Source organism: Paraburkholderia sp. BL10I2N1, assembly GCF_004361815.1.
In the GTDB taxonomy this organism is placed as follows: domain Bacteria; phylum Pseudomonadota; class Gammaproteobacteria; order Burkholderiales; family Burkholderiaceae; genus Paraburkholderia.
In genome coordinates, this window is sequence record NZ_SNWA01000001.1 from 1 (window position 1) to 56,698 (window position 56,698).

At 61.7% G+C, this 56,698-nt stretch carries 57 protein-coding genes and 4 pseudogenes (1 of these 61 cut by a window edge); 30 read left to right on the forward strand and 31 right to left on the reverse strand.

Annotation, left to right across the window (positions count from 1 at the left end; all coding sequences use genetic code 11):
- The 4 genes from B0G77_RS00005 to B0G77_RS00020 all read right to left on the reverse strand — a co-directional run.
- Positions 1-316 (reverse strand): hypothetical protein (locus B0G77_RS00005; RefSeq protein WP_133660294.1); only part of this gene is annotated, 316 nt, incomplete at its 3' end.
- Positions 317-784: 468 nt separating this feature from the next.
- Positions 785-1,525: a 3-ketoacyl-ACP reductase gene (locus B0G77_RS00010; protein WP_133660295.1), complete on the reverse strand. Its 741-nt coding sequence runs from the start codon at positions 1,523-1,525 to the stop codon at positions 785-787.
- 65 nt (positions 1,526-1,590) lie between these two features.
- Entirely contained in the window at positions 1,591-1,974 is a 384-nt protein-coding gene (locus B0G77_RS00015) for a hypothetical protein (protein WP_133660296.1), read from the reverse strand.
- 164 nt (positions 1,975-2,138) lie between these two features.
- Positions 2,139-2,411 carry a helix-turn-helix transcriptional regulator gene (locus tag B0G77_RS00020; protein ID WP_166656094.1) on the reverse strand — a complete coding sequence of 91 codons (273 nt, stop codon included), beginning with the start codon at positions 2,409-2,411 and terminating at the stop codon, positions 2,139-2,141.
- Positions 2,412-3,043: 632 nt separating this feature from the next.
- Here B0G77_RS00020 and B0G77_RS00025 point away from each other — a divergent pair.
- The 4 genes from B0G77_RS00025 (at position 3,044) to B0G77_RS00045 (ending at position 5,598) form a co-directional block, all read left to right on the forward strand.
- The gene (locus B0G77_RS00025; protein ID WP_243750878.1) at positions 3,044-3,496 is read left to right on the forward strand and encodes a phasin family protein; all 453 of its coding nucleotides are present in this window, start codon (positions 3,044-3,046) and stop codon (positions 3,494-3,496) included.
- A gap of 818 nt (positions 3,497-4,314) precedes the next feature.
- Positions 4,315-4,656: a hypothetical protein gene (locus B0G77_RS45465; protein ID WP_347814144.1), complete on the forward strand. Its 342-nt coding sequence runs from the start codon at positions 4,315-4,317 to the stop codon at positions 4,654-4,656.
- 267 nt (positions 4,657-4,923) lie between these two features.
- Positions 4,924-5,196 (forward strand): DUF1488 family protein, encoded by a 273-nt coding sequence (locus B0G77_RS00040; protein ID WP_133660298.1) that lies wholly within the window; start codon positions 4,924-4,926, stop codon positions 5,194-5,196.
- Between the two features lie 171 nt (positions 5,197-5,367).
- A complete protein-coding gene (locus B0G77_RS00045) occupies positions 5,368-5,598 on the forward strand; it encodes a tetratricopeptide repeat protein (RefSeq protein ID WP_133660299.1) in 231 nt (76 codons plus the stop codon).
- A 561-nt stretch (positions 5,599-6,159) separates the two neighbouring features.
- Here B0G77_RS00045 and B0G77_RS00050 read toward each other — a convergent pair.
- Positions 6,160-6,789, reverse strand: coding sequence for a GNAT family N-acetyltransferase (locus B0G77_RS00050; protein WP_133660300.1), 630 nt, complete (start codon positions 6,787-6,789; stop codon positions 6,160-6,162).
- Between the two features lie 123 nt (positions 6,790-6,912).
- Between B0G77_RS00050 and B0G77_RS00055 the strand changes: the two genes are divergently transcribed.
- Positions 6,913-7,548 (forward strand): malonic semialdehyde reductase, encoded by a 636-nt coding sequence (locus B0G77_RS00055; protein WP_133660301.1) that lies wholly within the window; start codon positions 6,913-6,915, stop codon positions 7,546-7,548.
- Positions 7,549-7,725: 177 nt separating this feature from the next.
- Positions 7,726-8,247, forward strand: a complete 522-nt coding sequence (locus B0G77_RS00060) for a hypothetical protein (RefSeq protein WP_133660302.1) — start codon at positions 7,726-7,728, stop codon at positions 8,245-8,247.
- Between the two features lie 996 nt (positions 8,248-9,243).
- On the opposite strand, the gene B0G77_RS00065 is transcribed toward B0G77_RS00060, so the two are convergent.
- Positions 9,244-9,621: a hypothetical protein gene (locus tag B0G77_RS00065; RefSeq protein WP_133660303.1), complete on the reverse strand. Its 378-nt coding sequence runs from the start codon at positions 9,619-9,621 to the stop codon at positions 9,244-9,246.
- A gap of 838 nt (positions 9,622-10,459) precedes the next feature.
- On the opposite strand from B0G77_RS00065, the gene B0G77_RS00070 reads away from it, so the two are divergent.
- The 6 genes from B0G77_RS00070 (at position 10,460) to B0G77_RS00095 (ending at position 16,102) form a co-directional block, all read left to right on the forward strand.
- Positions 10,460-10,651: a hypothetical protein gene (locus B0G77_RS00070; RefSeq protein ID WP_133660304.1), complete on the forward strand. Its 192-nt coding sequence runs from the start codon at positions 10,460-10,462 to the stop codon at positions 10,649-10,651.
- The gene (locus B0G77_RS00075; RefSeq protein ID WP_133660305.1) at positions 10,644-12,614 is read left to right on the forward strand and encodes a recombinase family protein; all 1,971 of its coding nucleotides are present in this window, start codon (positions 10,644-10,646) and stop codon (positions 12,612-12,614) included. Before B0G77_RS00070 ends, B0G77_RS00075 begins: the two co-directional genes overlap by 8 nt.
- A 164-nt stretch (positions 12,615-12,778) precedes the next feature.
- A complete protein-coding gene (locus B0G77_RS00080) occupies positions 12,779-13,048 on the forward strand; it encodes a DUF5372 family protein (protein ID WP_133660306.1) in 270 nt (89 codons plus the stop codon).
- A gap of 209 nt (positions 13,049-13,257) precedes the next feature.
- Positions 13,258-13,719, forward strand: a complete 462-nt coding sequence (locus B0G77_RS00085; protein ID WP_133660307.1) for a helix-turn-helix domain-containing protein — start codon at positions 13,258-13,260, stop codon at positions 13,717-13,719.
- An 11-nt stretch (positions 13,720-13,730) separates the two neighbouring features.
- Positions 13,731-14,024 (forward strand): hypothetical protein, encoded by a 294-nt coding sequence (locus B0G77_RS00090; protein WP_133660308.1) that lies wholly within the window; start codon positions 13,731-13,733, stop codon positions 14,022-14,024.
- Positions 14,021-16,102, forward strand: a complete 2,082-nt coding sequence (locus B0G77_RS00095; RefSeq protein ID WP_133660309.1) for a recombinase family protein — start codon at positions 14,021-14,023, stop codon at positions 16,100-16,102. The genes B0G77_RS00090 and B0G77_RS00095 overlap by 4 nt, the downstream gene beginning before the upstream one ends.
- Before the next feature lie 17 nt (positions 16,103-16,119).
- On the opposite strand, the pseudogene B0G77_RS00100 reads toward B0G77_RS00095, so the two are convergent.
- From B0G77_RS00100 to B0G77_RS00110, 3 genes and pseudogenes are all read right to left on the reverse strand, one after another.
- Positions 16,120-16,824 (reverse strand): annotated as a pseudogene (locus B0G77_RS00100) (IS3 family transposase); the annotation flags it as partial.
- 27 nt (positions 16,825-16,851) lie between these two features.
- Positions 16,852-18,207, reverse strand: a complete 1,356-nt coding sequence (locus B0G77_RS00105) for an IS110 family transposase (protein WP_133660310.1) — start codon at positions 18,205-18,207, stop codon at positions 16,852-16,854.
- Between the two features lie 231 nt (positions 18,208-18,438).
- Positions 18,439-18,699: pseudogene (locus B0G77_RS00110) on the reverse strand (transposase); the annotation flags it as partial.
- A 100-nt stretch (positions 18,700-18,799) separates the two neighbouring features.
- Between B0G77_RS00110 and B0G77_RS00115 the strand changes: the two are divergent.
- Positions 18,800-19,135: a hypothetical protein gene (locus B0G77_RS00115; RefSeq protein WP_133660311.1), complete on the forward strand. Its 336-nt coding sequence runs from the start codon at positions 18,800-18,802 to the stop codon at positions 19,133-19,135.
- Between the two features lie 12 nt (positions 19,136-19,147).
- Here the strand turns inward: B0G77_RS00115 and B0G77_RS00120 are convergent, their stop codons facing one another.
- From B0G77_RS00120 to B0G77_RS00135, 4 genes are all read right to left on the reverse strand, one after another.
- The gene (locus B0G77_RS00120; protein ID WP_133660312.1) at positions 19,148-20,398 is read right to left on the reverse strand and encodes an IS256 family transposase; all 1,251 of its coding nucleotides are present in this window, start codon (positions 20,396-20,398) and stop codon (positions 19,148-19,150) included.
- Between the two features lie 113 nt (positions 20,399-20,511).
- Positions 20,512-21,503, reverse strand: a protein-coding gene (locus B0G77_RS00125) for an IS5 family transposase (RefSeq protein ID WP_133663970.1) whose coding sequence is annotated in 2 segments (ribosomal slippage) — positions 20,512-21,350 and positions 21,350-21,503 — 993 coding nt in all. Because the reading frame shifts where the segments join, the coding sequence is not laid out codon by codon here.
- A gap of 609 nt (positions 21,504-22,112) precedes the next feature.
- Positions 22,113-22,310, reverse strand: coding sequence for a hypothetical protein (locus B0G77_RS00130; protein WP_243750879.1), 198 nt, complete (start codon positions 22,308-22,310; stop codon positions 22,113-22,115).
- 338 nt (positions 22,311-22,648) lie between these two features.
- Entirely contained in the window at positions 22,649-22,987 is a 339-nt protein-coding gene (locus tag B0G77_RS00135; RefSeq protein WP_133660313.1) for a hypothetical protein, read from the reverse strand.
- A 172-nt stretch (positions 22,988-23,159) separates the two neighbouring features.
- Between B0G77_RS00135 and B0G77_RS00140 the strand changes: the two genes are divergently transcribed.
- The 3 genes from B0G77_RS00140 to B0G77_RS00155 all read left to right on the forward strand — a co-directional run bounded on the left by B0G77_RS00140 (position 23,160) and on the right by B0G77_RS00155 (position 26,351).
- The gene (locus tag B0G77_RS00140; RefSeq protein WP_347814145.1) at positions 23,160-23,882 is read left to right on the forward strand and encodes an SOS response-associated peptidase family protein; all 723 of its coding nucleotides are present in this window, start codon (positions 23,160-23,162) and stop codon (positions 23,880-23,882) included.
- Positions 23,883-23,932: 50 nt separating this feature from the next.
- Positions 23,933-24,370, forward strand: coding sequence for an RDD family protein (locus tag B0G77_RS00145; RefSeq protein WP_133660314.1), 438 nt, complete (start codon positions 23,933-23,935; stop codon positions 24,368-24,370).
- 466 nt (positions 24,371-24,836) lie between these two features.
- A complete protein-coding gene (locus B0G77_RS00155; RefSeq protein WP_133660315.1) occupies positions 24,837-26,351 on the forward strand; it encodes a winged helix-turn-helix domain-containing protein in 1,515 nt (504 codons plus the stop codon).
- Between the two features lie 174 nt (positions 26,352-26,525).
- Here B0G77_RS00155 and B0G77_RS00160 read toward each other — a convergent pair whose 3' ends face one another.
- The 17 genes and pseudogenes from B0G77_RS00160 to B0G77_RS00240 form a co-directional block, all read right to left on the reverse strand.
- Positions 26,526-27,122, reverse strand: coding sequence for a short chain dehydrogenase (locus B0G77_RS00160; RefSeq protein ID WP_133660316.1), 597 nt, complete (start codon positions 27,120-27,122; stop codon positions 26,526-26,528).
- Between the two features lie 250 nt (positions 27,123-27,372).
- Positions 27,373-27,585: pseudogene (locus tag B0G77_RS00165) on the reverse strand (chromate transporter); the annotation flags it as partial.
- Positions 27,586-27,807: 222 nt separating this feature from the next.
- Positions 27,808-27,999 carry a hypothetical protein gene (locus B0G77_RS00170; RefSeq protein WP_243750880.1) on the reverse strand — a complete coding sequence of 64 codons (192 nt, stop codon included), beginning with the start codon at positions 27,997-27,999 and terminating at the stop codon, positions 27,808-27,810.
- Positions 28,000-28,185: 186 nt separating this feature from the next.
- Positions 28,186-28,587 (reverse strand): annotated as a pseudogene (locus B0G77_RS00175) (group II truncated hemoglobin); the annotation flags it as partial.
- A gap of 27 nt (positions 28,588-28,614) precedes the next feature.
- Complete coding sequence (locus tag B0G77_RS00180) at positions 28,615-31,104, reverse strand: FtsX-like permease family protein (RefSeq protein WP_133663972.1); 2,490 nt, start codon at positions 31,102-31,104, stop codon at positions 28,615-28,617.
- Positions 31,105-31,196: 92 nt separating this feature from the next.
- Positions 31,197-31,808 carry a DUF4126 domain-containing protein gene (locus tag B0G77_RS00185; protein ID WP_133660317.1) on the reverse strand — a complete coding sequence of 204 codons (612 nt, stop codon included), beginning with the start codon at positions 31,806-31,808 and terminating at the stop codon, positions 31,197-31,199.
- A gap of 304 nt (positions 31,809-32,112) precedes the next feature.
- The gene (gene sugE / locus B0G77_RS00190; RefSeq protein ID WP_133660318.1) at positions 32,113-32,433 is read right to left on the reverse strand and encodes a quaternary ammonium compound efflux SMR transporter SugE; all 321 of its coding nucleotides are present in this window, start codon (positions 32,431-32,433) and stop codon (positions 32,113-32,115) included.
- 126 nt (positions 32,434-32,559) lie between these two features.
- Positions 32,560-33,258: a two-component system response regulator KdpE gene (gene kdpE, locus B0G77_RS00195; protein ID WP_133660319.1), complete on the reverse strand. Its 699-nt coding sequence runs from the start codon at positions 33,256-33,258 to the stop codon at positions 32,560-32,562.
- Positions 33,251-36,202, reverse strand: a complete 2,952-nt coding sequence (locus B0G77_RS00200; RefSeq protein WP_133660320.1) for a DUF4118 domain-containing protein — start codon at positions 36,200-36,202, stop codon at positions 33,251-33,253. The genes kdpE and B0G77_RS00200 overlap by 8 nt, the downstream gene beginning before the upstream one ends.
- A 165-nt stretch (positions 36,203-36,367) precedes the next feature.
- Positions 36,368-36,946: a potassium-transporting ATPase subunit KdpC gene (kdpC, locus tag B0G77_RS00205; RefSeq protein ID WP_133660321.1), complete on the reverse strand. Its 579-nt coding sequence runs from the start codon at positions 36,944-36,946 to the stop codon at positions 36,368-36,370.
- Positions 36,947-36,976: 30 nt separating this feature from the next.
- Positions 36,977-39,088, reverse strand: a complete 2,112-nt coding sequence (gene kdpB, locus B0G77_RS00210; protein WP_133660322.1) for a potassium-transporting ATPase subunit KdpB — start codon at positions 39,086-39,088, stop codon at positions 36,977-36,979.
- A gap of 31 nt (positions 39,089-39,119) precedes the next feature.
- Positions 39,120-40,925 (reverse strand): potassium-transporting ATPase subunit KdpA, encoded by a 1,806-nt coding sequence (gene kdpA, locus B0G77_RS00215; protein ID WP_133660323.1) that lies wholly within the window; start codon positions 40,923-40,925, stop codon positions 39,120-39,122.
- Positions 40,922-41,014, reverse strand: a complete 93-nt coding sequence (gene kdpF, locus B0G77_RS00220) for a K(+)-transporting ATPase subunit F (RefSeq protein WP_133660324.1) — start codon at positions 41,012-41,014, stop codon at positions 40,922-40,924. The genes kdpA and kdpF overlap by 4 nt, the downstream gene beginning before the upstream one ends.
- Entirely contained in the window at positions 41,011-41,124 is a 114-nt protein-coding gene (locus tag B0G77_RS00225) for a potassium ABC transporter ATPase (RefSeq protein ID WP_133660325.1), read from the reverse strand. Before B0G77_RS00225 ends, kdpF begins: the two co-directional genes overlap by 4 nt.
- A gap of 193 nt (positions 41,125-41,317) precedes the next feature.
- Positions 41,318-42,292 carry a quinone oxidoreductase gene (locus B0G77_RS00230; protein WP_133660326.1) on the reverse strand — a complete coding sequence of 325 codons (975 nt, stop codon included), beginning with the start codon at positions 42,290-42,292 and terminating at the stop codon, positions 41,318-41,320.
- Positions 42,293-42,356: 64 nt separating this feature from the next.
- The gene (locus tag B0G77_RS00235) at positions 42,357-42,746 is read right to left on the reverse strand and encodes a methylglyoxal synthase (RefSeq protein WP_133660327.1); all 390 of its coding nucleotides are present in this window, start codon (positions 42,744-42,746) and stop codon (positions 42,357-42,359) included.
- A gap of 60 nt (positions 42,747-42,806) precedes the next feature.
- Positions 42,807-43,586: an SDR family oxidoreductase gene (locus B0G77_RS00240; protein WP_133660328.1), complete on the reverse strand. Its 780-nt coding sequence runs from the start codon at positions 43,584-43,586 to the stop codon at positions 42,807-42,809.
- Positions 43,587-43,882: 296 nt separating this feature from the next.
- On the opposite strand from B0G77_RS00240, the gene upp reads away from it, so the two are divergent.
- From upp to B0G77_RS00300, 13 genes are all read left to right on the forward strand, one after another.
- Positions 43,883-44,533 carry a uracil phosphoribosyltransferase gene (gene upp, locus B0G77_RS00245; RefSeq protein WP_133660329.1) on the forward strand — a complete coding sequence of 217 codons (651 nt, stop codon included), beginning with the start codon at positions 43,883-43,885 and terminating at the stop codon, positions 44,531-44,533.
- A 421-nt stretch (positions 44,534-44,954) separates the two neighbouring features.
- On the forward strand, positions 44,955-45,683 hold the full coding sequence (locus tag B0G77_RS00250; RefSeq protein ID WP_133660330.1) for a YebC/PmpR family DNA-binding transcriptional regulator: 729 nt from the start codon (positions 44,955-44,957) through the stop codon (positions 45,681-45,683).
- A 173-nt stretch (positions 45,684-45,856) separates the two neighbouring features.
- Positions 45,857-47,134 carry a phosphoribosylamine--glycine ligase gene (purD, locus tag B0G77_RS00255; protein WP_133660331.1) on the forward strand — a complete coding sequence of 426 codons (1,278 nt, stop codon included), beginning with the start codon at positions 45,857-45,859 and terminating at the stop codon, positions 47,132-47,134.
- A 265-nt stretch (positions 47,135-47,399) separates the two neighbouring features.
- Complete coding sequence (hemF, locus tag B0G77_RS00260) at positions 47,400-48,323, forward strand: oxygen-dependent coproporphyrinogen oxidase (protein ID WP_133660332.1); 924 nt, start codon at positions 47,400-47,402, stop codon at positions 48,321-48,323.
- 62 nt (positions 48,324-48,385) lie between these two features.
- Entirely contained in the window at positions 48,386-49,093 is a 708-nt protein-coding gene (locus B0G77_RS00265; protein ID WP_133663973.1) for a nicotinate-nucleotide adenylyltransferase, read from the forward strand.
- Positions 49,094-49,096: 3 nt separating this feature from the next.
- Complete coding sequence (rsfS, locus tag B0G77_RS00270) at positions 49,097-49,555, forward strand: ribosome silencing factor (protein WP_133660333.1); 459 nt, start codon at positions 49,097-49,099, stop codon at positions 49,553-49,555.
- A gap of 58 nt (positions 49,556-49,613) precedes the next feature.
- The gene (rlmH, locus tag B0G77_RS00275; RefSeq protein ID WP_133660334.1) at positions 49,614-50,084 is read left to right on the forward strand and encodes a 23S rRNA (pseudouridine(1915)-N(3))-methyltransferase RlmH; all 471 of its coding nucleotides are present in this window, start codon (positions 49,614-49,616) and stop codon (positions 50,082-50,084) included.
- A 191-nt stretch (positions 50,085-50,275) separates the two neighbouring features.
- Complete coding sequence (locus B0G77_RS00280) at positions 50,276-50,905, forward strand: Maf family protein (protein WP_133660335.1); 630 nt, start codon at positions 50,276-50,278, stop codon at positions 50,903-50,905.
- A gap of 9 nt (positions 50,906-50,914) precedes the next feature.
- Positions 50,915-52,384 (forward strand): ribonuclease G, encoded by a 1,470-nt coding sequence (gene rng / locus B0G77_RS00285; RefSeq protein WP_133660336.1) that lies wholly within the window; start codon positions 50,915-50,917, stop codon positions 52,382-52,384.
- A 174-nt stretch (positions 52,385-52,558) separates the two neighbouring features.
- Positions 52,559-52,879: an ecotin precursor gene (locus tag B0G77_RS00290; RefSeq protein WP_133660337.1), complete on the forward strand. Its 321-nt coding sequence runs from the start codon at positions 52,559-52,561 to the stop codon at positions 52,877-52,879.
- 205 nt (positions 52,880-53,084) lie between these two features.
- Positions 53,085-53,342 carry a hypothetical protein gene (locus B0G77_RS00295; RefSeq protein ID WP_133660338.1) on the forward strand — a complete coding sequence of 86 codons (258 nt, stop codon included), beginning with the start codon at positions 53,085-53,087 and terminating at the stop codon, positions 53,340-53,342.
- 424 nt (positions 53,343-53,766) lie between these two features.
- Complete coding sequence (locus B0G77_RS43015; protein ID WP_166656095.1) at positions 53,767-53,925, forward strand: hypothetical protein; 159 nt, start codon at positions 53,767-53,769, stop codon at positions 53,923-53,925.
- A gap of 104 nt (positions 53,926-54,029) precedes the next feature.
- Positions 54,030-54,344 carry a hypothetical protein gene (locus B0G77_RS00300; RefSeq protein ID WP_133660339.1) on the forward strand — a complete coding sequence of 105 codons (315 nt, stop codon included), beginning with the start codon at positions 54,030-54,032 and terminating at the stop codon, positions 54,342-54,344.
- 124 nt (positions 54,345-54,468) lie between these two features.
- Here B0G77_RS00300 and msbA read toward each other — a convergent pair whose 3' ends face one another.
- Positions 54,469-56,250: a lipid A export permease/ATP-binding protein MsbA gene (msbA, locus tag B0G77_RS00305; RefSeq protein WP_133660340.1), complete on the reverse strand. Its 1,782-nt coding sequence runs from the start codon at positions 56,248-56,250 to the stop codon at positions 54,469-54,471.
- Positions 56,251-56,562: 312 nt separating this feature from the next.
- Between msbA and B0G77_RS00310 the strand changes: the two genes are divergently transcribed.
- Positions 56,563-56,698 carry the 5' portion of a glycosyltransferase family 2 protein gene (locus B0G77_RS00310; protein WP_243750881.1) on the forward strand. The gene runs 653 nt beyond the window's last position, so only the first 136 of its 789 coding nucleotides appear in the window; it begins with the start codon at positions 56,563-56,565; the stop codon falls past the right edge of the window.

Sequence of the window (56,698 nt, forward strand, 5' to 3'; positions counted from 1 at the left end):
TTCGGGGCGCAGGCGTCGCACCCGCATGTAGTGCGGCGACGAGCATCGCGCAACGTTCTGAATCCGCCTCTCCTCCTGCGAGCAATTCCTGCTCAACCGCACGTCGGAGTAACTCGGGAACGGCGTCGCTGAGAGCCTGCGACAGTCGGTCGAGCGTTCGTTTCTTTCGACCATCCAGGACGGCTGCCAACAGGGCCGCGAGCTCCTCTGCAAAGGCGGTGGCAACCGGCGCGAGTGCGGGTCCGAGTTTGTCGCCCGTCCCGGGAATTTCCGACTGGTTGATTCTCTTGAATGCAGACTTGCGGCTTGTGGCCATTGTCAACTCCATAGAATCTTCGGATAGTTGGCCTCAGCGCCCGGAATTCACGGATAGCGTCATCGATGTGCGAACGACCGTCGCGCCCACGTCGAACGAGCGTTCGCTTGATGTCACTGTGTGGCGGACCGCTATCAACCGCCGCGTCGTGTAATGCCGCCGCAAGCGTGGCGCTGTTCGACGGTCCAAACGATGAAATAAAAGACGCTTAACCCCGTTTAAGCGACCCGGACGACACAGCTCATGTTGGCAAGCTTGTGCCGGAGACCACTATGCATCCCGTGAAAACGCGAACGCCACTTTTCCCCGAAAGACGCCGATGAGAGTCGATGCGGTTTATGGCCGCATCGCATCGCGGACGCCCCGTTACCAGCAAGCGCGTCGCGAGGCTTTGCGCCCATCGTCATCCGTCCTTGCGCGCGACTACGGTGCTTTCAGTTGCTCACATGCACCGGCGTCGCGCAGGCCTCAACTCATATGGAGCCCACCGTTCAGTGAGAAGTCTGCACCCGTCGCGAAGGCTGATTCGTTGCCGGCAAGCCACGAAACAATCGAGGCAATCTCCGAGGCCTCTCCGAGACGGCGAACCGGGATGCTCTGGACGATTGCATCCAGTACTTCAGGACGTACGGCACGAACCATATCCGTGCCAATGTATCCCGGTGAAACCGTATTCACGGTAATGCCCTTCGTTGCCACTTCCTGGGCAAGCGACATCGTGAAGCCGTGAATACCCGCCTTGGCAGTCGAGTAGTTCGTCTGGCCGAACTGCCCCTTCTGGCCATTCACGGATGAGATGTTGATGATTCGCCCCCACTCCCTGCTGACCATCCCCTCGATGACCTGCTTGGTCACGTTGAACAGGCTCGTCAGGTTCGTGTCGATGACATCGTTCCAGTTCTCACGCGACATCTTGCGAAACACACCGTCTCGCGTAATGCCGGCATTGTTCACCAGCACGTCAATCTCACCGACCTCTTTCTTTACCTTTGCGAAAGCGGCTTCTGTGGACTCCCAGTCGGCGACATTGCCCTCCGAAGCAACGAACGAGAATCCAAGGGCGGTCTGCTCGGCCAGCCACCGCTCCCGCCGTGGTGAGTTGGGTCCGCATCCGGCCACGACCGTTAGCCCGTCTTTGTAAAGCCGCTGACATATCGCCGTACCAATTCCACCCATACCCCCGGTTACATAAGCGATTCGCTTTGACATGTTCTACCCTCGGTTGCTGTTGCGGTTAAGGATTCAAACTTGTGGTTCGCGTGCATGCATGCGGCTTACGCTGATTCGCGCGCCTTCGCCTTCTGTGAGTCCGTGCTTTTTCGCTTCCGGGCGACGGGTTTGCGAGCAGACACAGGTCCGGGTGCCGCGCTGGGTACCCCCTCTGGCAAACGGCCGCACTCGATAAAGTCCTGTAGCACCTTGGCCGCAGCCGGCTTCCCGCGCTGCTCCAGTCTTCTGCGAAGTGCCCCTGCAAATGCCTTCATGTCGTCGCGTCCGTGCCTGGCCTCGAACTCCAGAATGGTTTCCCTGACCGCCGCAAGCATGCTTTCCTCGTACATCATGCTCGCGATATGCGAGGCGCCGCGCGCCGACTCCATCTCGTATTCATTCAGGCGCGGCGGCTCCTCGAACGCCCCGTTTGGTTCAGCTGACTTCACATCGATACCCCTATGTTCTGCGGAAACACCTGCTGTGTCGCATCAGAAATGCGCACAGCGGTGTCATTTCGAAAGCGATGCCGACTGAGGTGTGCGCATCAGAACGTGTGAGGAGGGCCCGCGTGACACCGACGCCATTCACTGCAATTTCAATACAGTGCGCATCAGGCGACCTGAGTCTGCCCTGTGCAAAGCCAGTGAACGTCGAGATTGAGGACGGTGGCGAGACGCATACAGGCGTTCAGCGGCGGGACGGTGATTCCACGTCGCCAATATTGCACGTCGTATTCACTCACGCCCAGCCACTTCGCTGCGCGCGCAGAACTGATGCCGGCCCGTTTGAACGCCCTGTCGAGGCGTGCTGCCAAGGCACGCCTGAGGCGGTCATTCTCGGCAGTACGCTCGAGATGGTCAATATTCAGGGTGGCCCGATTCATCTTCTTTATCTCCCAGCTTATTTTTTTAAGCGATTCAGCACCGATTCTCCTCGATGCCGAATGAATCTATGCGTCCGCCATGACGGCCTCATGACACCATGTTGGACTCTCCCATTGCGCTATATCACAGCCGGAACAGCGTAACAGTCGCAGTTCCAACTATTCCTCCGCATGTATACCGAAGTCAAACGAAAAATAAATTGAACGATTTCGTTGCACCACATCAGGCTCGTGCCTCGGCTTTTCCGGTGACGAACTTTCTGCGCAGGCAACGGCTTTGGTCATGCAGCTTCGAAGCATTCGTTAGCGGGCCCGGCGAGTGGATTGCAACACTTTTGCGGCGCTGCACACGTCCCGTGAAAGGCCCATGTCTCGCACCCGGTCGAAGCCCAGAAATGTTGCCAGGGTTTTCCCTGTAAACCGTCTGTGACCCAACGCCGACGGGGCATTTTAGCGGACTCTCACGTACTGAGCACCGCTGCGATGGAACAGGTGATTGACATTCACGCGCTACCCCATAGAATGAGATATTGCTGCATCGCATCAATCATTCATTTTTCGTGACCCATAGTGCGCGATTTCATTCATTGGACTTGCTGACATCGGTCACTTCACCTTCTATGGAGTTAGTGATGGGCAGTCTTACCCCGGAACAAATCGTCGCCGCGAAAAAAGCCGGTGTTGACACAACGTTTGGCCTCCTGACCAAAGCTTTTGCCGGCGTTGTAAAGCTGGTCGAACTGAATATGCAAGCGGCCAAATCGACCCTCGCCGAAAATCAGGGAATCCTGGCCAAGGGATTTTCAGCCGGAGCCCCGCAGGCGTTGTTCACTCAACAGGGAAGCCAGGTTCAACCCCTCATAGAAAAGGCGCAGTCGTACTGGCGCCTCGTCTACGAAATCACCTCCGGCACCCAAGCCGAATTCGCGGCGGTCGCCGAAGCGCAACTCAAGCAGTATCAACTCGATGCGCAGATTTTCGTGGACAGCCTCGTGAAAAAACGCGCCGGCAGGAAGCGAAACCGCTGTGGCGGCATTGAAGACTTTCATGACGACGACAAGTGCGACGGCCGACAAGGCGTATGAAACAGCGAGGAAGGCAGCCAGGCAGGCAGTGGAGCTTGCAGAAAACAATATCAACGCTGCGTCGCCGGCCTCGGCCAAGCGGACTCGACAGCTTCCGGCACCGGTCGAAGCCGCCGGGAAGTAATAGCGTTTTGTCGTAGCCACCGCTATCAAATCTTTCACGCGAGCCCCGGCGCGGTTTTTTGGGGTGGTGGCCTGTGGCGTCCGGAAGCGACCAGCACGCCTCGAACGCCGTCACGAAACCAATCTCTTGAGCCAGAAATTTTCAGGCGAAGTTGCGCAGGTTGCCTGCCGTAGCTTCGTTTGATTTCGTCTGGCATCAATCGCGGGAAGCGACCACATTCCTCGCGGCCGAAGGTCTATCTAAGCGAGTGCCACATGGCAACGCCGGGACAACGGCAACGAGGCTGAGGAGGTGTGGATGAACACGGCAGAAAGGCCCCTGCGGCTCCTGGTTGAAAAGTGGCTGACACCAACTTTTTCGACGCAGATTCGGGTAACCCGGTTCGGTCGCACTGGCACCAGCCGGCGACGCTATGTGCGCGTTGAGGCACAGCGACCGGAAGGTTCGGTTGCGCTTTTTTTCTTCCGGCACGACGACGGCACATGGCACGTGTTCCCGCCGGAAACCGGGAGCTAACCATACTTGCTTGCGGCATGGTGCCGTGCGATGGGGTTATTTCAGCAGCCCGTTTGCTGTATTGCTTGATGTCAATTTTCGACCAAATTGAAATATTTTCTATAGCAGAATAATTGAGTGCCACCGTTCTTTCGTGCACATGCCGGATAGAAAGAGCAGGTAAATCAGAGCGCATGCAATGACCGCCACCGACAGAGGTTCGACGGGCAAAAGCCCCTACACGTTCCGCGACATCGACGCCGCGATAGCGCATCTCGAGCAGGTGCTGGGCGCAGAAGGCGCGAATTCACTCTTCTCCAGAACTTACTGGCGTGGGCGAGTTCTTCAGGTACTTGCGACGCCGGGACTTGTACCGAACCAACAACAACGACTGCAGAGACTGCTGGAAAGCATCGATGCCTTCCGGCCTGAAGTGCCAGTCTCCAGTCCGGAACAGTCGATGAGTTTAGGCCAACCGGCAGAGGGGCTCGCACATCCTGGCAAACTCGCCTCATCGATAGCCATTGCGGAGTTTCTATAGCACCACGCCATCGAAGTCGCGAGTTGGTTGCAAATGCAACTACAAGGGAAGAAAGTCTCAGGCTATCGGGTCGGGACAGGCGCCGCTGCGAACCGTCCTGACTGCACTGCGCCCGCTACCCTATGGGTTGCGGTGACGCTTCCGCTTAACGAAAGGACTCGACAGCGGTCAACCCCGGGGGCCATCTGATTTATTATTGACCGGGTATGCCAGCGGGTGCTCTCGGCGGCAACCCTGCGTTCGAGTCAATAAGGAATCTATACAACTATGGACGACACCCTCACCGCAGAACCCCGCGTTTCTTCAGACGGAAAAGTGGTTGCTTTCGTTGCATCTTTTCGCAACCAGTCGGTGCAATGCTCAATCACCCGCGACGCGCTCGAACGGCATTTCTGGTTGCCGGCCGGCGCAAACCAGGCGCGCGTATTGAAAGCGTTTGCCGACGGACACCTGCGCATAACGGCAGCCGTCGAAAGAAGAATGCTCAAGAAAGCCGGCGCCCCGATAGTATTGTCGGCAGCAGACTTTGCGGACCGATGACGCGACTCCAGCGGCGACCATCTGTGACGTCTCGCACCGATTAAATCCGACGCATCTTTTAGAGTCGGCGCATTGCGTGCTTCCAATGCAGGCAGCCTCAGGGAAGCAACGCCAAACGCCGACCGAAGCGTCCGGACGGTGGTCGCGCCCGGTCCCCAGGAAACAACGACGATGAAAGAGAAAAAGGTCTCGGCGGAGGCACGCGCCCTCGAGCGCGTGGTGACCGCCGCGCGAGAAGTACAAGCCGCGTCACTACGGCTGGAAGCGCACTACGCAGGAGACCCACATAAGCAACCAACGACTTTGGGATTGGCCAGATTCGCGGCGGCCATGCAGGAACTGAAGGACGCGCGGGAAGCCTTCGATGCGCTGCTCGAGAAAACAGACCTGACCTCACCCTGACGGCAATCTCACGAGTCAGCTTTGTGAGGCGGCAGTCGCTAGACATCAGCATTTTCCCGCACTCGCCCTGATGGAATGCCGCAGCCGCATTACCATCGACTGTTCACACCCATTAAGCTGAAGTTCCTGATGGCCCTTCCGCCCTCTGTGCAAGATGGGTTTCTTCAGATGTTGTCCAGAGACAAGATGGCTCGCCTGCGCCCAACCGGACAGGACACCGCTGTCGAGAGGGCGCGGAAATTGTCGTGGTCCGGCCGTAATGCTTTCAATCTTCAGTTCGGATTGTTCTGTAATGGGCGCAATGCGACGGCCACGCTATAGCCGCGAAATCTACTACGGCATCTGCCGAAACAACCGATTACCCGAATCGCGCGAAGGAATATGGCTTAAGTCGTTACGCAATAAGGACGCGCCATCGCCCGAGGGCACGAGCGAGACACGTTTGTCCAGCGCCATACCGTTAGCGCGCTGTCTCCGTGTCCCAGGCACGCTCCTCGTGCGAAGCGCGCCGCCGTTCGGCAAACGCCAGCGCTTTCGCGACATTGTTGCCGCGGTCTCCCGTCAACAATCTCGAGTGTCGCGTGCCTCACGCCACATGCTCCAGACGCGAGGTCCATTGCGCAACTCAGAAGTACCCAGTACCTTGAATCCGTACGCCGAGTAAAACGGCAGATTGCTGGGCTCAGCAGTTTCGAGATACGCACCTGTGCCCTCTTCGTCGCACACGCGGAGTCCCGTCTTGAGCAGGGCGCTCCCAAGGTCCGTGCGTTGCTTGTATGGTTCAACTTCCAGGACACCGAGATACCAGAACCTTCGGCCGCGAGGATGCATCTGCTCAAGCTGACCCAACACATGCAGTGCCTTGGGGAGTGCCGTCAAACCGGTAGCCATCGCCATGCGTGGCAGTAAACGTAGATGTGCGGCCAGCGACAGCGGGTAGCGACCGGGAGGTAACCAAAGTGCTGCAGCGCTCTGCTCATTGTTGGTGACAACAATACCGCTACGCGAGAATACGCGAAGGTAGAGTCGGTAGACAGCTACCAGCCTTCGCTGGCGAACCAAGTTTTCCGGGAATACGTGGAGCGCGAGTGGGTCACGTATAAAAGCCCTGGCCAGCATACCCGCCAGAATTTCTCTGTCCGGCGAGCCGGGATTTCGAATCGTCTCCATTACGAGGTCGACGTTTTTCAAGAGGTGGACCTGATGCTACCACCGGTCCACAAAGTAGCTGTCGGCATGCCCTTCGACTACAATTTCGTTAGCCGAAGCGCACCGCGAGTGGTCGCGTCAGCCTTCCCAATCAAGGAGGATTTTATGAACAAGGTACTGGATGATGACGGACTCAATCTTCTGTTCCGTGAAGCTCGCGCACATACCACGTGGCTGAACCAACCCGTCGCCGATGAAACACTGCGGCGACTATACGACCTGATGAAGTGGGCACCCACGAGCGCCAACTGCAACCCCGCAAGAATCGTCTTCCTTCGCACCACGGAAGCCAAGGAAAGGCTGGTACCGGCGCTCTCTCCCGGGAACGTGGACAAGGTAAGGAACGCTCCCTTGACCGCCATCATCGCCTACGACCTGAAGTTCTATGAAAAACTTCCCACGCTTTTTCCACACAACCCCGGCATGCGCGACCACTTCGCCAGCACGCCGGAACTGGTCGACACAACTGCGAGGCGCAACTCGTCTCTGCAAGGGGCCTATCTGATTCTCGCCGCTCGCGCATTGGGCCTTGATTGTGGACCGATGTCCGGATTCGACAATGCCAAGGTCGACGAGGAGTTTTTTGGAGCCGGAAAGAGCGACCAGGACACTGACGAAGAGTTCTTCCCGGAGGGCCACCTCAAATCGAATTTCCTGTGCAACCTGGGGTACGGTGATGCTTCCGCGCTCCATCCACGCGGGCCGCGCCTTGATTTCGACGAGGCGTGCACGCTTTTGTGACCTGGTCCCTCTTCAGCGCGCTCGGTGAGCCGCCCGACTCACAGAAAATCGTTCACGAAATTGCAGAGTCCACCGACAATCCCGAGGACCTGGTGTCCCAGATAACACGGTCGCTTAACGTCACCGCCAGACCGGCTTGTATCATCCAACAAGGACGCAATTAATGGAGATACTGCAATGGACGACCGATTTGATAGACGAGAACTGCTGCTTCACCTCGGGGACATGCTCGAAGCTTTGAGCTGTCTAGCCAAGACAGGTCGGCCGGACGCGCAGGTGAGGCAGCTTGCGACGCAACAGGAATCGTTGCAGGACTTCGAGTTCCTCCGGGCGCTTGCCCCGAAGATGACGGTGGCCGAGTTCGGCGCACGCGTTGCGAGCGCATTTTTCCTGTGGCCAAAGGAGCTGCTCGAGATGGAGCTCAACCAGAATGCGCTGGCGTCAACCGTTCAGCACGACCTTTTTGATGGCAACCCTGACGGCTGGAACGCGTATGTCGCCCACATCCAGAAGAAGGTGAAGTGGTTTGGGACCGGGCTTCCCAAGATGAAAGGGGACGCCTCGGCCGAACCGACGCACGATGCCGCAGAGGAGGCGAGTCCGGTCGAGGCGTCGGTCGAGGCCGCGCCGCCTGCGGAGTGGGATGTGCCCGACGAGAAGAAGGGTTGGCCTTGGCCCCAGCCTGGGTCGACGTCCTGACGCACTGCTGCCCGTGACATCTACCTCGGATTCAACGTTCCCGAGCGCCCGAACCCAGCCCCGGCGACAACACGGTCAACGACAAAAGCCTGAGCTTCTTCTTGCACGAGACAGTGAAGCTGCCGCGCTCTTTGCCGTAGAGCTTTACTGGCCGATTAGGTCTCAGTCGCGACGACTACGCGCTAACACCGTGTTTGGCGTCCCTGCCCGCGCGCGGCGGAAATAGCATTGCTCCGCACCGACCAGTTAGCACCCCGATATGCGCGCGTCATCGGCAACTTGCAGGACGCAGACTTGTATTACGAAACAAATAGTTACAGAAGATTTGAAAGTAAATTCTCGAATAGAGCCTAAAGTTTAGGCGTGCGTGCGGCACCCCGGCCTGCGCACATGTTTCTTCGCCCGCCCATCTGCGGGCTTTTTTTCAGGTGCAAGCCCAGGCTGTGCAGGCGCAAGCGGCTGCGGCAGCGGCACGGCAGCGGCACGGCCGACTATCATCTCAGCACGCGGGAAGTCAGACGTACACAGATTGCCAGTAGCAATCGTGGGCGCGAATGCAACCGCACGAGCGACGAGACTCGAGATTTTAGTAGCGTGCTCCCCGTCGCAGTTCTTCCGTGACAGACTGACCCATTGGCATGGCCTCCCGCGTCTTTTCCAGTTCCTGCGCGAAAGCGCAGCGGTCACAATTCGAGGTGTGAATGTTAATACCGCCCTTTACGGTTAAATTCGCATGCACACAGTCGCCTTCCTTGATACCGACGCGGCGCCGGCGTTGTCTTCAGGAATACCTTTTCGCGGTGATGCCGCATGAACACCTCCGCTTCCGCAGACAGTGCGTCGGCCAATCGCATGGTGAAGTTGAGGGCAAACGCACTTGCGGCGTTCGATGTCAGTCTCGGTGACCGCACGAGCTTGCCTTGTTCGTCAAAGGTCACGAAGCCCTTGTCGAAGAGTGCATCCAAACCCGCTGCCAGCAGCAAACCGTTGTGGGCACTAACGCACTGCTCTGAGGAGAAGCGGTTCTTCGACCCCGGTCACCGCGCAAGCTCCCTCCCACCGCAGGAACAACGCCTTGCGGAATTTCTGCTGGTGGAGGCGCACCTCTTGAAGACGCTTGACCGTTGTCGCAGCACCCGGCGGAAGCTTCAGTACGTCGTCGCTGTCGAGCACACCCTTGCGCACGTACGATGCGACTCGCCTGGATTCCTTTAGCCGCCGAGGATAGAGGTAGCATACGCTCTGGGGCGGATGCAAACCGAAGAGCGTTTGAAAGTCTTCGTTGGTCGTAAACGCCTTGACGTTTCGCGCACGATAGCGCCAGTTCTTGTGGACCTCATCATAGATAAGTCCAGCGCTGTCACCAATCCACACATGCGCAACATCCCCAGGCGGCTGCAAATTACCGGCCAAGCTTGCCCTGTGACCCTGGACTCCGACCGCCTCGCACGAGCCGGCTGCGCATCTTCGTCGGTGACTCATCGCGCCGAACACGCAAGGTGCTTCCCAACAGGCGTTCCGCTGATTCCGGCATTTCACCGAACTTCCACGTGTCGCGAAATATTTGTCGAGCGGAAATCTCGGTACATATCCCGGAGTTTTTGTGGACGTCGAGAAATCTCCCTACATGTCAGCCAGCTTTTGAGAGCTTTCACGCCTGTTAAATTGGCTATACCTACTGCCGTCTGTTGCAGCGGATTCAAGTCTTCAAGGACTGAGGTTCGCGGTGGCTGACCTTGCCCCTGTTTGGCGAATCCCTTAACCGAGGAAATTACGCAGCCTCGCCTTGCTGGGCTGCGAACCAGTTTTTCTCGAATGTCATGGGACTGACGTAGTCGAGTGTCGAGTGTAGTCGATGCGCATTGTACAAGCCGTCAACACAACGCCCATATCAGCGAATCAAAGGAGGTTCTCTACCGCTGGCACCCGTGGTACGGGCACACGGTATGGATTTTCACCACGATAGAGAGGAAGAACGCCGAGTCAGTGCTGCGCTGTGGGCGAGAGCCGTTCGACACGGCGGGCTTGCTGGAGGTGCCGCAATGGATGTTCGATCCCGTTGCCTGCTGTCGCATTACCTCGGCAACGTCTCCCGCCGTCAGCTGTGAAGCATTGAGGGAACTGAAGTACCTGCTGGCGCAGGCGCCTGCTGCCACGCCGCGCGGTATGGTACAAGCCGAGCACCATCCTTTGCTCCGTACAGGAGGTGCTGATGCGACGCCAGACAAACCCCCAACCGGGAGGTCAACTCGACCTGTTCCGTCCCTTTCCGAAGACACCACAATGGGCGCACCTGCCGCAAGAGGTCCGGCAGCAGACGGTGCGTTTGCTGGCGCAACTGCTGCGGCAACACCGTCGCGGGCTGCTCGCCGCCGTACACGAGCCGGAGGTGCGCGATGAGTGACAAGATTCGGGCGCAGCATCTGGCGCGCAAGGCCATGCTGTACGTGCGCCAGTCGTCGGCCTACCAGGTCAGCCACAATCTGGAGAGCCAGAAGCTGCAGTATGCGATGCAGGATCGTCTGCATCAGTTGGGCTGGAACGAGATCGAGGTGATCGACGAGGATCTGGGACGCTCTGCGGCCGGAACGCAAACGCGCACGGGCTTCGAACGGATGGTCGCAGAGGTCTGTCTTGGGCTCGTCGATCAGGAGACCGTCTACTCACCGCGGCAGAGCAACGATCGTTTGCTGCTCGGCTTGAAGGGCAGCCTGAACGAATACGAGCTGGATCTGTTGCGTCAGCGTTCGCTCGAAGCTCGTCGGGAGAAGGCCAAACGCGGCGAACTCATTGTCGCGGCGCCGGTGGGTTACTGCAAGACCGAAGACCAGCGCCTGGAGAAGGATCCGGATTTGCGCGTGCAGGACGCCATCCGCTCAGTATTCCGCCAGTTCGGCGCGATTGGTTCGGTGCGTCAGACGTTGTTATGGTTCCTGGAGCACGGCCTGCAGTTGCCGGCATGCATGCCGCGCGGCGAAATCCAATGGAAACGGCCGAGCTACGGCACGGTGTACCGGATCCTGACCAATCCGATCTACGGTGGCACGTATGCCTATGGCAAGACCGAATGCGCGATCCATTACGAGGCTGGGGAACCACGCAAACGTGATCGCCGCAAACCACGGGATCAGTGGCTTGCGCTCATTCCGAATGCCCACGAAGGGTACGTTGACTGGGACGAATTCGAACGGATCCAGTGTGCCATTAGCGGCAACCTGCGTCTGGCCGGACACGCTGGCGCCCCGAAGAACGGTGAGGCCCTGCTGGCGGGACGATTGCGCTGCAGGCGCTGCGCGAGCAAGCTGACGCTACACTACACGGGTAACAGGCACGACGCCTTGCGCTATAGCTGTCATCGCGGCTGGATGGACAAGGGGCAACCGCGTTGTATTGCGTTCGGTGGCACACGCGCGGACGCGGCCATCGCCGAGGCGGTCTTGCAGGTCGTTCAACCGGCGGCAATTGAGGCAGCAATCGTGGCGCGCGAAGAAGAGACCCTGAAGCAGGACGAAGTGCTGGCCGCGTTGCAGCGGGATCTTCAGGCTGCACGCTACGCCGCGCAACGCGCGCAGAAACAGTACGATGCTGCTGACCCCGAGAACCGGCTTGTCGCCGACGAACTGGAGCGGCGCTGGAATCATGCGCTACTACGCGTAGAGGAACTGGAATCGCGTATCGAGCAACAGTCGCGCACATCCGGCCAGATACCGCCTACCCAGCCAGAGGAGTTTGCCGATCTTGCCACTGCATTGGAATCGATCTGGCCGCAGGCCGACGCCCGCCTGAAGAAGCGCATAGTGCGCACCCTGATCCACGAAGTCGTCGTTGACGTTGACGACGCAACGAGCGAAATCGTGCTCGTCATTCACTGGAAGGGCGGAGTACATACCGAGATTCGCGTGCCGCGGCGGCGCCGCGGAGAGAACACTACGCATACGTCACGTGAAGCAATTGATGCCGTGCGCCAGCTCGTCCGTATCTGTCCGGATCTGGTGATTGCCGGCGTGCTCAATCGTAATGACCTGCGAACCGGCCGGGGTAACTTCTGGACCCAGGAGCGAGTCACCGCGTTGCGCAGCCACCATCAGATCCCGGTCTATTCGAGCGAGCGACGTGCTGCTGAAGGATGGATGACGTTGACCGAGGCATCGGCGTTCATCGGTGTGAGCCCCGGAACGCTCAGGCTCGCAGTTGAGCGCAACAAGATCCCAGCCGAACATCCGTTACCCAACGGGCCATGGATCTTCAATCGCGCTTCGCTGACCGGGGACGCAGTTACCGAACTCGTCGGACGGGCTCGCGCACGGCGCGGACACCCCACAATACCAACGACACAACAGGGCTCTCTAGATTTATCAACAACATAGCGAGGTTGGGCAGTATGAAACGCACTTGTAAAAGCCCAGCCAGTCAATCACCTCATCCATCGCGGCACGCCGCGTGGCGAAGTGCCGTCCATGCATACGTGCGACCTTCAGCGAACCCCACAGACTTTCGGTCGGCGCGTTGGAGTCCGCAGACAACTGCGCCCGTGAGTAACGCTGGAAGCCGACGTTTTCAGGTAACTCATCCGTACCATCCCCTTCATTTGCAGGAATTCGAACTGGTCCTTCACGCCCAGAACTGGCATGAGGACAGGGTCTGGTTTCACGACGCGAATGGCCGACTGCGGGCGTTGCCCGCCAGCTGGACGAGCGTCGTCGGCGAGGACCCATTCAACGTGGTCGCTGCCGGACGCGCCTTGTTTCGTGTGGAAGAACTGCTTGAACTGGGGCGTTTGATCGCGACGCTGGAGCCATGAACAGCGCAAGCACGTGTAAAGCCAAATACGCCGAATATGTAAAGTCAATCATGCCCGATGTCGCCTTCTATGGCGATCCTGTGTTCCAGTATTGGTCCATTTATTCGGCCATATTCGCGCATATATTCCAGAAATTGGACTTGCATATTCAGAACTATGGTACATAATTATATTTACACTGACTTGGCCGCCCTCTCTGGAGTTCGTGCATGGCGACAGACCGACGCAACGAGGACAAGCACCGCGCGCTGCGGGAGCAGGCGAGCCTCAATCCGCGCCCCGATGCCGTGACGCATCCGCTGTTTCGGGACGGAGAGTTCTTCGATCCCCACGATCTGCTGCAGGTCAAGTACGAGATGCTGCGCGCGGTGCGCGTGGACAAGCGGCCGATCAGCGAAGCGGCCAGGTCATTCGGTTTCTCCCGCCCGTCGTTCTATCAGGCTCAGGCGGCCTTCGAACAGGGCGGACTGGCGGCCTTGATTCCGCAGAAGACCGGGCCGCGCAGCGGCCATAAATTGACGCCGGCGGTGATGGAGTTTCTGAACCGGGCGCGGGTTGCCGAGCCGGCTGTGCGAGCGGAGCGACTGGCCAGCCTGGTGCACCAGAACTTCGGCGTACAGGTTCATCCGCGCAGTATCGAACGGCAGTTTCTGCGCCAAAAAAAACCGTAACGAAACCGTCCGTGTCATTGCCGGACCGTGCGCTGTGCAATGACGGACTGATCTCGCGTTATGAAGATCTGAGACAGCAGGCACTTGGACTGCCGTGCGAGATTCCTCGCGGCCAGGGCCTCGTGCTGTTGATGCGCAGCGGCATGAGAGCGTGGATGCAGGCATGGGCGCAGTGCGCGACCACGGTTGTACGGCGGCAGCCGCCGCCTGGTGAGACAGGGATCGTCCCCTTCACGCTGCATCAGGAGGCGACGATGATTCTGGCTTCAATGCTTCTACATGGGCGTCAGGAGGCAACAGCATGAAGAGCGATCCTCACCAGAAGGTCCAGGCGAGCCATCTGAAGCGCAACGCCTATCTGTATATCCGGCAATCGACGCTGCGTCAGGTGTTCGAGAACACCGAGAGCACCAAACGCCAATACGCGCTGCGCCAGCGGGCCGTTGCCCTGGGGTGGTGCGAGGACCGGATTATTGTGATCGACAGCGATCTCGGCCAGTCCGGCGCTTCATCGGCGGATCGCGAAGGCTTCCAGCGCCTGGTTGCCGAAGTCGGCGTGGGTCACGCCGGCATCGTGCTTGGACTGGAAGTATCGCGCCTGGCGCGCAACTCCACCGACTGGCACCGGCTGCTCGAGATCTGCGCAATCACCGACACCTTGATCCTTGACGAGGATGGCGTATACGATCCTGCTCACTTCAACGACCGGCTGTTACTGGGGCTGAAGGGCACCATGAGCGAGGCCGAATTGCATGTGCTGCGCGCACGACTGCAAGGAGGAATCCTAAGCAAGGCGAGGCGTGGTGAGCTGCAGATGCGTCTGCCTGTCGGCTTCGTGTATAACGCCGCGGGCGCGGTCGTTCTCGATCCGGACCAGCAGGTCCAGCACTGCCTGCGGTGGCTGTTCGACACCTTCCGCGGTACGGGATCGGCGATGGCCACCGCACGCGCTGCGCATCACCTCGAGCTGGCGTTTCCGCGACGGTGCTGCAAAGGTCCGCACAAAGGCGAACTGCTGTGGGGCAGTCTCGGTCACAGCCAGGTGGTGCGCATTCTGCACAACCCGAGGTATGCCGGCGCGTTCGTCTACGGTCGCACTCATACGCGCAGGACAGTCGATGGACGCACGCGTGTGATTCGCGCCCCGCGAGACCAGTGGGATACGCTGATTCCGGGTGCCCATGCCGGTTATCTGTCCTGGGAAGAGTACGAGCACAACCAGAAGCGTTTGCATGAGAGCGCACAGGTGATCGGAGCCGACCGGCGCCGTGGCGCGCCGCGTGAGGGTCCAGCACTTCTTCAGGGACTCGTGGTCTGTGGTCGATGCGGGAACCGCATGACGGTCCGTTATCACAGCCGCCAGGGCGGCTTGTGTCCCGAGTACATCTGCCAGCGCGAAGGCATCGAGCAGGCCGAACCGGTCTGCCAGCGCATCCACGGCGCGGCCATCGATGAGGCCATTGGCGAACTGCTCGTCGAAGCGCTCAATCCGCTTGCCATTGAGGTGAGCCTGGCGGTTCAGCGCGAACTCCAGTCCCGCATCGAAGAAGCCGACCGTCTGCGTCACAAGCAGGTGGAGCGCGCCCGGTATGAAGCCGATCTGGCGCAGCGTCGCTACATGCGCGTCGACCCCGAGAACCGGCTGGTTGCCGACTCGCTCGAAGCGGACTGGAACCATAAGCTTCGAGCGCTGACTGAGGCTAACGAGGAATATCAGCGTCGCCGCGAACAGGACGCGCGCATCCTGACGGACGAGCAGCGCGCCGTCATCGTCTCGCTGGCGTCCAACTTCCCCCGGCTATGGCGCGATCCCGCCACGCCCGACCGGGAACGCAAACGCATGATGAGGCTGCTTCTGGAAGACGTCACCCTGAACCGCGACCAGCAGGTTACCGCACACATCCGCTTCAAGGGCGGCGCTCACCGGACCCTCAGGCTGCCGTTGCCGCTGAAATCGTGGCAGCGATGGGTCACCCCCGCCGCGGTGATCGAGGAGATTGACGCACTGCTCAATCACCATACTGTCCTGCAGATCGCGAATATTCTGAACGCACGTGGTGCGCCCTCGGGCACGGGTAGGCCCTTCAATGCAAAAATGGTCGCGCGCCTGCAGCGCAACTACTGTCTGAAGCCGCGCTATGACCGGTTGCGCGAAGCGGGTCTCCTGACGCTGCAGGAGATGGCCGACGCGCTGCACGTCACGCCGACGAGCGTGAAGATATGGAACCGTCGCGGACTCATCCGCGGTCACGCCTACAGCGACAAGAACGAGTGCCTGTACGACCCGCCGGGCAATAACGCGCCCAGAAAGGCGATGGGCGTCAAGCTGTCCTGCCGGCGTCGCCATCCCGACGTCGTTTCTGATCGCCGCGAGGAGGTGTAGTGTGAAACGCAAGCCTTATCCCAGCAATCGCCGCGTCGGCTCATCGACGAACGCATGCCGTAGGCCTTCAACGCGTCCTGGAACAGGCCGCTGCAATACTGGCTACCCCGGTCGCTATGGACGATTACGCCGGCTTCCGGGTGGCGCCGGAACCACGCCATACGCAGTGCGTCGGTGACCAGCTCAGCCTTCATGTGCGGCTGCATCGACCAGCCCACCACCTGCCGGCTGAACAGGTCGATGATGACCGCGAGGTACACCCACCCCTCGGCTGTCGCCAGATAGGTGATATCGCTCGTCCAGACCTGGTTCGGTGCGGTAGCGGTGAAATTGCGCTCCAGCAGATTCGGCGCCACCGGCAAATCGTGGTTCGAGTTCGTCGTCGCGATGTACTTGCGCTTGTGGCGGGCGCGAATGCCATGCTGCGCCATCAGCTTGCGAACCCGCTCCTTGCGCACGCGCACGCCACGCGCGAGCAGTTCCTTCCACATGCGCGGCCAGCCGTACTCGCCCTTGACCTGCGCGTGAATCGCCTTGATGTTTGCGAGCAGTGCATCGTCGCTCAAGCGGCTTCGGTGCGGCCTGTCCTGCGCGGTGCGTTGCCGGCGCTGATGATATCCGCTGGGGCTGACCTCCAGCACTTCGCATAGCACCGAGACCGGCCAGTGGCGTCGATTGCGCTCAATGAATGCGTACTTCACATCGACTCCCTGGCGAAGTACGCAGCGGCTTTCCTAAGAAACTCACCTTCACGTTGGCGAACCCTGAGGTTGCAGTGAATATCCAAATTGCGCCGCGCGGCGATGAAGCTGCTTGATAACACGGTCCCTGTACTGCTGTTCGTAATGATCCGCACCCGGGTCGCGGTAGTCCATGCCGTAGCGCATCGCGTTATAAAACAGGACAGCGATCTTGCGCGCCGTCGCGGTCACGGCCTTGGCATTCCCGATCCGGCCGGCAAGGCGCCGGTAGAATGCGCCAAGCGCGGTATTGCTTCTTCCAACGGTCACCGCCGCAAGCCTCAGCGCGACTGTGATGCGGCTGCTGGTTTTGCGCGTGTGCGATGACAGTACCTTGCCACCGCTGATCTTGCAGCCGGGCGAAAGCGTGAGCCACGAAGTGAAATGCTTGGCGGTTGGCCATCGGCTCAGGTCCGTTCCGCATTCGCCGATCAGGCGCAGCGCAAGGAATGGACCGATGCCGTGGATTTGCGTCAGGTCGGTCCCCGCAAGCTGGTACATGGCCGTGCGCACATCGAAGCTGGGATCGCTGGGCATCTTGCTGCGATGCTTCGCCTTCGGCAGCGGTGCTTCCGGAATCGGGTGAGCGACATTGAGAATCGCGACAGCTCGTTCGATCTCAACGTCGCACTCGTCAATGCACTGCTGGTAAAAATCGTAGAGCGCAAGCGCCTGTTTCAGGGCGAACACGTGTTCGGGCTGGTAGTTGCCCACCAGCGCATGACGAATGGTCTCAAGGCTTTCCTTGCAACGGACGTCGCGCATTGCCGCCAGTCTGTCCGGATCGCGCTCGCCGGCGACGATCGCGCGAATGATCCGCATCCCAGTGACGCCCGTAATATCCGCGATCACATGGTGCAGCTGGATATTCATGAAGGTCAGCGCCTTCTGCATGTGCTGGATGTGCGCGGCGGCGTAGTCGGTATGCCTTTCGCGGGAACGCAGGTACGCGCGCAGTTCCGCGATGTCGCGGCCAGGCCGGAAACTTGCCCGCAGCAATCCGCACGCATGCAGCCGCTGCAGCCATTGTGCGTCGTTGACGTCGCTCTTCCTGCCGGGGACTGCGCGCGCCTCGCGTGCGTTGGCCAGAATGACTTCAAGGCCCTGGGACTCTAGCACCTCGTAGGCGGCGACCCAGTACACGCCGGTCGATTCCATCACGACCGTCTTTGTGCCGGTCGCGACGAGCCAGTCAGCCATGCGTTGCAGATCGCCGGTAAATGCCTGGAATGTCTGCACCGGCTCGTCGCACAAGTCGGGACTGACGGCGACAACATGGAACCGCGAACCGATATCGATACCGGCTGCGAACGGATGAATGATCGGTAACCCCGAGGGCTTGGATCGTGTTCGGTCTTTTGGCATGGCCCACCTCCTGGATAGTCAGGCGCAGGACGGGGACTCGGAATAAATCAATTTCCTAAACGGGGTCGTCCGAAGACGCCGCCACAGATGAGTCCGCAGCTTCCCCTGGGCCAGGTTCTTTGACGGGGTTCATGCCTCCAAGAAGCTTACGGCCACTGTCTCTGCGTGCATCGAGTGTACTCGCCCGGAGTTTCTATTCATGAGGGCCGCGCGCAAGCGCGTGGGACGGTTTTTTAAAATATCTCGCTCCATCTTCAGGCGAGCCACCTCCGCACGCAGCCGGGCCAGCTCCATCTGTTCCGGGCTTACTGGCTTTGTTCCAGCTCCCGCCAGCTTGCCTTCCCGGTCAGCCTTCACCCAGTTGTACAGCGTCTGTTCAACCACACCCAGTGTCGCCGCCACGGCTACCATGCTTTGCCCGGCCTTGACCAGCCGCACCGCTTCCAGCTTGAATTCGAGCGTGTACTGTGCCCGCTTTGCCTTGCCTGTCATCGTTCTTCTCCTTGCGTGAGTTTACCTGCTCAGCAAGGGATTCGTTTTTCAGGGGCAAGCTCAGGCGGACGTGCAGTAGGGGCACCTTGTTTGTGCTCGAATGAAACTCAAACATATTTGGCTGGGGATACTGATGGACGACACGAACATTTTTGACGGAGACGACGGGCTTTTTGAGTTTGGTACGTTGCTTCCGCTTTGGCTGTTCAATCCGAGACCGGAAAAGACGGTTGGATTGCCGGACAACACTCCGGTGTTGACGTGCCCGGTGGCAGACGAGGACGCTCACTGCCTTGCGACGGATTACCTCGAGTCATCCGTTAGGGAAACGCTGATCAATGGACCAACTGCCCAAGTTGCAGGCGAGACGGCGTCGACTTTTCCAGATGACGAAGCGGATCGACGCTCGATTGGGGGTGTCCGGAATTTTGTGTAAACGGGTTGAGGTTTAACCCGGCACCAGCCGCTCTTCGAACTGGATCGTGAAGCGGTTCAGTGCGGCCTTCCAGTCGCGGATCGGCATCGTCCACTTCTTGCTGATGTTGTTCAGGGCCAGGTAAAACAGCTTGGTGACGGCCTCATCGGTCGGGAACGAGCTGCGGGTCTTGATCACCTTGCGCAGGCTCATGTTGATCGATTCTATGGCATTCGTGGTGTAAATCACCTTCCTGATCTCCGGTGGGTAATCGAAGAACGGAATCACACGTGCCCAGTTGCGTCGCCAGCTCTGCCCGATGGACGGATAGTCCTTGTCCCACCTGGCCTCGAAGGCGCCCAGCATCTGTTCGGCCAGTTCGACGGTCGATGAAGTGTAAATCGTCTTCAGGTCGGCGGCGACTTCCCGCTGCATTTTCCACGGTACGAAGTTCAGGCTGTTGCGCACCATATGCACGATGCACAGTTGCACGGCCGCTTCTGGGTAGACCGCTTCAATGGCTTCGGGAAAGCCTTTAAGCCCGTCGACGCAGGCGATAAAGATGTCCTGCACGCCGCGCGTCTTGAGTTCAGTGACCACCTGCAGCCAGAACTTGGCTCCCTCGGTCTGGGCGATCCACAGGCCCAGGACTTCCTTGTGGCCGGCCATGTTCACGCCGATGGCCAGGTACACCGCCTTGGTCCGCACCGCGCCGCTGTCGCGCACTTTGACGTGAATGCAGTCGAGATAGACAATCGGATAAAGCGCGTCGAGCGCACGGGCCTGCCAGACCTTCACCTCATCACTGACTGCGTCGGTGACCGCCGAGATCAGCGTCGGCGAGACCTCCGTGCCGTACATTTCTTCCAGGTGCCCCTGGATCTCGCGCACGCTCAGGCCACGCGCATACAGCGAAATGATCTTGTCGTCGAAACCCGTCCAGCGCGTCTGATGGCGCTCCACCAGCTTCGGCTCGAACGCCCCCTGACGGTCGCGCGGGATATTGAGCGGCAACTCGCCAAACTCCCCCTGCAGCGTCTTGGTGCTATGACCATTACGGGTATTGCCCGTGGCATTGGTCACCGCTTCGCTCTTGCCATGGCCCAGGTGCTCGGACATCTCCGCCTCTAACGCACGCTCCACCAGCATCCTGGTAAGCTGCTTGAGCAGGCCGTTCTCGCCTATCAGGTCTTCCGGCTTCTGGTAATTCGCCAGCAGGCTGTCTGCCAGCTTGACGAGTTCAGGATCGGCTTTCTCTCTTTTATTGCGTTTCGCTACGGTCATCTATGCTCCTGTTGCTGGCAGTCTCCTGCCAAATGACCGTTTACACAAAACTTTTTACACCCTCGCTCGATCGGTGAATTGAACGCGTAAACGAGCCTCCCTGCTCGCATTTTTCATACGCATGACGGATTGCTCCCATGGACCGATCGCAACAGATTTCGCGCGATCACCAGATTCGCCAGAGCGAACAGGCTGAACAGTTGCGCGGTGTTCTTGGCCAGGCCCTTGTATCGGGTCTTGCGATGGTGAAACAGGTTCTTGACGATATGAAACGGATGCTCAACCCGCGAACGGATCTGCGCCTTGGTTCGCTCGAGCGCGATTACCAAGTCCTTCAGCGTCCCCTCCAGCATCGCCTTGATCTTTCCCCGCTTGGCAGCGACGTGCCACTTCACGGTCTTGCCCGCCATTTCCTCGCGCTTGTCTACGCCAATGTAGCCCGCATCGGCGAACGCCTGCTCCTCATGTCCGTGCAGCAGGGCATGCGCTTGCGATACATCCGACACGTTGGCCGCCGTGCCAACCACGCTGTGGATCAGGCCCGAATCGGCATCGACGCCAACGTGGGCTTTCATCCCAAAGTGCCATTCGTTTCCCTTCTTCGTTTGATGCATTTCCGGGTCACGACTCTTCCGGGCGTTCTTGGTCGACGGCGGCGCTTCAATGATCGTCGCGTCAACCAGTGTGCCTTCTTTCATCATCAGCCCACGCTCGCACAGCGAGATGCCAATCTCGTCGAACAACTTCCGTGTCAGTTCGTGTTCGATCAGCAGGCGCCGGAACTTCAACAGCGTGGTTGCATCAGGCACGTTCTCGACTGCCAGATCGATGCCGGCGAAGGCGCGCAGCGCGATGCTGTCATACAGCGCGTCTTCCAGTCCTTCGTCCGACAGTCCGTACCACTGTTGCAGGAAGTAGATTCGCAGCATTCGCTCCAGGCCAATCGGTGGGCGCCTCGCGTGCCCTTCGGATAGTGCGGCTCGATTGCCGAAAGCAAGCGCTGCCACGGAACGACCTTCTCCATCTCGACCAGGAAGCGTTGGCGCCTCGTCACTCGCTTCTTGCCTGCAATTTCCGCTTCCGCGAAGCCGATCTGCCTCTTCATCATCGTGAGTCTGTTCCGTGAGTTACCTTCTATAACGTCCTCAGCTATGCCAGCGATGACCACCGAGCTGAATAAATCAGCGTTTCCTTAGTTTCGGGTATTACAAGGCGGACGACTTTTTCGTCATTGCAATCTGTCTGCGGTTTGGTTACACGCAGGTCTACTGGGTCGCGGAGATAAGTGACCCGGAAGTCTATGAGTCTATTGAGATGTGGATGCGGGTGGGGCAAGTTCCTATTATGTTTTGTGTCCGTGAAGGTGAGCAAAGGCGTCTGTTGTTTCACGTTGTAGATATGCCCTTGTTCACTCCGCACGTTGACGAATTCTGGTCTTGACCGGAGCACGCGCCGACCGCGCTCAAATGGCAAGCGATGGCCTCGCTAGTTGCTAGATGGCGCTTTCAGACGGATGCGGTGACCGAGATTGCGGGTTTCCAGAAGTGGCACGTCTTTGGGAGTGTGTTGCTCACAAAGCGGTGGGAACGGTTCATAAACGAAGGCGCGGTCGTCACGAACTCAAGGATTGCGAAAAACGCTGAGGCACTGGATTAGCCTCGCTTGGCCTTTAGAGGCACCCAAGCCTTTCGAAGCTCCGCGAAATCGAGCCGCATCACTTCCTGGGAGAAGAACGCCGCAGTGATTTCTGGAATTCTTCTTCGGACTGCACCTTGTCTGCAAGCGCGGCCTTGAGACCCTCCTCGGCATCATGCAACAGGACGAGCCGACCGTCCTCGGCTTCGAGAGCGTGGTAGTAATTCAGCTTTCGGGCGTCGACAATCGCGACGTATGCCGCACCATTTTTCGTCAAGACTTTCTCGGCACCTGCGACGACGTCTTCGGCGAGCTCAGTCAGTCACGAAGAGGCCCGACTGTCCGCGACACCCACGCATGTCACGCTCCCACCGCCGACCTGTACGTAGCTGCCCTCAGCATCGGCCTTCTGACCGACTCGTACCCCTGAATCGGCAGTACGGAAAGCATAGGCACGATGGTCCGGTGCCGATATCAAGGGAAAAAATCGGTAAGCGAGTGGAAGGCCGGCGCGGCAGCAGGCGGAGCCCTTCGGACATCTGCGACGGGTTCGCACAACGCAGAGCAAATCGTGAAGGAGGTAATCCAGAGTTCTTGCAAGGACCAAGCTCCGCTCTAGGTCGTTGAGAACACGACGGCCGCGCTGTCGCCGACCTGCGTGAAGCTGCGAACAAACCGGTACGCCTGCCCGTCGATTTCCATCTGGTTCGCACCGGAATGAGTCAATTCGAGCATCTCATTGGCGAGTCTGGCCGAAATCGCCCCTTGCTTCTTGAGGTCTTCGGGCAGACCTGCCGGGTCGCCAACATATACAGTGCAAACATCGCTTCCGTGACGCATCATTACCACGCTCGTTGCTCCGTCAAGGGAGAGTTCGAGATATTCGGCTAGTATCTGCAGCGATTCAGGTAAATGCCCACGTTCGCCAAGCGGCTGTTCGGGTGTGTTCACCATTCTGTATCTCCTTGTTGCGTTGGCGACTTGTTAAAAGAGCGCCCGCTCGACGGCGCCAGTTCCACTATAAGCGGCTTCATAGCGAAAGCGAAATGTCTCGAAGCACCGAGCTTAGGTAAGATTTTCGACCCCTGTTCCCTTTCTCTCCAGAGGAAAACGCCCGCCCGCTGCGATGGAATATGATGTCCGGAAAGCGGAGGTCGCGGCTATGTGCACGAGTTACGAACCCAATCCACACGAGCGTTTTGAGGCGTACAGGCTGTTCCAGGCGCCTGATTTTGACTACAAGCGCGAGATTTACAAAGACTACGCGGCGCCGATTTTTCGGCGCCGCGAGGACGGTTGGTGTACGCACCCGGCGACGTTCGGAATGGTGCCCCGCAAGCGCATTCCCGCTGGCGTTCGTCCATATGACACGATGAACGCCCGCGCCGAGACGATTGGCGAAAGGCGCAGCTTCTCCAGCGCATGGACCCGCCTCCAACTCTGTCTGATACCTTGCCGAGCATTCTTTGAGCCCAACTACGAATCGGGAAAGCCTGTCCGTTGGCGTATCAATCTGGCGAGCGAACAACCGACGGCCATTGCCGGGCTGTGGCGAACGTGGGAAGAGGCCGACGGTGAGGCGTCGCTGTCGTTCACGATGCTCACAGTGAATGCCGACACACATCCGTTGATGAGGCGATTCCACAAACCTGGTGACGAAAAACGGTCTGTCGTCGTCATTCGACCTGAAGACTACCAGGATTGGCTTTCATGCCACACCATGGACGAAGCGCAGTCGTTTCTGCAACTCTACCCGGCGGAGGAAATGCACGCAGAGGCGTTCCCGTTGCCACCAAGAGCGCCTCGTACAAAACCTGCTGGCGGTGGCCAGCCAACGCTGCTCGACTAGTCGGGCTGATTGTTATGCCTCAACGTCTGGCCTACCAGGAGGAACACGTGATGCAATACGCCACGTGGTCCCGTCGGGCCCGTGCGCTGCTGATTGACAGCATTTGGTGGACCGTGCTCGTGCTATTCGTCCCGGTCGGACCGTCGACGGAAGATTTGCTGAATGCTCCCGCACTGGCCGGTCCGTCTATCCTCTTCTGGCTGACAGTCGCCCAATGCATTCCGGTGGTCATGACGGGAGTCATGTGGGCCATCTGGGGCACTTCCCCGGGCAAACGGGCATTGGGTCTGCGCATTGTCGATTCCGATACGGGACAGGCAATGACGGCAAAACAAGCCGCCGTGCGAACGTTGGGTTATCTGGTCTGCTTCGCGACCTGCGGTGCCGGATTTCTCTGGATGCTGTTCAACCCGCGCAGACAGGGATTGCATGACCGCATGGCGAACACCGTGGTCATTGACGAGAAATTGCCGAAGGCCCGCAGTTGACACAGTTATGCGGAAGCGAAGGCGCCCGTCCCGCCCGCACGAAGAATCTATTCGGCTGACCACAACGCATCCGCAGTCTTTGGAGCCTTGACTTGCAGGATTCGGTCGAGCGACAAGCCGATGTAACTCAAGCCCAAGCCATTCGGGAGCTGCGGTGGCTGCGGCAGTGCGACCGGACGCTCGCCCAGCGCACTCAGCGCCGGTCAATTCCAGGTTGCTGAATAAGCAGGTCAATCGCAACAGCCGCTCGATTTCTGCGAGGACGTTACCGAAGTGCGCTCCTGCCCCCGCCGTCCGGCAGCCGCCATGCGAGCCATGGCGTACCCCATCCGTCCGAGTTTGTGCCGCGCGCCGTCAGTCTGGCCGAGCGACGTCGCAAGCCTATGTAATCCCTAAGCCGGACGAGCCGGAACCAAACAGGTAGTACGATGCGTAGCCATATAGCCAGCCGATGCCGAAGTGAACCATGAAGGCCGATCTGATTGAGCGTTACGCGGCGAATTTGCACGGCGTGCTGTCGTGCTTTGACCGAATCCTGATCACGGGCACGCTGCCTGGCGCGTGCTACGCAGCGGGCATGACGAGTTTTCTGAACGCCAACGGCATTCGCCTATTCGACTACGCCAGGTTCGCCGAACCGCTGCGCGAACGCATCCGTGTGCGCGCGCAAGAGGTCTGCGCTGCCGCCGGCATCGAGATTGAGCACGTCAACAAGAGCCACATCCGCAAGGAAGATCTGGTGGCACGCGTGCTGCAGGGGCGTGGCGATGCACCCGGGCTGGTGCACGTCATCTCGGCGATGGAGGCCTGCCCGAGCTACAAGCCGTGGCACGACAAGAGCAGCGGCAAGACCTACCTGCGCCCCGAGACGGGCAAGTGTCTGCACTACTACTTCTACTTCATCGATGACGAACTCGGGCTGTGCTACCTCAGGGTCCCGACCTGGGCACCGTTCGGCTTGCAGTTCTACTGCAATGGCCACGGCGCCGTGGCCCGTGCGCTCAAGCGCGAGGGCATCGGGTTCGTGCAGGCCGACAACGCCTTTTTGCGCATTGCCGATATGGACCGTGCACAGGCCATCGCCGACGCGCTGAGCCCCGATATGCTGCATGAGCGACTGGACCGCTACGCGCAGTGGCTGTGCCCGGTGCTCGACGTGTTCGGCCAGACCTACCACTGGAGCCTGCGGCAGGCCGAGTATTCCACTGACCTGATGTTCCGCAGCCAACAGACGCTGGTGCCGCTGTACGACGTGCTGTCGCGTCAGGCGGTGCTGGCCGCGCACGCCGGGAAAGTAGCCGGCTTCCTGGGCAAGAAGGTCACGCCGCAATTGGCGCAGGAGATCGGCTCGCGGCTGTCCACCCGCATCGAGGGACGCTGCATCAAGCACCATATGGGCGTTGCCAGCGTCAAGGTTTACGACAAGTTCTCCCATGTGTTGCGGATAGAAACCACCATCAACGACGTGAGCTTCTTCAAACACCACCGCAAGGTGGAACACAGGAATGGCCAAAGCACCTACGAACTCGCAGCGTTGAGGAAAACCATCTACAGCCTGTTCGACCTGCGCGAGATCATGCTGGGCTGCAACCAGCGCTACCTCGCGTTTTTGTCGAGTCTGGATGACCCCAGCGCAGGTGAGCGCGACCTTCAACGTTTGAGCCAGTCCCGCGTGGGCAGTAATGAGCGCAGGGTCAAAGGACTCAACTTCTTCAACGGCGGCGAGCAAGCACTGCTGCGTGCCTTGCAGCGCGGCGAGTTCAACGTGCATGGCCTGCGCCGTGCCGATCTGGCCAGGCATGTGGACATGAGCGCCCCGGTGCTGTCCCGACAGCTCTCGCGACTGCGCACACTCGGCTTGATCAAGAAGGTGGCCCATACCTACCGCTACTACCTCACGCGTCTGGGCCGTGCCGCCATCGCTGCTGCCTGTTCTCTCACCCGTTTCAACATCGTTCCAATTCTGGCCGCAGCACACTGAAGTCTTCTCACAAATCGCGAAGACTTAACTTTTTAGTTACTAGACACGAACCCATCGCACCTTGAACTCATATCGCTCAAACGGACCGCCTGAATTCGCCGAGGAAATGTGTAATAGTGCGATGGGAATGCCCTGGTGACAGATACCGAAGGACGGTTCCCGGCCAGCGCTGGACTATTGCACCGCAGGGATGACGTCCCCGGTCATGTCACCGCCCAGGCTGCGCTTGTATGCCTGTGCCACTACTGCCGCCGGCACTCCGTTCGCAGGGTCCCGTCCCATGGACGCGAGCGTCTCGGCAATCCAACCGGGGCTGACGGTGTTCACGCGCGCCTTGCCTCGCAATTCGAGCGCTGCGGACCGGGTAAATGCCTCCACACCGGCGTTCACAACGCTCACTGCGGCGCTGCCCTCCATTGGCTGCTGGGCGAGGACACCGCTGGTGAGGGTAAGCGAGCCACCTTGGGACACGTGGCCGACTGAGCACCGAACGAGATTGACCTGGCCCATCAGCTTGTTTTTAAGGCTAAACGCGAAGTCCTCATCTGACAGTGCGCCCAAGGGAGCGAATTTCGCTGCGCCGGCTACGCAAATCACAGCATCAATCGTGCCGACTTTGGAGTACATCGATTCGATGGACGCCTTGTCCGATATATCTACGCTTATGGCAGAGCCTTTTCGGCTTGCCGTAATCACCTCGTGCTCCGGCGAAAGTAGCTGAACAATCTCTCTTCCGATTAAACCCGTTGCGCCAACGACCAGTACTCGCATATGCCCTCCTGAAGTCTGCAGCAAGCGGCCCGCAGCGTCGGGAGCGACGAACTCCCTATGCCGCGATGCCTGGGAAACGACGCTGATATCGTACTGCTAGCGGGCGAGGCGCGCGGGGGCTTGTTCGAAAGCTAGACCCGAGCTGTGAGATGCTTCGCTCGCGCTTCGATGGGCTGTCGCCGGCGCCGCAACCGAAGCCGTGCCAATGTCCGTTGCTCCAAACTTCCAAGTGGCGTTTGCCTTCGCACGTCCGCGAGTCAGGGCCAGATAGAACCATGCAGCAGTTCAACGCGTGCAGAAGCCGCTTCTCGGAAATCCAGCGTTTCCGCTCGACGAGGTCCTGATGCATGATGGCAACCTGTCATGCGGGACCGCCAAAGCTGATGACGCCAAGGCGAAGCCAATACCACAACGCCTGCCAGAAGCTGACTGACTCGGCCGGTGTCTCTCGAGTGATACTCATCGCATTCTCGTGCGCTAGCTGACTGGGTTCCATGCAAAGCTCCGGCTCAACTTATGAACCTGCGCCCCTCGGCCGCGTACAAGAGGTGACAGCGCGAACCGAGTGGCAATGATAGTTATGTCATCTCGTCCGCGCGGACGGCCATCGGCGCACCGACGTTTACTGTTTTTACCGATGCCTTGGGGCGGCACGCTTTTCGGCTGCGGCAAAGTGCGCGAGTAGTTACTCGAGCACGCGACTCATTTCGGTCAGTAAGTCGTCGTCGCTCAGGCCGCGCTCTCTTGCCCCTGTCATGACGGCCTCGAATCCTGCCACTTCCGGAACGATGAGGCCGCCGACATCGAGCGACTGAACCATGCTCGCGAGTCCGGCCATGCCCGGTTCGTCATCGACGCCGAAACTGGCAGTGGGCACATCAAAGTCACTCGGTCGTTGATGTTTGAGAACGGCGGCCAGCTGGTCGTGCACATCGCCTCCGTAAGGCCGGTGCCGGACTATCGGACGGGAGCTTGGCTACACGGAGTGGCTCAGGCGGCGAAACCTGGAGAAGAGGCAGTGAGAAAAGTCGGATGTGCTGTTCATCTTCTTTACTAACGAACGTTGGTTGACCATCCAGTCGGCGGTATCGAAGAACGAATGCAGCAGTCGCTCGCGCAGTGCCTCGGAGAGCCCGACGTCTTCCATTGCCCACGCCATGCAGCGCAGCCACTGGTCGCGCTCGCCCGAGGCGATCGTAAACGGCAGATGCCGCGCCCGCAGACGCGGATGGCCAAAGCGGCTGATGTAGTGATCCGGGCCGCCCAGCCAACCGCACAGGAACCAGAAGAACTTGTCGCGCGAGCCTTCGAGCGTCGGCGGATGCAGCGCATGGATGCCGGCGAAATCCGGCTCGAGGTCCATCAGGTCGTAAAAACGGTCGACGAGTTCGCGCACGCGCGCCTCGCCGCCCACGAGTTCGAAGGCCGTCGGTTGCGCCGGCGCTTCGTCGATTGGATCGCTCATACGTGAAGACAAAAGAGATTCGAAAAATCAGGCATCGCGCAACGACTGCAAGGCCGGGCGTGTCAATACGTGGCGCAGACTCAACCACCCGCCGACGCCCGCGCAGGCGATGCCGGCGGCCACGCCAACCGGCAGCATCCACGGGTCGAACTCGAGATGAAACTCGAAGACGCGCGTGGCAAGCACCCAGCCGATCGCCTGCGCGCCGAGCGCCGCCATCAGCCCGGCGAGCGCGCCGACCGCAACGAATTCCGCCACCTGCACCGCCCGCACCTGCCGGTGCGACGCGCCCAGCGCGCGCAGCAGCGCGGATTCTCGCATACGCTCGTCGCGTGTGCCGGCGAGCGCGGCGTACAGCACCAGCACACCCGCCGCGAGCGTGAAGGCGAACAGGAACTGCACCGCGCCGATCACCTGCACCAGCACGCGCTGCACCTGAGCCAGGATCGGGCCGGTATCGATCGCCGTGAGGTTCGGATACTCGGCGATCAGGCCATCGATCGCCGTGCGCCTGTCCGGCGGCAAATGGAAGCTCGTGATGAACGTCGCTGGAAAATCCTGCAACGCTGCGGGCGGCATCAGCACGAAGAAGTTGACCTTGAACGAGCCCCAGTCGAGCTTGCGCACGCTCGTGACGGGTGCGTCGACCTGCAGACCGGTCACATCGAAGCGCAGCATATCGCCCGGCTTGACGTTGATCAGCTTGGCGAGACCCTGCTCGATCGAGATCTGCGGCTTCGTTGTGTCGCCGTACCAGTTGCCCGCTTCGATCCGGTTGTCGTCGGGCAGGCTCACCGTGTACGACAGGTTGAATTCGCGGTCCACGAGGCGTCGCGCATCCTCGCTACTGTACGAATCCGGATTGACCGGCTTGCCGTTGATCGCGATCAGGCGGCCGCGCACCATCGGCGACAGCTCCGCGCCGGCCAAGCCATGCGCGCCCAGGTATTGCGTGACCACGTCGCGCTGATCGGGCTGGATGTCGATGATGAACTCGTTGGGCGCATCGGGCGGCGTCGATTTGCGCCATCCTTGGACCAGATCGTTGCGCGTCATCGCGATCAGCAGGAGGCACATCAGGCCGATGCCGAGCGCCGTGATCTGCAGCGCACTGGCGCTGCTGCGGCGTTCGAGCGAAGCGAGCGCATAGCGCCAGCCGATACCGGCATTCACACGCTCGCTGCGCACGAGCCGCGAGGCACCCCACAGCGCAAGCCGTGCGATGACGGCGAATACGAGCAGCCCACCCGCGAAGCCGCCCGCTACGATGCCCCCGAGCTTCAACTCGCCCGCCGCGACAATCAGGAGCGCCGCGAACAGCACGATACCGAGCGCGTAGGCCGCCCACGCGGTGCGCCCCTCTTCGCCCCACTCGCGACGCAGCACACGCACCGGGGGCACGCGCGTCAGCGGCAACAGCGGTGGCATCGCGAAGCCGAGCAGCAGCACAAGGCCCGCCGCAACGCCTTCGACAGCGGGCCATACGGTCGGCCAGGGCAGCACCACATCGATCAGACTGCCAAGCCATGCGAGCAGCGCAAGATGCCCCGCAAAGCCAAGCGCGACACCGGCTACGCCGCCCGTCACACCGAGCGCGACGAATTCGAGCGTGAACAGCGAGCGCAGCGTCTTCTGACTGACGCCGAGGCAGCGCATCGCGGCACAGCCGTCGAGATGCCGGCGCATGAAGCGATGCGCGGTCATCGCGATGGCGACCGCGGCAAGCAGCGCGGTCAGCAGCGAAACGAGCGTGAGGAAGTGGCTTGCGCGATCGAGCGTCTGACGCACCTGCGGCTGGCCTTCCTGTAGTGACTCGAGCGCGACGCCGCGCATCTTGCCGCCGTCCACGCGCGTGTGCGACCACGCTGCGAATTTCGCTACGGCTTCGTCCGGTCCTGCCACCAGCAGCCGGTAGGTGACACGACTGCCATAAGCAATCAGGCCGGTCGACGCGAGGTCATCGGCATTGAGCATCAGGCGCGGCGAGAAATTGACGAACGCGAAGCCGCGATCCAGTTCGCGGGTGATGATCGCGCCGATCGTGAAGGTCCGGCTACCCACCTTCACCGCGTCGCCGACGTGCAGCTTCAGCGAATCGAGCAGTTCCTGATCGCCCCACACGACGCCCTTCGGCGGAATCGCGTCGGCGGGACGATCCGGCGCACCGGGCGCCGTTGCGATGCGCAGCGCGCCACGCAACGGATAACCGGCCGACACCGCCTTTAGCGCCGCAAGGCGCGACACCGGCTGCGCTACGGTCGAACTGATCATGCTGGGGAAAATGGCGGTGGTCGCCGTGTGGAGATCGAGCGCCTGGGCCTGCTGGCTGAACTGCGGATCGACGGGATGATCGGCGCGCACGATGAAATCGGCGGCGATCATGCGCCGCGCATCCCGTTCGAGCCCTTGATGCAGCCGGTCCGCGAGGAAGCCTACGCTGGCGAGCGCCGCCACCGCAAGCACCAGCGCGAGCAGCAGCATGGACAGCTCGCCTGCGCGCCAGTCGCGCAGCGTCATGCGCCCGGCCTGCGCGAGAAGATCAGACAGCGTGAAGCGGCGGGCCGTCCTCGCTTGCTGCGAGACACGCACCGAAACATTCAAGCGATCACTCAATCGTGCCGGCTCCTTGCGAGGCGCGACACCATGTGGTTCGCCATGCCGCGAAAACCGCCCTGCACGCCTCGCCACAGACGCGGCAGCGCCCACGCGGCCGCCATCAGAAAACCGATCAGGAGCAGCAGGAACAGGAACGGCAAGAACAGCGCAAGCAGCAGCCCGCCGAACACCAGCCCATCCTCCGCCGACGACGCTATCACGTTCGACACCGGTTCTGGCGACAGGTTGATGAGCGCCCGCGTCCCAGCCTTTGCGAGATGGGCCGTGCCTGCGAGCGTACCGCCGGCGAGCGCGGCGACGGTCAGCAGCGCCGGATCGGCGTGGCCGAGCGCGCCGACGGCGAGCATCGCGCCGGCAGGAATGCGGATGAAGGTATGGATCGCGTCCCACAGCGAATCGACCGCGGGAATCTTGTCGGCGAGGAATTCGGCGACGGTGAGCACGGCCGCCGCGCCGATGACCCACGGCGACGACAGCACGGAAAGCGTAGCAGGAAGATGGATGAGGCCGAGGCGTTCGAACACGCCGGCGAGCAGCACCGTCAGATAGAGGCGAAGGCCGCTGCCCCATGCGAGGCCCGCTGCAAGCGAAAGTGGTTCAAGCATTGCTGCCTCCAGGTGCACTGCGTGCGCCCTGCGGGGCGCACCGCACGTGCCACACACCCTGCACGCACCGCAGTGACAACAGGCACGACGGACGCAACGGCGGCACGATGACGGTCTCGCTGCGCCGATCGGTCGTGTCAGACCCCAAGCGACGCCAGACCAGCCGCACGAGCTATTTTGAGACTGGATCCGGCTTCATTATAGCCACGTTGATTCGCAGTCCGCTGAATCTCTCGCGTTCGAACCTTCGAGACATTGGCGGGTGCGGCGGACCGGCCAGCCCGCGTAGTGCTCAGTGCCCCGCTCAATGCCCCGAAGAAAGCTTGAGCCCGACCAGCCCGACGACGATCAGCGCCGCGCTGGCGACGCGCGCCAGCGTCAGCGCTTCGCCCATCATGACAATGCCAAAAATGAATGCGCCGACCGCGCCGATCCCCGTCCAGACGGCGTAAGCCGTGCCGAGCGGCAACTGGCGCATGGCCATCGCGAGCAGGATGAAACTGCCGAGCGCGGTCACCACCGTGAATGCCGATGGCCAGAAACGGGTGAAACCTTCGGAAGACTTGAGACCGGCCGCCCACGCGACTTCGAGCAAACCGGCGATCAATAGAAGAATCCAGGACACGGGGACCTCCATGGGTTAGATGGGGCCGTCCCCGATGAATCGAACGTGCAAGGTCGTCCTTACAGCGTCACTATCATATCAAATCGATTTAGTTGGGCTCGCGTGCCATATCGCCGGGCATATATCTCAGAGCGCGCCGACCAGCCGGTAGCCGACCCCGGTTTCGGTCACGATGTGCTCTGGCTGCGCCGGATCGCGTTCCAGTTTCTGCCGCAGATGCGCCATGTAGATGCGCAGATAGTGATGGCTTTCGACATGCGACGGCCCCCAGACGTCGCGCAGCAACTGGCGGTGCGTCAGCACACGGCCGGCGTGACGGACGAGCGTCGCCAGCAGCCGGTATTCGATCGGCGTCAGATGAACCGCCACGCCGTCGCGCGAAACCTGTCGCAGCGCCAGATCGACTGTGACCGCGCCGAACTGCACCTGCGGCGAATCGTTCGCGCCGCCCTGGTTGCGGCGGCGCATGTGCGCGCGAATCCGCGCGAGCAATTCCGACACGCCGAACGGCTTGGTCAGGTAGTCGTCGGCGCCGGCGTCCAGCGCGGCGACTTTCTCGGTTTCCTGGGTGCGCGCCGACAACACGATGATCGGCAGATCGCTCCAGCCGCGCAGTTCGCGGATCACGTCGAGGCCGTCGGTGTCCGGCAGGCCGAGATCGACGATCACCAGATCGGGTTTGCGCGTCGCGGCTTCGACGAGTCCCTGCTTGCCGGTTTCCGCGTCATGAACCGCGATGCCCTCGCCTTCCAGCGACGCGCGCACAAAACGCCGGATCTGTTTTTCGTCTTCGATCAGTACGACGGTAATGCTCGGGTCACTCATGGGTCGGCTTTGAGTTCTGCGGGGAGGTTCCTGCCGACGCGGGCGTCGAATCGACCGGCAGATCGTGGGGAATGGAAGACGGCATATCGGTGGCGTCTGCTGTGTGGTCCGGCACGGAAACCGATGTCGCGGGTTCGTCTGCGAGGCCGGGTTCGTCGACCAGGGATTCGTCCGGGGATTCAAGCGCTTCGGGCGACGACGGCGGCGGCGTTTCCACCGGCAGCGTGAACCAGAAGCGCGCGCCTTCGACATGCCCGTCCGCCGCCATGCGATTGACCGCGCCGATTGTACCGCCATGCGCATCGACGATCGCACGGCAGATCGCCAGACCCAGCCCGATGCCGGGCTTCGCCGATTCCTTCTCGCCGCGCGTGAATTTCTCGAACACTCGCGCTTCCATACCGGCCGGCAGGCCCGGGCCGAAATCGTCGACGATGACGCGCACGAACGGTTTGCCATCGTCTTCGACAAGCTCGCCACCGATCACGAGCGGTGTATCCGGCGGCGCATATTTGGCGGCGTTCTCGAACAGGTTCGAGAACAGGCGCTCCATCAGCACGGCGTCGAGCTGCAGCAACGGCAGGTCCAGCGGCAACTTCACCTGCACCGGGTGCCGCACGAGCACGCGACGGCAGGCGCGCAGCGCAGCACCGACCGTCTCTTCGAGCAGTGACCACTGCCGGTTCAGCTTCAGCCCGCCCGCCTGAAGCCGCGCCATGTCCAGCAGGTTCGTGACGATACCGGTCATCCGCAGCGCCTCTTCGTGAATCGCTTCCACGAGATCGTCGCCGGGCAGCGGCTCGGGATGCGATTCGCGCGTCTGCGCAAGCATCGACGAGAAACCGACGATGGCGGTCAACGGCGTGCGCAGATCGTGCGATATGGCCGACAGCAACGAATTGCGCAACCGCTCCGACTCCATGTTCACCAGCGCATCGCGCGCGATGTCCACGTAGTGGACGCGCTCGAGCGCGAGCGCGATCTGGGCGGCGAACGCGTCGAGCATGCGCTGCTGCTCGGGCACGTTGAGTTCGCGCTCGTCTTTGGTCACGACGGCGAGCACGCCGCGCGTGCGCATCGGCGCTTTCAGCGGCAGATACAGCGCCGCGGCGGCGGGCAGCGTGTCGGTGCCGTGGCCCGCCGGCTTCTGCTGGTCGTAGACCCACTGGCCGACGTCGATATCGAGCGCGCTGCCTTCGAGCGTGATCGCCGCGTCGGCCTCCTCGATCTTCTGCTTAACCTGATCGGCGCTGTCCGGCAGCAGGATCGCGACGCGTGCTCGGAACACCTCGCTCACATGCCGGCTGCCGATCTCGACAATCTGTTCGGTCGCGAGCGCCGCCGCCAGCTCGCGCGCCATCGCATACATCGCGCCGGTGCGCTGCTCGCGACGTCGCGCGACGCTCGCCTCGCGCCGCAGACTCGAAGTCAGATGGCTGATCACGAGCGAAGTCAGCAGCATGCTGAAGAACGTCAGCAGATATTGCGTATCCGATACCGACAACGACATGCGCGGCGGCACAAAGAAGAAATCGAATGCCGCCACGCTAAGAAACGACAGCACGACGCCCGGCCCGCGCCCGAGCTTCACGGCGGCGAAGATCACACCGAGCAGATACAGCATCACGAGGTTGGTCAGATCGATGCGGTCGAGCAACTGGCTCGCGACCAGCGTGATACCTGCGCAGATCGCCAGCGCCCAGGCATACGCGTGCGGCGGCGAGCGGCGCTCGCGGGCCGCGCTCATTGCATCGCGCCATGCGCGTGCGCCTGCGTCGAGCAGCGTGTGGCGCTCGACGCCTTCCTGTCCCGAAGACTCACGGATCAAGGTCAGCTCGACATCGCCTGCGCGTTCGGCGATACGGTCGCCCAGCGGCCGACGCAGCAAGCGCGTCAAGCCCGAACGCGACGACGCGCCCGCCACCAGCTTCGAGACGTTGCGCACGCGCGCGTAGCCGATCAGTGCCGCGACGGCGTCGCTACCGGCCAGCGTCGCTGTTTCAGCGCCGAGTTCCGCCGCGAGTTTCAGCGCATTCAGCGTGCGTTCGCGGCGTGCATCAGGCAGCCGCTGGAGCTTGGGCGTTTCGACGTAGACAGCGATCCAGTCGGCTTTCAGCGCCGCGGCAAGGCGCGCGGCCGCACGTACGAGGGTCGGTGCCTCCGGACCGGGACCGACGCACACGAGCAGCCGGTCGCGCGCCTGCCAGATACGCTGGATCGAACGGTCGGCGCGATATTCGCGCATCTGTGCATCGACGCGATCCGCCGTGCGCCGCAACGCCAGTTCGCGCAGCGCAATCAGATTGCCCTTGCGAAAGAAGTTGCGCACCGCCCGCTCGGCCTGCTGCGCCATATACACCTTGCCGTCGCGCATCCGGTCGAGCAATTCTTCGGCGGGCAGGTCGACGAGTGTCACTTCGTCCGCGCGATCGAACACGCGGTCAGGCACGGTCTCCCAGACGCGGATGCCGGTGATCTGGCCAACCACGTCGTTGAGGCTTTCGAGATGCTGGACGTTGACCGTCGTGTAAACATCGATGCCCGCGTCGAGCAGTTCGTAGACATCCTGCCAGCGCTTCAGGTGACGCGCGCCCTGCACGTTCGAATGCGCCAGTTCGTCGACGAGAATCAGCTGCGGTTTACGCGCGAGCGCCGCATCCAGATCGAATTCGCCGAGCTTGCGGCCGCGATACTCGATCTGCGCGAGCGGCAGCACATCGAGGCCGTCGAGAAGCGCGGCCGTCTCGCTGCGCCCGTGCGTCTCCGCGATGCCCACCACCACATCGACGCCATCCTCCTTGCGCCGGCGGGCTGCCTGCAACATCGCATACGTCTTCCCCACACCGGCCGACGCGCCAAAGAAAATCTTCAGCTTGCCGCGCTGGCTTTTCGCTTCATCGCGTTGCAGCTTGTCGAGCAACTCGTCGGGATCGGGTCGGTTCATGCGTGGTGGTTGTCATGTTGCCGTGGGCGTGCGCTGCCGGTTCGGTGTCGTCGCGCAAACGGCGGTTTATCTTTGCATGGTCGCATGGCTGTAAAACGACCGCAAACGGCAAAGGCGGTGCCGCAGCGCGGCACCGCCTTCAGGAGCTTCATGCACTGCCGCAGATCAGCCCTGGTGCGCCTGATCGAGCGCCAGGTTCAGCTGCAGCGCATTGACGCGCGACTCGCCCAGAATGCCGAACTGGCGCCCGCTCGTATAACGCTCGACGAGCGCCTGCACATCGTTAGGGTTCATCTTGCGCGCCTTCGCCACACGGTCGATCTGATACGCGGCCGCCGCGGGACTGATCTCAGGATCGAGACCGCTGCCCGACGACGTCACGAGATCGACCGGCACCGGCTGCGACATATCGGTACCGGCAGCCTTCAGCGCGTCGATGCGGCCTTTGACTTCGTCGGCAAGCGCCGGATTGGTCGGTCCGAGATTCGAAGCCGACGAGCCCTGCGCGTTGTACGGCATCGGCGAAGTGGCCGACAGACGGCCCCAGAAGTACTGCGGCGCGTCGAACTGCTGGCCGATCAGCTTCGAGCCGACCACCTTGCCGTTCGCTTCGATCAGGCTGCCATTGGCCTGATCGTTGAAGACCGCTTGTCCAACCGCGGTCATCACCGCGGGATAAGCCAGTCCGGTGATGGCGCTCAGCACGGCGAAGATCACGATCAGCGGACGAAACAGGGATTTCATGATTAACAGTTCCTTTTTGGAGCGCAGCGTTCAAACCCAGCCAAACGCGGCCAGCACCATGTCGATCAGCTTGATGCCGATAAACGGCACGATGATCCCGCCGAGGCCGTAAATCAGCAGATTGCGGCGCAACAGGATCGCCGCGCCAAGCGGCCGGTAACGCACGCCCTTCAGCGCCAGCGGAATCAGCAGCACGATGATCAGCGCGTTGAAGATCACCGCCGACATGATCGCGGACGCCGGCGTCGCGAGATGCATCACGTTGAGCGTATTCAGCACCGGATAGGTGGTCGCGAACGCGGCCGGGATGATCGCGAAATACTTGGCGACGTCGTTGGCGATCGAGAACGTCGTGAGCGAGCCGCGCGTCATCAGCATCTGCTTGCCGATTTCGACGATCTCGATCAGCTTCGTCGGGTTCGAATCGAGGTCCACCATGTTGCCGGCTTCCTTCGCCGCCTGCGTGCCGGTGTTCATCGCCACGGCGACGTCGGCCTGCGCGAGCGCGGGGGCGTCGTTGGTGCCGTCGCCCGTCATCGCCACGAGCCGCCCTTCGGCCTGGTGCGCGCGGATCGTCGAGAGCTTCGCTTCCGGCGTGGCTTCAGCAAGGAAATCGTCGACACCCGCTTCGGCCGCGATTGCCGCGGCGGTCAGACGGTTGTCGCCGGTCACCATCACGGTCTTGATGCCCATCTTGCGCAACTCGGCAAAGCGCTCCTTGATGCCGCCCTTCACGACGTCCTTCAGTTCGATCACGCCGAGCGCGCGCGCATTGCCCTCGCCTTTTTCCGCCACCACGAGCGGCGTGCTGCCGCGCCGGGCGATTTCCGTCACCGCGTTGTTCATCTCGGCAGGGAAACGGCCGCCGTGCGCCTCGACGTACTGCCGGACGGCGTCGGCCGCGCCCTTGCGGATTTCACGTCCCGGCGCCCCGAAAGAAGTCCCCTTGGGGGACAGATCGACGCCACTCATCCGCGTCTGCGCGCTGAACGCGATGAACACCGGATGCAACGTTGCCATGTCGCGCTGACGGATGTTGAAGCGCTGCTTGGCCAGCACGACGATGCTGCGGCCTTCCGGCGTTTCATCGGAGAGCGACGAGAGTTGCGCGGCGTCGGCCAGCGCTTCTTCGGTCACGCCTGGCGCCGGCACGAAGAGCGACGCCTGACGGTTGCCGAGCGTGATCGTGCCGGTCTTGTCGAGCAGCAGCACGTCGACGTCGCCGGCCGCTTCCACGGCACGACCCGACGTTGCGATCACGTTAGCCTGCATCATGCGGCTCATGCCGGCCACGCCGATCGCCGACAGCAGGCCACCGATCGTCGTCGGAATCAGGCAGACGAGCAGTGCCACCAGTGCGGTGATCGTCACCACATGCCCGGCTTTCGCCGCTTCGACGGAGAACATCGAGAACGGCAGCAGCGTGGCCGTGGCGAGCAGCATCACGATCGTCAGCGCCACGAGCAGGATCGTCAGCGCGATCTCGTTCGGCGTCTTCTGACGCTTCGCGCCTTCGACCATCGCGATCATCCGGTCGAGGAAGGCCTCGCCCGGGTTCGCCGTCACGCGCACGACGATCCAGTCCGACAGCACGCGCGTGCCGCCCGTCACCGACGAGAAGTCGCCGCCCGATTCGCGGATCACCGGCGCGGATTCGCCGGTGATGGCCGATTCGTCGACCGACGCGACGCCTTCGACCACTTCGCCGTCGGCCGGAACCACGTCGCCGGTCTCGACCAGCACGACGTCGCCGCGGCGCAGGTCGGTCGCCGCCATGATGCGGATCGGCGACTTCGGATGAGGCGCGTTGAGCTTCTTGGCCATCACGTCTTTCTTCGCGCTGCGCAGCGACGCCGCCTGGGCCTTCGAGCGGCCTTCGGCGAGCGCCTCCGCAAAGTTCGCGAACAGCACCGTGAACCACAGCCACAGCGTGACCGCGAGAATGAAGCCCGCCGGCGCTTCAGCCTGACCGGCGAGCGCGGCGATCCACAGGATCGTCGTCAGAATGCTGCCGACGTACACGCAAAACATCACCGGATTGCGAAACTGCGTACGCGGCGTGAGTTTCCTGAAGGAGTCCACGATCGCCGGACGCACCAGCGTCGGATCGAACATGGACCGGGTTGCGGAATGATCAGTCATCTGTTCCTCGAATTCCTCAATATGCCTGGGTTCAATGGCCGGCGATCATCAACAGATGTTCGACGCCGGGGCCCAGAGCCAGGGCAGGCACGTAAGTCAGTGCGCCAACCAGCAGGACGGTGCCAAGCAGCAGGACGACGAACAGCGGTCCGTGCGTCGGCAGCGTGCCGGCCGTGACGGCGATGCGCTTTTTCGCGGCGAGCGAGCCGGCAATCGCCAGCACCGGAACGATGGTGCCGAAGCGGCCGAACCACATCGCGATACCGGTGAGCCAGTTGTAGAACGGCGTGCTCACGGTCAGGCCGGCGAACGCGCTGCCGTTGTTGTTGGCAGCCGAACTGAACGCATAGAGAATCTCGGAGAAGCCGTGCGCGCCCGGGTTCGCGATACCCGCCTTGCCGGCATCGGTCAGCACGGCAATCGACGTCCCGACCAGCACGAGTAGCGGCGTGAGCAGTACGACGATCGACACCATCTTCATTTCGAAGGACTCGATCTTCTTGCCGACGTACTCAGGCGTGCGGCCGATCATCAGCCCCGCGACGAACACCGCCAGCAACGCGAACACCAGCATTCCGTACATCCCCGAACCGACACCGCCGAAGATCACTTCGCCGAGCTGGATCAGGAGCATCGGAACCAGGCCGCCGAGTGGCGTCAGCGAGTCGTGCGCGTTGTTCACTGCGCCGCACGAAGCCGCTGTCGTCGCGACCGTGAAGATGCCCGACTGCGCGATGCCGAAGCGCGTTTCCTTGCCTTCCATATTGCCGCCCGGCTGCAGCGCGTTCGCCGATTGGTCGACGTGCAGCGCAGAGAACGTCGGATTACCGCGTTGCTCGGCGCCGATTTCACCGGCCACGCAGATGGCGAACGCGATCGTCATCACTGCCAGCACGGCAACGCCCTGCTTGCGGTCCCCGATGGTCTGCCCGAACACGAGGCACAAAGCCGCCGGAATGATCAGGATCGCGAGGATCTGCACGAAGTTGGCGAACGGCGTCGGGTTTTCATACGGGTGCGCCGAGTTGGCGTTAAAGAAGCCGCCACCGTTAGTGCCGAGCATCTTGATCGCCTCCTGCGAAGCGACCGGACCCATCGCGATCGTCTGCGTCGTGACCTTGGTGTCGACCGTCACCGGATTGCCCTTCGCGTCCTTCACCGGGTTGCCCTGGGCGTCGAGCTTGGGCGCAGCGTAGGTGGTGGTCTGCAGGGTCGGCACGTCCTGATAGGACTTGAAGTTCTGGATCACGCCCTGGCTCATCAGCAGCGCAGCGATAATCGCAGCCATAGGCAGCAGCACGTACATCGTCACGCGCGTGATGTCCACCCAAAAGTTACCGATCGTCTGCGTCGTGTGACGTGCGAAGCCACGGATCAGCGCGATCACGACGACAATACCGGTCGCAGCCGACAGGAAGTTCTGCACGGTCAAGCCGAGCATCTGGGTCAGATAGCCGACCGTCTGCTCCGGCGTGTAGTTCTGCCAGTTTGTGTTGGTCACGAAGCTGACCGCCGTATTGAACGCGCCGTCTACACTCATCGCGCCGAACTGCTGCGGGTTGCCCGGCAACCAGCCCTGGACGCGCAACAGCAGATACAGGAAGAAGACGCCGAAAACATTGAACGCAATCGTCGCTATCGCGTAATGCTTCCAGCTCATTTCGGTCGACGGATCGACGCCGGCAATGCGATACAGCAAGCGCTCGACGGGACCGCCGAAGCGCACGACGCGCGAGGTGCCATCCATCACCTTCGTCAGGTAGCGCGAGACGGGCACCGCCGCGGCCAGCAGAACGACGAGAAAGATCACACTTTGAAGGACATTGTTGGCGTTCATTCAATGTCCTCCGCGCGCAGAAGCGCATAGACGAGGTAAGCGAAGAGCAGCGCGGTCGCGGCTCCCGACAGCCACAGGATCCAGCTCATGAGCGCGCTCCCTGGCCGCGCCGGAACTGCATCAACTTCTCGCAGCCAGCGATCAATGCAAAGGTCAGCGCTGTGAAAAGCACCAGCCCCCCGATGTACAGCACATCCATTTAGAGTTCTCCATGTACGGACTTTGGATGACTGCAACGTTATGCCGATCGGCGTAAAGGACGGGTCAAAGGTGTCAAGGGAGGTATAAAAATCCCGTAAACGGACAAGGCCACTTCAGCGTCGAGCTGAAGCGGCCTTGTTGTGTCGGCGCGTCTGGACGCGCCTCTGGCGTGGCTGATCCCTGCGGCCTCCTTACGGCAGCAGGATCGTCGATCCGGTCGTGCGACGGCCTTCGAGGTCGGCATGCGCCTTCGCGACATCGGACAATGCATAGCGCTGGTTCACGCTGGTCTTGACCTTGCCCGAAACGATCATCTCGAATAGCTCGGCCGCCATCGCGTCGTAATCGCTGCGCTTAGCGATGTAGGTGAAGAGCGCCGGACGCGTAAAGAACAGCGAGCCCCGACCGGCGAATTCGGACGAATCGATCGGCGGCAGCGGCCCCGATGAATTGCCGAAACTCACGAACATGCCCAGCGGCGCGAGGCAATCGAGCGACGCCGTGAACGTGTCCTTGCCGATCGAATCGTAGACGACGGGCACGCCCGCGCCGTTCGTGATCTCGCGCACGCGCTTCGTAAAGTTCTCGCGCGTATAGACGATTGGATAGTCGCAACCGTGGGCTTTCGCGACGTCGGCTTTCTCGTCCGAACCGACCGTGCCGATCACCGTTGCACCCAGCGCCTTCGCCCACTGGCACGCGAGCAGCCCGACGCCGCCGGCTGCCGCCTGGATCAGGATCGTGTCACCGGCCTTCACCGGGTAGGTACGGCGCAGCAGATATTGCACCGTCAGGCCTTGCAGCATCACTGAGGCCGCGTCTTCATAGCTGAGCGCATCCGGTAGCTTTACGACCTGCGCGGCAGGCAGCACGCGAGCCTGCGCATAAGCGCCAGGCGGACGCCCAACGTAGGCGACACGATCGCCGGCCTTCAGATCCTTCACGCCCGCGCCGACCGCCGTCACCTCACCGGCCGCCTCCATGCCGAGTCCGCTCGGCAACGGCAACGGATAAAGCCCGTTGCGAAAGTACACGTCGATATAGTTGAGGCCGACGGCGTGCTGTTTGATACCGATCTCGCCCTCACCCGGCTCGCTTACGTCGACATCGACCCATTTCATCACTTCCGGGCCGCCCGTCCTGTCGAATCGAATCGCCTTCGTCATGGTGTCTCCTGATTGTTGTTGCGTGTTGCTGCCTGTTGCTGGCCGCGCTGGATCGACAGATGTGTCAAACCTGATGCGTGAAACGCAGCGTCAGGACGTCGAGAATCATCCGCGCGGTAGAAATGTTCGTCGCGCAGGGGACGTTGTGCACGTCGCACGCGCGCACCAGCGCGTTGATGTCGGGTTCGTGCGGCTGTGGCGTCATCGGATCGCGCAGGAAAATCACCATGTCGACCTTGCCTTCGGCGAGTTGCGCGCCGATCTGCAAGTCGCCGCCGTGCGGGCCCGACAGCATCCGTTCGACCGTCAGGCCATGCGTCGACGCAATACGCGAACCGGTCGTGCCGGTCGCGACGATCTCGCAGCGCCCGAGCGTGTCGACATATTCGCCGGCGAGGCGAACGATGTCGTCCTTCTTGTGATCGTGCGCGATCAGCGCGATGCGGGTGGTCATGACGTGCTACTCCTCAATGTGTTGTTATGGTGGCGTGGTGCTGACAACCGCAACTGGCGTTCAGAACGTGCCCGGATAGGCGCCGCCGTCGATCAGCCAGTTCTGGCCCGTAATATAGCCCGCATGCGTGCTGCACAGGAACGCGCAGGCGCGGCCGAATTCATCGGACGTGCCAAAGCGGCCCGCCGGAATCGACGCCATGCGCCGCTTGCGCGACTCTTCGACGGAAATGTCCTGCGCCTTCGCCTGCGCGTTGATGGTCGCGACGATACGGTCCGTGTCGAACATGCCCGGCAGCAGGTTGTTGATCGTCACGCCCTGCGGCGCGACCTTGCGAGCCAGTCCGGCAACGAAACCCGTCAGCCCCGAGCGCGCGCCGTTGGACAGACCCAGCACGTCGATCGGCGCCTTCACCGCCGAACTCGTGATGTTGACGATGCGGCCGAAATTGCGTCCGATCATCCCGTCGATGGTCGCGCGGATCAGTTCGATCGGGGTCAGCATGTTGGCTTCGAGCGCACGGATCCAGTCGTCGTGCGTGAACTGGCGGAAGTCGCCGGGGGGCGGGCCGCCCGCATTGTTGACGAGGATATCCGGCTGCGGACAGGCGGCGAGCGCGGCGGCACGGCCTTCGGGCGTGGTGATGTCGCAGGCGACCGTCTTGACGTCGACGCCGGTTTTTGTGCGGATTGCGGCCGCGGTCGCCTCCAGCGTCTCAGCAGTGCGCGCCACGATCACGACGTTCACGCCTTCGGCGGCCAGCGCTTCCGCGCAGCCGCGCCCCAAACCCTTGCTCGCTGCGCATACCAGCGCAGTGCGTCCTGCGATTCCCATGTCCATGTGCGTATCCTCTTTTCCCACTCCGCAAGCGGAATGGCGGTTTTATCGACGCTAGAAAGCGGAACACCGGTGCGGCGGGCGCCGCATCGGCCATGCCGGCCTGGATGAGGCGGCCGGCCTGATGCCCCTGATTCTAGAAGAATCGCCGCCGCGTTGCCGCGAAGAGCCCCGCAATCTCCGGTTTCTTCCGACGGCACTTTCGGTAAACTTGCAGCCGTGGCGCGCGCTGCCCGCCGGTTTGCCGGCGCGGTGGGAGGCGCCTGCCGATTCCTCTTGCCAACGCGTGCGCTCAAGCCATGACACAGGACAGCCGTTTTCCCAATCTTTTCATCCTCGACCACCCGCTGATCCAGCACAAGCTGTCGCACATGCGCGACCGGGATACGTCGACGCGCACGTTTCGTGAACTCCTGCGCGAGATCACGCTCCTGATGGGCTACGAGATCACCCGCAACCTGCCGATGACGACGCGCCGGGTGTCGACGCCGCTCGTCGATATGGACGCGCCCGTGATCGCCGGCAAGAAACTGGCGATCGTGCCGGTGCTGCGGGCGGGCGTCGGCATGTCGGACGGGCTGCTGGAACTGATTCCGTCGGCCCGCGTCGGGCACATCGGGGTGTACCGGGCGGAAGATCACCGGCCGGTCGAATATCTGGTGCGCCTGCCGGACCTCGAAGACCGGACCTTCATCCTGTGCGATCCGATGGTGGCCACCGGCTATTCGGCGGTGCACGCGGTGGACGTGCTGAAGCGCCGCAACGTGCCGGGCGGGAGCATCATGTTCCTCGCCCTGGTGGCCGCGCCCGAAGGTGTTCAGGTGTTCCAGGACGCGCATCCGGATGTGAAGCTGTACGTGGCATCGCTCGATTCGCATCTGAATGAACACGCGTATATCGTGCCTGGCCTCGGCGACGCCGGCGACCGGCTGTTCGGCACCAAGAACTGACTGCGGGCGCGTCGAAAGCGGGCGCTGCGCGGGTGCAGCGCCCGCTTTCGCTGTTGCGCCGCGCTTCTTCCGCGCATTTCCCCGCCGAACACGCGCTGCCGCCGTCCTGCGGCATGATAAAATTCGAATCCGCTCATCAGGCGACTCAAATCTGCCAGCCCCACAGCGCAATGCGCTTTCGCGGGGCCTTGCGGCCGGCGCAGTATCGGCGCCAATGGCCCGCATAGCCCCGGCAGCCCGCTTCGCCCCGCCCACCCGCTCCACCCTGTGTGGTCCGGCGCCAAAGGCGGGCCCGGGGTGAACACGGTGTGATGGAACAGACATCGAGGCGCGCTCGGGTAGCGCCTGAAGAAAGCAACATCGGCAAAGACAACTTGCACTTATGCGTGCGCACCCCGTGTGCACGCGACGGAGAAAGGTAATGGCGGGTCATTCGAAATGGGCCAACATCAAGCATAAGAAGGCAGCGACGGATGCCAAGCGCGGCAAGATCTGGACGCGGCTGATCAAGGAAATTCAGGTCGCGGCCCGCATGGGCGGCGGAGAAGTCGACACCAACCCGCGTCTGCGGCTCGCCGTCGACAAGGCGTATGACGCCAACATGCCGAAAGACAACATCAACCGCGCGATCCAGCGTGGCGTTGGCGGCGTCGACGGCGCAAACTACGAAGAAATCCGCTACGAAGGTTACGGCATCGGCGGCGCGGCGATCATCGTCGACACGATGACCGACAACCGTACACGTACCGTGGCGGAAGTGCGTCACGCGTTCTCGAAGTTCGGCGGCAACATGGGCACGGACGGCTCGGTGTCGTTCATGTTCGATCACGTCGGCCAGTTCCTGTTCGCTCCCGGCACGCCTGAAGACAAGCTGATGGAAGCCGCGCTCGAAGCCGGCGCTGACGACGTCGTCACGAATGACGACGGCAGTATCGAAGTAGTTTGCCCGCCGAACGATTTCCCGAAGGTGAAGACGGCGCTCGAAGGCGCGGGCTTCAAGGCGGAAGTCGCCGAAGTGACGATGAAGCCGCAGACGGAAGTCGAATTCACCGGTGAAGACGCGCTCAAGATGCAAAAACTCCTCGACGCCCTGGAAAATCTGGACGACGTGCAGGAGGTCTACACGAACGCAGCCATCGCCGACGAATGAGCAGGGCGCGCGGGCCAGCTCTCGTGGGCGCCCCCTTGTGCGCTGCCCGCCGGCTCCCGCGTTCCGGCTCCTGCATGGCGCATCGTGCTTTTCGCCTTGCGCGAATCTTGCTGTAAATCACGGCTGACGCAGGCGCGTCGGCCGTCACTGTTTTTTAGTCTTCGGGGAATCACATGAAGTTACTCGTCGTCGGTTCCGGCGGTCGCGAACATGCGCTCGCATGGAAGCTCGCGCAATCGCCGCGCGTTCAGCTCGTCTACGTTGCACCGGGCAACGGCGGCACCGCGCAGGACGAGCGTCTGCGCAACGTCGATATCACCGAACTGGATGCGCTCGCCGACTTCGCCGAGAAAGAACAGATCGCCTTCACGCTGGTCGGGCCGGAAACGCCGCTCGCCGGGGGCATCGTCAATCTGTTCCGCTCGCGTGGTCTGAAGATTTTCGGGCCGACGAAAGAAGCCGCGCAGCTCGAAAGCTCGAAAGATTTTGCGAAGGCCTTCATGAAGCGTCACGCGATTCCGACCGCCGAATACGAAACCTTCTCGGATGTCGCCGCCGCGCACGCCTATCTGGATGCGAAGGGCGCGCCGATCGTCATCAAGGCCGACGGCCTCGCCGCCGGCAAGGGCGTGGTGGTCGCGCAGTCGCTCGATGAAGCGCATGCCGCCGTCGACATGATGCTGTCCGGCAACAAGCTGGGCGATGCGGGCGCGCGGGTCGTGATCGAAGAGTTTCTCGATGGCGAGGAAGCGAGCTTCATCGTGATGGTCGACGGCAAGCACGTGCTGGCGCTTGCATCGAGCCAGGATCACAAGCGGCTGCTTGACGGCGACGAGGGTCCGAACACAGGCGGCATGGGCGCGTATTCGCCCGCGCCGATCGTCACGCCCCAGTTGCATGCACGCGTGATGCGCGAAATCATCCAGCCGACCGTGCGCGGCATGGAGAAAGAAGGCATCCGCTTTACCGGTTTCCTCTATGCCGGCCTGATGATCGACGCGCAGGGCAACCCGAAGACGCTCGAATTCAACTGCCGCATGGGCGACCCGGAAACGCAGCCGATCATGGCGCGCCTGAAGGGCGATTTCTCGAAGGTCGTCGAGCAGGCGATCGCGGGCACGCTCAATACGATCGAACTGGAATGGGATCGTCGTACCGCGCTCGGCGTCGTACTGGCTGCGCACAACTACCCCGACGTCCCGCGCAAGGGCGACCGGATCAGCGATATCCCGGCCGAAACCGGCGATGCCGTGACGTTCCATGCCGGTACGACCTTCACGGACGGCAAACTGACCACCTCCGGCGGCCGGGTGCTCTGCGTTGTCGGCCTTGCGGATTCGGTGCGCAGTGCGCAGTCGGTTGCCTACGAGACGATCAACCAGATCTCCTTCGACGGCATGCAGTACCGTCGCGACATCGGCTATCGCGCGGTCAACCGCAAGCACAGCTAGTCCGCAGCGCAGCATGGCTGCTCTCCCAGTCAACGCTACACTGCGGGTTGACCTGCGGTGTAGTGGCCATGCCAATGTCGCCCGATACCGCGCCGGGGCGTATTGATGCCGGGTGCTCCCGGGCGCTGTTCCGGGCAACCCGGCAACCCGGAAACCGGGAAACCGGGAAACCGGGCAACCGGGCAACCGGGCAACCAGGATACGGCCCACCCCACTGCTCCTTTCATGAACCCGCGGCCCGACTATCCGGCCGCCGTCAGCATCCATGACCGATTTGACCTACGACGTAGCGGCCGTCCGCACATGGCTAGAGGGCCTGCAGACACACCTCGCCGATACGCTCGGCACCTTTGACGGCACGCCGTTCGCCACCGACGCCTGGCAGCGCGCGCCCGGCGAAAAGCTGCGCGGCGGCGGCTGCACGCGGATTCTCGAAGGCGGCGCTTTCTTCGAACGGGCCGGTATCGGCTTTTCGGACGTGGCTGGCGATACGCTGCCGGGCTCAGCGAGCGCGGCGCGCCCGCAGCTTGCCGGACGCGGTTTCGAGGCCATGGGCGTATCGCTCGTGCTGCACCCGCACAATCCGTACTGCCCGACGGTGCACATGAATGTGCGGCTCCTGATCGCGACGAAAGCCGGTGAGGCGCCGGTGTTCTGGTTTGGCGGCGGCATGGACCTCACGCCCTACTACGGCTACGAGGACGACGCGCAGCACTTTCACCGCGTCTGCCGCGACGCGCTGCAGCCTTATGGCACCGACCTGTACCCGCGTTTCAAGCGCTGGTGCGACGAGTATTTCTTCCTGAAGCATCGCAACGAGCCGCGCGGCATCGGCGGAATTTTCTTCGACGATTTCGCGGAACTGGGTTTCGACCGCTCGTTCGAGATGGTGAAAAGCGTCGGCGACGCGTTCCTGAACGCTTACCTGCCGATCATCGAAAAGCGCCGAGCACAACCTTATGGCGAAGCCGAGCGCGATTTCCAGGCTTATCGACGCGGCCGTTACGTCGAATTCAACCTGGTCTTCGACCGTGGCACACTGTTCGGGCTGCAGAGCGGCGGACGCACCGAATCGATCCTGATGTCGATGCCGCCTGTGGTGAACTGGCGCTATAACTGGCAGCCGGAACCGGACACACCGGAAGCGCGCCTCTATTCCGATTTTCTCGTGCCGCGCGAGTGGGTTTGAGCCGGGTGCATTCCCACCGGCCCCGCCCCACGCCCGACGCCCCGTCACGAAAGGACCCGCACCTGAATCCGAACGCTCATCCTGTCGCGCTGCCCCGCCGGATCGGTCTGCTGGGTGGCACCTTCGATCCGATCCACGACGGCCACCTCGCGCTCGCGCGGCGTTTCGCCGACGTGCTCCAGCTGACCGAACTCGTGTTGCTGCCGGCCGGCCAGCCGTGGCAGAAGACGGACGTATCCGCGCCGGAGCACCGGCTTGCGATGACGCGCGCGGCGGCCGGCTCGCTCGTGATGCCGGGCGTCACGGTGAGCGTCGCCACCGACGAAATCGAGCGTGAAGGACCCACCTACACCGTCGAAACGCTGCAACGCTGGCGCGAACGCGAAGGTGCGAAGGTGTCGATATCGCTGCTGATCGGCGCCGACCAGCTGGTGCATCTCGACACATGGCGCGACTGGCGGCGGCTCTTCGACTACGCGCACGTGTGCGCGGCGACCCGGCCAGGTTTTGAACTTGCAACGATCCCGTCGCCGGTGGCCGCCGAGATCGCCGCGCGAGAGGCCCGCGCGGAAGTGTTGCAGGCAACCCCTTCAGGCCATCTGCTGATCGACACGACGCTTGCATTCGACGTCTCAGCCACCGACATCCGCTCGCACCTGCGCGAGCGGCTCCAGCACCATGCCGGAGGCAAGGAACACGACAGTGCCGCAAGCCCTGTCCCTGCCGACGTATGGGACTATATTCTTCAACATCATCTGTACCATCGATAAACAATGGATATCCGCAAACTGCAACGCGCGATCGTCGACGCCCTCGAAGACGTGAAAGCGCAAGACATCAAGGTGTTCAACACCAGCCATCTGACCTCCCTGTTCGACCGCGTGATCGTCGCGAGCGGGACGTCGAACCGGCAGACCAAGGCGCTTGCTTCCAGCGTGCGTGAAAAGGTCAAGGAAGCCGGCGCCGACATCATCAGCACCGAAGGCGAGGACATCGGCGAATGGGTGCTGGTCGACTGCGGCGACGCGGTCGTGCACATCATGCAACCGGCGCTGCGCCAGTACTACAACCTCGAAGAAATCTGGGGCGACAAGCCCGTGCGCGTGAAACTGTCCAGCTCGAACACCTTTGGCGGCGCGCGCGCGAGCGAGCCGCTCGACGATGAAGACGAGGACGAAGAACCGGTCGCGAAGCCCGCGCGCAAGGCGGCGGCGCGCCGTCGCTCGACTTGACGCTGCGTCACTTCGATGTCCCTTGATTTGTTCGGCTCCTCGCTTTGACCGGCTCACGATGAAGCTGCATATCCTCGCAGTCGGCCACAAGATGCCGGACTGGATCGCCACCGGTTTCGACGAATACGCGAAGCGCATGCCCCCCGAGCTGCGCATCGAGCTGCGCGAAATCAAGCCGGAACAGCGCTCGTCTGGCCGTCCGGCGGAAAGCGTGATGGCGGCTGAGCGGCAGAAGATCGAAGCTGCGCTACCGAAGAACGCGCGCATTGTCGCCCTCGACGAGCGCGGCAAGGACTGGACCACCATGCAGCTCGCCGCGGCGCTCCCCGTCTGGCAGCAGGACGGGCGCGACGTCGCGTTCCTGATCGGTGGCGCTGATGGCCTTGATCCTGATCTGAAGGCTCGCGCCGACATGATGCTACGCGTCTCCAGCCTGACGCTGCCGCACGCGATGGTGCGCGTGCTGCTCGCCGAACAGCTTTACCGCGCGTGGACCATCACGCAAAATCACCCCTATCACCGCGCGTGAGCGCTGGAGCGTCTGACAGCATCAGACCGTTCGCGGATTCGCTTCGCTCCCCCGGCCCCTTTCGCTGCTTTCGCTCCAGTCGTGCAATGGACGTGGCTCATACGCGGTTTTCCGTGTGCCTTTTGCGTCCGCCTGAGTCTTCAGGCGTTCTCGAGCGCACTGCAAGCGATACGCCACATCGAGACCCGTTCATGCCTTCGTCGTCCTCTGCGCTTCACCCTTTCGTGTACCTCGCCTCGCAAAGCCCGCGCCGCCAGGAGTTGCTGCAACAGCTCGGCGTGCGCTTCGAACTGCTGCTGCCCCGCCCCGACGAAGACGCCGAAGCGCTCGAAGCCGAGCTGTCCGGCGAGCTTGCGCACGACTACGTGATGCGCGTGTGCATCGCGAAGGCGCAAGCCGCGCGAGCACGGCTCGTCGCGGGCGGTCATGCGAATGCGCCGATTCTGGTTGCAGACACAACGGTCACCATCGATGATGCGATCCTCGGCAAACCGGTCGATGCCGACGACGCCGTAGCGATGCTGACGCGCCTCGTGAGTCGCGATCACGAAGTGCTGACGGCGGTGGCCGTCGTCGATGCGGCGGGTTCGCTGTTACCTGCCGCGCTGTCGACGTCGCGGGTTCGCTTTGCTGCAGTGCAAGTCGACGCGCTGCGCCGCTACGTTGCGACGGGCGAGCCGCTCGGCAAGGCCGGCGCCTACGGCGTGCAGGGCCGCGCCGCGGAGTTTATCGAGCATATCGACGGGTCCTATTCAGGTATCATGGGTTTGCCACTTTTTGAAACCGCTGAACTGTTGCGTGCAGCGCGCATCGACTTCTAGAACAACACCATGAATGAAGAAATCCTGATCAATGTAACGCCCCAGGAAACGCGCGTCGCGCTTGTCCAGCAGGGCGCAGTCCAGGAACTTCACGTCGAGCGCACGCTGTCGCGGGGCCGCGTCGGCAACGTGTATCTGGGCAAGGTCGTGCGCGTGCTGCCCGGCATGCAATCCGCGTTCATCGACATCGGTCTCGAGCGCGCCGCGTTCCTGCACGTTGCCGATATCTGGCATCCGCGCATTGCCGGCGAACCGCAACAGCAGGTGCCTCATCAGCCCATCGAAAAAATCGTCTTCGAAGGCCAGTCGCTGATGGTGCAGGTTGTCAAGGATCCGATCGGCACGAAAGGCGCGCGGCTCTCGACGCAAGTCAGCATCGCCGGCCGCACCCTCGTGTACCTGCCGCAGGAACCGCACATCGGCATCTCGCAGAAGATCGAAAGCGAAGCCGAGCGCGAGGCGGTGCGCGCGCGGCTGACCGCGGTGTTGCCCGCGGATGAAAAAGGCGGCTATATCGTGCGCACCATTGCCGAGGATGCGACGAGCGAAGAGCTTGCCGGGGACGTCGCGTATCTGCGCAAGACGTGGGCCACGATCCTGTCGCAAGGCCAGCGCATGCCGCCGACAAGTCTCCTGTATCAGGACCTGAATCTTGCGCAGCGCGTGCTGCGAGACTTCGTCAACGACGAGATCACACGCATCCAGGTCGATTCGCGCGAAACGTTCCAGATGCTGTCCGACTTTGCGGCGGAGTTCACGCCGGCGGTGTCGTCGAAGCTGCATCACTACACCGGCGAGCGGCCGCTCTTCGATCTGTACAACATTGAGACCGAAATCCAGCGGGCGCTGTCGCGGCGAGTCGACCTGAAATCGGGCGGCTATCTGGTCATCGACCAGACCGAAGCCATGACCACGATCGACGTGAATACCGGCGGCTACGTCGGCGCGCGCAATTTCGACGACACCATTTTCAAGACCAACCTCGAAGCGGCCCATACGATCGCGCGCCAACTGCGCCTGCGCAACCTGGGCGGTGTGATCATCATCGATTTCATCGATATGGAAAACGCCGAGCATCGCGACCAGGTGCTCGGTGAACTGAAGAAGGCGCTGTCGCGCGACCGCACACGTGTGACCGTAAACGGGTTTTCGCAACTCGGGCTCGTCGAGATGACGCGCAAGCGCACACGCGAATCGCTTGCGCATGTGCTATGCGAGCCTTGTCCAGTGTGCCAGGGCAAGGGGCAGGTGAAAACCGCGCGCACCGTCTGCTACGACGTGTTGCGCGAGATCCTGAGGGAGTCGCGTCAGTTCAATCCACGCGAGTTTCGGGTGGTGGCTTCGCAGCAGGTCATCGATCTTTTTCTTGAAGAAGAGTCGCAGCATCTGGCGATGCTAATCGACTTTATCGGCAAGCCGGTGTCGTTGCAGGTGGAGTCGAATCTGAGTCAGGAACAGTACGACATTGTCTTGATGTAGAGACCCAACTGAGCGCGCCGAGGTCGACTCTTACCCGGAGATCCTCCACCACCCAACACCTCAAGGCCGCCTTACAAACGAAATCTCCCGTTACCACTTGCTGCATCTATTACTGCCTGGCCCGCCGACAATCGGCAGCATGTCGCTCAAAGCTACAAAATGCAGGAGAGCAACATGCAAAAGATGGCGGCATCACTGTTACTTGCCGGAAGCCTGATCGCGTCAGGCCAGGCTTCCGCCCATGATCATGACGGGGATATTCTGGGCGCGCTGATCGGCGGGGCGGTCATTGGCGCGGTAGTGAGTTCTGCCCTGAACCCGGCGCCGGTGGTCGCCTACCAGGCGCCCGTGTACCAGACTCCGGTGTATCAGGCGCCTGCCTATGAAGGACCGCCGCCGGGTTACTGCTACGACCAGTATCAACGCGCCTATGTCGCCTGTTGTGCCGCGCCGGCGGGTCAATACGGCTACGCTCCCGGCCGGCCGGCCTGGTGACCGAGTTCACGCCGGAAGCCGCCTTGCGCCGCTTCCGGCACACTGACTCCAACGACGGCGCTCAACCTGCTTTTCCCATGGGCCGCGCCCCTCCGTCGCCTATCGAATTGGACAGTTGGCAGTTCACTTAAATCAGTCTAGAGTATTCATCAGATGTAAGAGCAAAACAGGTCAACGACCAGCAAACAGCATGTCACGGGGGCATATGATGACCTTGATCGACCAGGACATCGCGCACATCACGCGCGTGATGTTGCCGTCATTGCACGGCGATCTCGGCGGGCCGATCCTGCCGTCTACCTACTGGCGAAAGCGGCTCCACCAGTTGCTTGAAGTCGAGCACCTTTCAAAGGCGCAGCTCTGTTCGTTAGATAGCCTGCTGCTTCAACTGGACGAGTTCGACGCCGGTTCGCGGCGGCGCGATACCGCGCCCCCTCCCCAGGCCTTCGCCCGTCACGTGTAAGCCTCAAATCAGCGGATGTTTTGAAGCCAACGCAACGGGGGCGCTTGCCCGTTGCATTTTCAAACTGATCTTGCAAATCCTTCAATAAACAGCCCGATTATCAAATTCGGCATTCCCGCGGAGAATGTGTCCCTGGTTCAGCGCAACGCTTTCTCGCGGGAAATGTCATGTTGAAAGCACTTTCCGCCGCCGTCCGCGCTACCGCCATCGCCGCCACTGCAGTAGCCGCTCTGGCCACTTCACCGGTCGCCCACGCCGCCAGCGAATGACTACCTCGGCCATATCCTCTAAGCGTCGGCGAAACCTCGTCGGAAAGACAACCTGACGCTGCTGAAGCAACTGGGTGTCGTGAAGCCGTAGCGGTCCCTCTCCCTGCAGATCACCTAGAATTCCTGGTATGCAGGTGAAATAGATGGAGGCCGCCATGGCTGAATCGATGGTGAGCGCGGTGGTCGGGCTGATCGTGCTGATCGTTGCCGCAATCCTCGTGAGCTCGCACTACCGGCGCGCGCATTCCAGAGAGCGGCTGCTTCAGCGGCTCGACGGACACCGTCTCTGGGAGCGCATGAGGCATCGGCATTGAATGACGCGCCAAATTGCACCGCGCGGCGCGAAAACCGCCCGCAGACCAGATGGCAGTCAAACGAAGCGAATACCCGAAACGAAACGGCTTGAACGGAGACGATCATGTCCGACGAACAGGCGCAGTGGCAATTGGTGGAATATGAAGGATTCGAAATCCACGTGGCCCCGTCTGTAAAGGGCCAGACAGAGCAGCACTCGCCCCAACCCGGCGACCGCTTCACCTACGTCGGCTACGTCTGCCACCCGGGCGCGGACCCGAAGCTGCCCGGCCATTCCGTGCCGTTTCATGCAGACGGAGAAGAGACATTCAAGAGCGCGGATGACGCGCTGTACGAAGGGGTTCACGTTGGGCGCAGCATCATCGACGGCACGCATCCCGATTTGACGGTGCTCCCGCTCGTGACTGGAGGTACGTAAAAAAGGGCTACCTAAGCCGGGCAATTCGGCTGATGGCAAAAAGACTCGTCAGAGGTCCTCTGACATCAGCCACCCAAAGGCAGATATACACCTGCCTCCGCTCCCTCCACCAGAGTGCGGCGTACTACGCCGCCTGCTGCTGGTACTGGATCTTGTGCAGATGGGCGTAGAGCCCGTCAGTTTGCAGCAGTTCCTCGTGACTGCCCTGCTCGACGATACGCCCGCTCTCCATCACGAGAATGCGGTCCGCACGCTCGATCGTAGACAGCCGGTGCGCGATGACGAGCGTCGTGCGTCCCTTCATCAACGTCTCGAGCGCGGCCTGCACGTGGCGCTCCGATTCCGAATCGAGCGCCGAGGTCGCCTCGTCGAGAATCAGGATCGGCGCATCCTTGTAGATCGCGCGGGCAATCGCCAGACGCTGCCGCTGTCCGCCCGACAGGCGCATGCCGTTGCCCCCGATCAGCGTATCAATGCCCTCGGGCATCGCCGCCACTGCATCCGACAGGTTCGCAGCGCGCAGCGCGGCTTCGACGCGCGCCCGGTCCGGCGTATGGCCGTACGCGACGTTGGCGGCGATTGAATCGTTGAACAGCACGACGTCCTGGCTCACCATCGCCATCTGGCTGCGCAGATCGTGCACGCCGTATTCGTCGATCGACACGCCATCGACGAGGATCTGCCCACCCGTCGGCGAGAAAAAGCGTGGCAGCAAATTGACGAGCGTCGTCTTGCCGCTGCCCGACGGTCCTGCGAGCGCGATCATCTCGCCGGGTCTGACCGTGAATGACACGCGGTCGAGCGTCGGACGATCGACTGCGCCATACGTAAACGAGACGTCGCGGAATTCGATGTCGCCGCGCGCGTGCTCGAGCTTGCGTCCGCCGCCTTCCGGCTCGACCGGCTCATCGATGAGACCGAAGATCAGCTCGCACGCGGTCATCCCACGCTGCAATGGCTGATTGACATCGATCAGGTGCTTGAGCGGTGATATGACGAGCAGCATCGACGTGACGAACGCGACAAAGCCACCGACCGTCGTCTGGTCATGCGCCGATTGCACGACCGCGATCGTGATGACGATCGCGAGCGCGATCGACGCGAGAAACTGCGTGAGCGGCTGTGCAAGACCTCCGGCCACGATCATACGCATCGCATAGCCGCGCAGACGCTTGCTCATCTCGCTGAAACGGTCGATCTCGTACGCCTCGCCGTTGTGCACCTTGACGACCTTGTAGCCGCCGACCGTCTCCTCGACGATGTACGACAGCTCGTTGGTCAGCAGCTGCTGCTCGCGGCCGAGCCGCCGCAAGCGCCGGTTGATCTTGCTGACGAGCCATCCGATGCCCGGCAGGATCACCGCGACGATCAGCGTAAGCCGCCAGTTCAGGTAGAAAAGATAGCCAAGCAGAAAAATGACCGTCAGCGAGTCGCGCACGAGCGTCACCATCACGCCGATCAGCACGTTCAGGATCTGATTGACCTCGAACACGATTGCGTTGATGACCGTGCTAGCGGTTTCGCGCTGGAAAAACGACGCACTCGCATGGATCATCCGGTTGAACATATCAAGCCGCAGTTGCAGCAGGATGCGGTTCGACACATACGAAAGCAGGTATTGCGACGCATATTGCGCGGCGCCGCGCACGAGTGCGAGGCCGATCACCGCAACAGGCACGAACAGGACCGCCCGCCGACTGGCGTTGGCGCCGAAACCGTGGTCAAGCAGGGGTTTCAGGAGCGCTGGAATCCCGGCGTCAGTCGCGGCGCTGACGCCCATCGTGAAGATGGCGAGCACCACCACCCAGACGAGCGGCCGGACGTATGGCCAAAGCCGTTTCATCACCGCAGACGGCGATGTGCGCTCAGCGCCGATCGGCTTATTCAAACTTGTTTGGGTATCCAAGAAATTCCCTTCGATTGCAATTGACACCGCACGCGCGGCGACTTTGGGCAAGCCATGAGGCATCGACTCGTCGCGCGTCGGCGTTGCGAGGCACCCCCGAGGCGCCCTTGGTCAGCGCCTCTGGTCACGAGGCGAGGAACTGCTCGCACGGAGTAGTCATGCGGTGCGAAAAATCGGAACATTATAACCGCCGCCCCTCACAGGCTGGCATTTCGGTTCGGTCGCGCCAACGCCGCCCGGGCGCAATCCGGCATGGCTTGCCACGACCGGTATACTCGCGCTCACCCATTTAAAACGTGACGACACCACGACGTGCAGCCTTCGACAATCGATTCCACCGCAGCCCCCACCGTCGGCGTTGCCCTCATCGCGCGCAACGCTGCAGCGAGGCTTGCGCAATGCCTGGCGGCGCTTTCATTCGCCGACGACATCGTTGTCATCGACGGTG

Bases quoted from the DNA above. Each gene is read 5' to 3' on its own strand.
- hemF (WP_133660332.1), top strand. From the start codon at position 47,400: ATGACCGATTTGACCTACGACGTAGCGGCCGTCCGCACATGGCTAGAG.
- rsfS (WP_133660333.1), top strand. From the start codon at position 49,097: ATGGATATCCGCAAACTGCAACGCGCGATCGTCGACGCCCTCGAAGAC.
- B0G77_RS00280 (WP_133660335.1), top strand. From the start codon at position 50,276: ATGCCTTCGTCGTCCTCTGCGCTTCACCCTTTCGTGTACCTCGCCTCG.
- kdpA (WP_133660323.1), bottom strand. From the start codon at position 40,925: ATGAACGCCAACAATGTCCTTCAAAGTGTGATCTTTCTCGTCGTTCTG.
- B0G77_RS00025 (WP_243750878.1), top strand. From the start codon at position 3,044: ATGGGCAGTCTTACCCCGGAACAAATCGTCGCCGCGAAAAAAGCCGGT.
- B0G77_RS00075 (WP_133660305.1), top strand. From the start codon at position 10,644: ATGAGTGACAAGATTCGGGCGCAGCATCTGGCGCGCAAGGCCATGCTG.
- B0G77_RS00045 (WP_133660299.1), top strand. From the start codon at position 5,368: ATGAAAGAGAAAAAGGTCTCGGCGGAGGCACGCGCCCTCGAGCGCGTG.
- B0G77_RS00155 (WP_133660315.1), top strand. From the start codon at position 24,837: ATGAAGGCCGATCTGATTGAGCGTTACGCGGCGAATTTGCACGGCGTG.
- B0G77_RS00055 (WP_133660301.1), top strand. From the start codon at position 6,913: ATGAACAAGGTACTGGATGATGACGGACTCAATCTTCTGTTCCGTGAA.
- B0G77_RS00135 (WP_133660313.1), bottom strand. From the start codon at position 22,987: ATGGTGAACACACCCGAACAGCCGCTTGGCGAACGTGGGCATTTACCT.
- B0G77_RS00250 (WP_133660330.1), top strand. From the start codon at position 44,955: ATGGCGGGTCATTCGAAATGGGCCAACATCAAGCATAAGAAGGCAGCG.
- B0G77_RS00300 (WP_133660339.1), top strand. From the start codon at position 54,030: ATGTCCGACGAACAGGCGCAGTGGCAATTGGTGGAATATGAAGGATTC.
- B0G77_RS00235 (WP_133660327.1), bottom strand. From the start codon at position 42,746: ATGACCACCCGCATCGCGCTGATCGCGCACGATCACAAGAAGGACGAC.
- B0G77_RS00020 (WP_166656094.1), bottom strand. From the start codon at position 2,411: ATGAATCGGGCCACCCTGAATATTGACCATCTCGAGCGTACTGCCGAG.
- rlmH (WP_133660334.1), top strand. From the start codon at position 49,614: ATGAAGCTGCATATCCTCGCAGTCGGCCACAAGATGCCGGACTGGATC.
- kdpB (WP_133660322.1), bottom strand. From the start codon at position 39,088: ATGACTGATCATTCCGCAACCCGGTCCATGTTCGATCCGACGCTGGTG.
- B0G77_RS00095 (WP_133660309.1), top strand. From the start codon at position 14,021: ATGAAGAGCGATCCTCACCAGAAGGTCCAGGCGAGCCATCTGAAGCGC.
- B0G77_RS00200 (WP_133660320.1), bottom strand. From the start codon at position 36,202: ATGAACCGACCCGATCCCGACGAGTTGCTCGACAAGCTGCAACGCGAT.
- B0G77_RS00160 (WP_133660316.1), bottom strand. From the start codon at position 27,122: ATGCGAGTACTGGTCGTTGGCGCAACGGGTTTAATCGGAAGAGAGATT.
- B0G77_RS00120 (WP_133660312.1), bottom strand. From the start codon at position 20,398: ATGACCGTAGCGAAACGCAATAAAAGAGAGAAAGCCGATCCTGAACTC.
- B0G77_RS00295 (WP_133660338.1), top strand. From the start codon at position 53,085: ATGATGACCTTGATCGACCAGGACATCGCGCACATCACGCGCGTGATG.
- B0G77_RS00060 (WP_133660302.1), top strand. From the start codon at position 7,726: ATGGACGACCGATTTGATAGACGAGAACTGCTGCTTCACCTCGGGGAC.
- B0G77_RS00105 (WP_133660310.1), bottom strand. From the start codon at position 18,207: ATGCCAAAAGACCGAACACGATCCAAGCCCTCGGGGTTACCGATCATT.
- B0G77_RS00085 (WP_133660307.1), top strand. From the start codon at position 13,258: ATGGCGACAGACCGACGCAACGAGGACAAGCACCGCGCGCTGCGGGAG.
- rng (WP_133660336.1), top strand. From the start codon at position 50,915: ATGAATGAAGAAATCCTGATCAATGTAACGCCCCAGGAAACGCGCGTC.
- B0G77_RS00290 (WP_133660337.1), top strand. From the start codon at position 52,559: ATGCAAAAGATGGCGGCATCACTGTTACTTGCCGGAAGCCTGATCGCG.
- upp (WP_133660329.1), top strand. From the start codon at position 43,883: ATGACACAGGACAGCCGTTTTCCCAATCTTTTCATCCTCGACCACCCG.
- B0G77_RS00240 (WP_133660328.1), bottom strand. From the start codon at position 43,586: ATGGACATGGGAATCGCAGGACGCACTGCGCTGGTATGCGCAGCGAGC.
- B0G77_RS00185 (WP_133660317.1), bottom strand. From the start codon at position 31,808: ATGCTTGAACCACTTTCGCTTGCAGCGGGCCTCGCATGGGGCAGCGGC.
- B0G77_RS00140 (WP_347814145.1), top strand. From the start codon at position 23,160: ATGGAATATGATGTCCGGAAAGCGGAGGTCGCGGCTATGTGCACGAGT.
- B0G77_RS00115 (WP_133660311.1), top strand. From the start codon at position 18,800: ATGAAACTCAAACATATTTGGCTGGGGATACTGATGGACGACACGAAC.
- B0G77_RS45465 (WP_347814144.1), top strand. From the start codon at position 4,315: ATGACCGCCACCGACAGAGGTTCGACGGGCAAAAGCCCCTACACGTTC.
- kdpF (WP_133660324.1), bottom strand. From the start codon at position 41,014: ATGAGCTGGATCCTGTGGCTGTCGGGAGCCGCGACCGCGCTGCTCTTC.
- kdpE (WP_133660319.1), bottom strand. From the start codon at position 33,258: ATGAGTGACCCGAGCATTACCGTCGTACTGATCGAAGACGAAAAACAG.
- B0G77_RS00070 (WP_133660304.1), top strand. From the start codon at position 10,460: ATGCGACGCCAGACAAACCCCCAACCGGGAGGTCAACTCGACCTGTTC.
- B0G77_RS00230 (WP_133660326.1), bottom strand. From the start codon at position 42,292: ATGACGAAGGCGATTCGATTCGACAGGACGGGCGGCCCGGAAGTGATG.
- kdpC (WP_133660321.1), bottom strand. From the start codon at position 36,946: ATGAAATCCCTGTTTCGTCCGCTGATCGTGATCTTCGCCGTGCTGAGC.
- B0G77_RS00040 (WP_133660298.1), top strand. From the start codon at position 4,924: ATGGACGACACCCTCACCGCAGAACCCCGCGTTTCTTCAGACGGAAAA.
- B0G77_RS00225 (WP_133660325.1), bottom strand. From the start codon at position 41,124: ATGGATGTGCTGTACATCGGGGGGCTGGTGCTTTTCACAGCGCTGACC.
- B0G77_RS00010 (WP_133660295.1), bottom strand. From the start codon at position 1,525: ATGTCAAAGCGAATCGCTTATGTAACCGGGGGTATGGGTGGAATTGGT.
- B0G77_RS00180 (WP_133663972.1), bottom strand. From the start codon at position 31,104: ATGACGCTGCGCGACTGGCGCGCAGGCGAGCTGTCCATGCTGCTGCTC.
- purD (WP_133660331.1), top strand. From the start codon at position 45,857: ATGAAGTTACTCGTCGTCGGTTCCGGCGGTCGCGAACATGCGCTCGCA.
- B0G77_RS43015 (WP_166656095.1), top strand. From the start codon at position 53,767: ATGGCTGAATCGATGGTGAGCGCGGTGGTCGGGCTGATCGTGCTGATC.
- B0G77_RS00145 (WP_133660314.1), top strand. From the start codon at position 23,933: ATGCAATACGCCACGTGGTCCCGTCGGGCCCGTGCGCTGCTGATTGAC.